The organism is Cytobacillus sp. IB215316, from assembly GCF_033963865.1.
Lineage (GTDB): Bacteria > Bacillota > Bacilli > Bacillales > SM2101 > Nanhaiella > Nanhaiella sioensis.
In genome coordinates this window covers 1-57,671 of record NZ_JAXBMC010000011.1, presented here as the reverse complement: position 1 = coordinate 57,671, position 57,671 = coordinate 1, and the positions used below count along the sequence as shown (strand labels likewise).

Sequence of the window (57,671 nt, the reverse complement as noted above, 5' to 3'; positions counted from 1 at the left end):
CCTAAAAATCATTGTGTAAACAGTGATTAACTGAACAAAATAGTTCGTTATTTCTCTTAAATATTATAGGTTTATAGTCCTCCCTAAAATTTTGTAACCGAATACAAAATTATATATCTAAAGATGTGCTTATAGCAAAGGTAAAATAATGATGAGAAATAAAAATGAGGGTTGAAGGAAAAGGAAATTTTCCTACGATTGGTAGGTATGTGCAAAATAGAGGTCTACGATATTTTGCACTAGGACAAGTAATTTCAATAACATTAATTGAGGTGTTAATTATGGAAAAATACAAATTTGATAATGAAGGCTATTTTGTCATTCAAGATTACGATAACGCAAAAACTTTTTCAAGCTTCTTACCTGGGGTAGCAGGTCTTTACGGTGTTCCGATGTGGGCATTTTATGTAAATCGTGGACAAGCTATGGTGTCTTTTGGTGTTCAAGATAAAAACCATGCGATTACAGAATTTTTTCCGGCAAACCAAGCATACCAACGTGTATCAATGAATGGTTTTCGTACATTTATTAAGGTTAAAGGTGAAGCTGGTGAATCTATCATTGAGCCGTTCTCTTCCTACGGGGGTTCGAATGGTAAAGGTAGGAGCATGAAAATAAAAGAAAACGAATTAAAGATTGAAGAGATTGACGAAGTAAGTGGAATTAAAACGGTAGTCACATATTTCACGCTTCCAAATGAAAACTTTGGTGCATTAATTCGTAAAGTTGAGATAGAGAATATTTCTGACAAAGCAGTGCAAATGGAGGTTCTTGATGGCCTTCCAGCAATTATTCCATTTGGAATAGATGATGCAGCTTATAAAGCAGTTGGGAATACACTAAAAAGCTGGATGGATGTATTTAATCTCGAGAATAACATCCCATATTATCGTGTACGATCATCAACTAATGACACTGCAGAAGTTGAGGAAATTACAAAGGGGCATTTTTATTTAAGCTTTGTAAATGATGGTGAGCTGTTATCCCCTATTGTAGATGGAGATCTAATCTTCGGTCACAATAGTTCTATGTCATATCCTAATATGTTTGAGCAGTATACTGTTTCGCAATTAGTTGATAAGACTCCAATTACAAGCAACAAAGTGCCGTGTGGATTTTCTGCATTTGAGGCGTCGTTGCAACCGGGTGAAAACGTTGTCTTAAATACAATCATTGGTCATGTGAACGACATAGAAATTGTTAATAACAAAAAAGATGAGATTGTTACTTCCAAATTTATAACTTTAAAATATGAAGAAGCAAAAACGATCGTGAATGATATAACTGAAGATGTTACGACTAAAACTGCTCATCCGTTATTTGATGCATACAGTAAGCAAAGCTATTTAGATAATATTTTGCGCGGAGGGTATCCGATTACACTTGGAACTGATCAAAATCCATTTGTTTACTACGTGTACTCTCGTAAGCATGGAGATTTAGAACGAGACTATAACTTTTTCTCCCTTGCGCCAGAATTTTTCTCACAAGGAAATGGGAATTTTCGTGATGTAAATCAAAATAGAAGAAATGATGTGTTCTTCCATCCAGAGGTTGGAGATTACAATATTAAGCTATTTATGAGCCTTGTCCAAGCTGACGGTTACAACCCACTAGTAGTAAAAGGTGCAAGCTTTGAGCTAGTTGATAAGACTGATATGGAGTGGCTTAGCGAGTTGTTTTCTTCTCTAGAAGATAGTCAATTTATGAAGCAAAAGCTAAATAAGACGTTCACACCAGGAGATGTATTACAAACAATTGTAGATAAACAACTGTCTCTATCAACTTCTCTAGAGGACTTTTTAACGGTTATACTCTCTAAAAGTAAACAAAACATTGAAGCTGAATTTGGTGAAGGTTATTGGATGGATCACTGGACGTACAACCTTGATTTAATAGAAAATTATTTAAAAATATTCCCAGAAAATAAAGCTTCATTACTATTTAAAGACCAATCATATAAATATTTTTATAGCCCTGTGTTCGTCAAGCCAAGGTCTGAAAAGTACGTACTTGCGAACGATAAAGTTCGACAGTATGGAGCGATACTTGAAGAAGAGCAAGCCACAAGTGGAAATTGGTTAACAACGAAAAGTGGAGAAGAATATACAACAAACTTGTTTGTGAAATTATTTAATTTGAGCCTTGTGAAATTTGCTACATTAGATCCATACGGTATGGGAGTTGAGATGGAGGCTAACAAGCCAGGTTGGAATGATTCAATGAACGGCTTGCCAGGGCTTTTTGGATCTGGTATGAGTGAGACATTTGAATTGAAACGACTGCTTCAATTTGTGAAGGTTGCTGCTGCAACATCTGAAGAAAGCTCGATTTCACTTCCAGTTGAAGTGCATAAACTGTTTGAAAGCGTGAATAAGGCAATAAATGAGTCTATAACAAATTCTGTAGATGATTATCATTATTGGAATGCTGTTACATCTGCACGCGAACAGTATCGAGAAGCTATTCGCTCAGGCTTCAGTGGGGAAGAAGCAGCTGTTTCTTTAGCTACTATAGAGGAAATGGTCACGATTTATTTAACTAAAATACACAAGGGGATCACTAAAGCAAAAGAGCTTGGAAATGGTCTAGTACCAACATATTTCTACTTTGAGGCAGAACAATATGTTGAGAGAACGGCAGCTGATGGCTCATTAATTCTGAATGACAAAGGTCAAGAGCTAGTAGAAGTAACGTCATTTACGGTTCACACATTACCACATTTCTTAGAAGGTCCTGCAAGAGCATTAAAGAGTATGACAAAACAAGAAGCATCAGATACTTATACAAAAGTGAAGGCTTCTGACATGTTTGACCGTGACTTGAAAATGTACAAAACATCAAGCTCACTTGAAGATGAAACATTCGAAATTGGTCGTTCTAGAGCATTTACCCCTGGTTGGCTAGAACGTGAATCTATCTTTATGCATATGGAGTTCAAGTATATATTGAGTGCATTAAAAGCAGGTCTATATGATGAGTTTTTCGATGATTTAAGAACTGCCTTGCCACCATTTATGAATCCTGAGGTGTATGGAAGAAGTGTACTAGAGCATTCATCATTTATTGCTAGTAGTTGTAATCCAGATCCAACTATACACGGACAAGGATTTGTAGCGAGATTAAGTGGAACAACAGCTGAATATTTAACGATGTGGCAAATGATGATGACAGGTAAAACATTATTTACTGTCGAGGAAGGGCAACTAATGTTAACGCTGCAGCCTATACTTCCAGAATGGTTATTTGATGATAACAATCAAGTTGAATTTACTTTCTTAGGGAAGACAAAAGTTACTTATCATAACCCGAATCGCAAGGATACATTTGGTGAGAACGGTGCAAAAATAGCAAAATATGTGTTACACAGTGATAACTCTTCTGTCGAGGTACAAGGTGAGAAGGTGGAAGAGCAATATGCAATGCAAATCCGTGAAGGAAATGTTAACAAAATAGACGTACATTTAAACTAAATCTTGAGGTGTAAAAACTATGCAAATGAAAGTCATACAAACTGCAAAGAACAGTAACGAGCGTTTTGAAGATAAAGGAACAGTAGAGCTTTTAGCTGGTCAACCGAAGTCTAATAATGTCCTAACGATCGATAAGAGTACACAATATCAAAAAATCATTGGATTTGGAGGAGCCTTTACAGAGGCCGCTGCTTATACATTGTCCCAAATTCCAGAAGAAGAACGTAGGAGCATCATTGAAAGCTATTTTCACCCTGAGAAGGGTTTAGGGTACTCACTTGGAAGAACACATATCCATAGTTGTGATTTTGCACTTGAGAACTATACGTATGTAGAAGAAAATGATAAAGAACTGACAACATTTTCAATTGATCGTGAACATAAATATGTTCTTCCATTAATAAAGGATGCCATTGGTTTGAGAGGTGAAGAGTTGACAATACTATCTTCACCTTGGAGTCCACCAGCGTGGATGAAAACAAATAATGACATGAACCATGGGGGCAAGTTAAAAGAAGAATACTACAAAACATGGGCTCTTTATTACACAAAATACATTAAAGCAATGGAAGAAGAAGGTATTAACATTTGGGGTATTACTGTCCAAAATGAACCAGAAGCTACTCAGGTTTGGGACTCATGTCGTTATACTGCTGAGGAAGAAAGAGATTTTGTTAAAAATTATCTAGGACCTACAATGGAAGAAGAAGGCCTAGGGCACAAAAAGATTATTATTTGGGATCATAATCGGGATATTGCATATGAACGTGCAAAAACAATTCTCTCAGATTCTGATGCTGCAAATTATATTTGGGGAACAGGCATCCATTGGTATGTCTCTGAGGAATTTGAAAACTTATCAAAAATTCATGCTGATTTTCCTGATAAGCATCTTATTTTTACAGAAGGATGTATCGAAGGTGGCGTACAGCTTGGTGCATGGCATACAGGGGAACGTTATGCTCGAAACATGATTGGTGATTTTAATAATTGGCTTGAGGGCTGGCTTGACTGGAATATCGTGCTAAATGAACAAGGTGGGCCAAATCATGTAGGTAACTATTGTGATGCACCTATTATCGTTAATACAAAAACAGGTGAAGTCCATTATAATAGCTCATATTATTATATTGGTCATTTCAGTAAATACGTTAAGCCAAATGCAACAAGAATTGGACATGAATTAAATAATGATTCACTACAAACAGTTGCATTTCAAAATGAAGACGGTTCAATTGCAGTAGTTATGATGAACGCTACTGACAAAGATGAAAGAATTAGTATTTTATTAGATGGTAAACATTCAGAGCTAGTATTACCAGAGCATTCAATTACTACAGTACTTATATAAACAACTGGGGCTATCATATAGAGTTAATAATAAAACGGGAGAAAGTAACTATACGTGAAATAATAGTACTTTCACCCGTTTTTCTTGTTATATTCGACAAACCTTCGAACAAGAGCCTAATAGAATGAAAGGTGATTAATATGAACTATAGAGAGCTAGGGAAGACAGGAATACAAGTATCAGAGGTAGGCTTCGGTGCATGGCAATTAGGCAACAAACAAGATTGGGGGAAAATGAGTGAAGAGTATGCGGTTCAACTAATTCATGAAGCAATTAGTCAAGGTTGTAATTTTTTTGATACAGCTCCTAACTATGGGTTAGGGAAAAGCGAAGAGTTACTCGGCAAAGCGTTGGAGGGCAAGCGAGATCAAGTAATTATTAATACTAAATTTGGTCATCATCCTAATAATGTTCAAGATTTTGATGTGAGTTTATTAAGACAATCTCTTGAAGCTAGCTTAAAGCGTTTAAATACTGATTATGTCGATTCGATCTTATTGCATAATCCTCCATTTGAATTTCTAAATGGAAATAGTCCGCATTATGAATTGCTAGAACGTTTAAAAGAAGAAGGAAAAATCCGTGCATATGGTGCATCGGTTGATTCCAGCCGTGAATTATTTGAATTACTAGAAACAACAAACAGCCAAGTGATTGAAGTCATGTATAACATCTTCCATCAGGAGCCCGCAAAAGCATTCCAACTAGCAAAAGACAAAGGTGTTGGTCTTATTATTAAAGTCCCACTAGATTCTGGTTGGCTTTCTGGCAAATATAATGCACATAGTACATTTGAAGGTGTACGCAGCCGTTGGTCGAAAGAACAAATTGAAACAAGAGCAAACTTATTGACGCAGTTATCATTTTTAACAGCTGATGGAGCAACTATGGCACAGGCTGCCTTACGTTTTATTCTAGCTAGGTCTGAAGTATCAACCGTAATCCCTGGGTGTAAAAATATTGAGCAATTGACAGAAAACGTATCAGCAACTGAGATGGTATTGTCGGATGAGGATGTAAAACAAATCCGACACCTTTGGGAGAAAGAACTTAAAGATGAGCCGTTACCTTGGTAATTTTATTGTTAGGTTTTTTAGCTAAAGCTGTTTTCGAATAGATTTTTTGTTATCGTACTAAGAAATAAATACGAATACACAAAGCATTCGTGGTAACTTTTCTCTTTTAAAACGTTACATTAGTCTAATTAGCAACAAATTTTATGAAAGAGCCTTACTTAATGACCCTAACCTTTATAGGCAGGGTCATTTTAATTTGTTAGGGCAGAGTCGCCACCAGTTGCCTGATGTATTGTTTTTTAACTAGAATAGGGAAACCTTGATTAGATAATACTTAGAAAATGTTTTAAGTGAAGGCGTTTCTCGTAAATTTTGTTATTGAGAAAGAAAAGATGCAAAGAATGGTAGTTATATTCGAGTTTATCTCGTATTACGAAAAGCAACAATTATAGCGAGGTAAAAAACAATTATACTAATTTCTTATATATTTTCATTTTATTGATGCAGATATAATTGTAAGACAGGAGGAGACACTATGATTACTGAATTAGATAAGGTTGATTTTATTAAATGTAAATCGTTAGTTAGTGAACAAGGACAGGTAGAGGCTTCAGCAATTATTGAAGGAAATAATCCAGGCATATTTGTAGATAATACCATATCTCCTTCATCTGGGGTTATTTAGTTAGGGAACAATGATGGATTTATCTTTTTTGGAAACCCCCATAATGAAGAATTTAATTTGAATTTAAATAAATTTATAGATACTAAGATTTTACCAGATGCAGTTGGATTAGGATTGGATTACTTTGAAGCAATGGCCACTCATTCTGGCTGGAATAAGACACTAGAAAATGTATTTAAACAAAGAGAATTGATGAGCTGGAATTAAAAAGTATATAAGCTGAGAAAGGACCACTTCAAACCAAAGCATGAACCATCTGTCGATCAAGATTATGTGACAATGAAAGTGACAAAATCAGAAGCCCCTATAAAAAACATTGAGTTTTTACGAGCTAAAATCTTGGAGTTTTGGGAAACACTAACTGATTTTTTAATAAGGGAATTGGTTATTGTATTGTTCATCAAAATAAAATTGTAAGTTTATGTATATCAGGATTTGTAGGTCATAACGTTCATGGCATAGCTATTGAAACACTAACTGCGTATCAAGGAAAAAAGCTTGGGCAAAAAGTAGCACATCAATTTGTTTATCATTGTCTTAAAAATAGTATCGTGCCTTATTGGGATTGCATGGAAATGAATAAACCTTCAATTGCTGTAGCAGAAAGTGTGGGCTTTACATTAAAGTGTGATTATATCGGTTACGAATTTTTATTAGTTAAAAAATTGAAATGAAAGAAGGAAAGAGTAGGTATGATAGAATGTGTAATTACAAAAATTTCACCAACCTAGAGACGGCAAGACTGTGTTCAAGACAAGTAGACGAAAAAGATGTAGCGATTGTATATAAGCTATTTAGTTAGGCTCTTTTCGTAAGAAAGTTATTATTTATACAAAACTACAACAACAAAAAGGTTTTCTGAAATTGTCACCGTTTTATAGAAGAAAAGATGCCCCAATCGTTATTAATATTCGTGTTTAGTTCTTTTTACGAAAAGGAACAACTAATGCGTAAGTAGCCTCTAGTAACGAAGAAGTATGTAAATATCTATATGATGAAGAATTGTATACGAGTATGGATGATGCAAAAGAGTTTATAAGAGATTATAGTCATGCTGAGGCAAAAGGTCGAAATAGATGGTGTATCGTTAGAAAAGAAGATAATCAACAATTAGGTACATGTGGATTCCATTGCTGGGACCGTTATAATCATATTGCGGAAATTGGCTATGATTTATGGCTTGATTATTGGGGGCAAGGATATATGAAGGAAGCCTTGACTACTACGATTGATAGTGCCTTTGACAATATGAATCTAATTAGAATTAATGCATTTGTAGCGATAGAGAATGATCAATCTAAATATTTACTAAAATCTTTAGGATTCCAAAATGAAGGAATCTATCGTGAAAAACACTTATATCGTGGGAAGAACTATGATCATTACTCATATTCACTATTAAAAAGAGAGTGGGTGTGAACACTACACTGCTCATTAACTTGCAACCTATGTCACTTCGCCATATCATCTAAAGAAATGAACCCTCCAGTGAAATGGCGAAGAATAGGGTGTATACACTCTGATTGTTCGTATTCTATACGAGTGAAACTTTATTGATAACATATTCCTCTACAACCTGTGCTACACCATCATTCATATTTGTATCGGTAACAAGGTCTGCTTTTGCTTTGATGTCATCAGGAGCATTACCCATGGCTACGCCAAGACCAGCAAATTCAATCATCGTAAGGTCATTATAGCTATCACCAAATGAGATCACTTCTTCTTGCTTTATTCCGAGCTGCTTAATGAGGAAATCTAAACTGGCTCCTTTTGTAACACCTAAAGATGTAAATTCTAAGAAAAAAGGTTTTGATCGCAGGACACATAATTCCCCAGCTAGCTCAGCTTGTAGCTTGTTCTCTACTTCTATTAACCTTTCAGGCTCTGCTAACATTAATGTTTTCACGACAGAATCACTGACTGCCTCTTTGAAACTGCTTACTTGTTGCACTGGTAATCCTGTTAACTGACTTTCGATGGTGGAAAATTTATTTGGTGTTTCTGTCACAATTGAATCTCCCACATACGTTAAGATTGCAACTTCTTCCCGCGCACTTAAATCGTACAAACGGTGAGCCGTTTCTGGTGAAAGTACATTGCTATATAATTCTTCTTTTGTATGGCAATCAATGATTTTTGCTCCATTATATGACAGAATATAACTTCTGAATTTTTCTAGCTGAAGCTCTGATGCAATTGGAAGCATTCCAAATGTTGGACGTCCAGAAGCAAGAACGACTTTCACGCCAATTTCTTGTGCCATCATTAATGCATTTTTTGTGCGGGGGGATATAGTTTGATCATCTCTGAGCAAGGTATCGTCTAAATCAAGTACAATCATTTTATATTGAATAGTCATCTTGGTAGTTCCTTTCTTGTTTGCTTGAACTCTATTATACTACTACAAATAAACACTGATTAGAAATGAAAAAAATAGTACATTTTTATAGTAATGAAAATGTATTAAAAGCAATATAATGTATTAGCGTATACACTTAAGTTTCCTAGGATCTTATACTTGTGAAGTTGTACATAATGAAAAATATATTACAAATTGAGTGATGTTATGAAGAAACTGTGAAATGATGTTACATTATATTGTAGATATAATGATAATGGTATATATTAGAAATGAGGAAGATAGAATAATAAACTTTCTCTTTTTCAAGAGTATGGGTTTAATCGTATATTGAGTGGTTTAGTAAGATTATATGTGAAAACATTCACAAACTAAAGGAGTTGAATAATGATGTCTTGGATAAAGGGTCCTAAAATGGCGGTTTTATGGACATTACTTAGAATTTGGTTAGGGGTACAATGGATACAAGCAGGTTGGGAGAAAGTTACAGGTGAATTTGATGCGTCTGGTTATCTGCAAGGTGCTATCGGTAAAGCTTCAGGAGATCATCCAGCTGTACAAGGGTGGTATGCAACATTTTTAGAAAATGTGGCGGTTCCTAATGTAGGGTTATTTAACTTTTTAGTAGCTTGGGGGGAACTATTAGTTGGTATAGGCCTAATCTTAGGTGCTGCAACTATTCCAGCATTAATTGCAGGAGCATTTATGAACCTAAATTTTTTATTAGCTGGAACAACTAGTACAAATCCGATTCTATATACTGTAGCATTTATATTATTAGGCGTAGGGACAGCAAGCTATTATTGGGGTGTCGATCGGTTTGTAATTAATTACGTTAGAAACCGACAAGGAAAAGAGAACATTAATTTTAAGCAATTACCTAAATAGTCGTGTAAAAGGTCTGAACCTTTAATTTATACACATCGTGTAAAGTGAAGTTCAGACCTTTAGTTTGATATTATTAAAGTAAACTAACCCAAGCTGGGAGTTATAGCATTTAGCACTTAACCTTTTTGTCTAGCTTTACTTTGTCTTATGCCTGCTGCATCTGCACGGGCTTGAGCTTCTAAATCCTCTTGATCAGCCAGCTCCCGTGAAAATTCCTCGTTAATCCCATCAAACTTCAAATTTCTAGGGACTTGTGGAAGACCTGCCTTGTTTTTATCTCTCGAATTTTGTCCACGACTTCTACCCATAATACGATCACTCCTGTTAATTATTTTAAGAACTAAACTTTTTAATTTAACTGTAAAGCTGTTTCGATGTGTTGACCTTGTTGCTGTTAACAATTAAATCCGTATACATGCAGTATTCATAACGACTTTTCTTTATTAACAATAACAGTCTTTAAAAACTCTAAAAAACACTACAAAAGATTCTTTAACAAACATTAATAGGGTGAACAGATTTAGGTAAAATATGCATGATAAAGCTACAGTTTTTTGTCAAGGCTGTTTTTCAGAGTCATTGTTAATGATGGGCTTGTTTACTTGTGAATCCACCAGCTTGATCAGCCATTTTAAAATCTCTAGCATAAGAAACTTCTTGTGCATTACTTAATGTGCTTTTTGTCTTATCGCGTCTTTTTTTTCTGTCTACCATCATTCAACCCCCTTTTTCAGGTAAGTATTTTTAGTGTCACCATACATATGATTATCAATGCATAAATCATTGAATCCTTTTTCATATGAGTATCTCTTTGTTAGGTTAAATCATGCAAGGTGATGGTAAGTAGTTATTTCACTAGCAATGCTGACAACGCATCCTCTAAATGCTGATAACGAAATGTAAACCCTTCTGCTGTAAGGACATCTGGCAAAACTTTTTGTCCTTCTACAATAAGCATACTCATTTCTCCGAGAAGTAGCTTAAGGGCGATAGCTGGCGCAGGGAGCCAATGAGGTTTTCTCAAAGCTTCTCCAATTTTAATGCCAAACTCTTTCATCGTTTCAGGGTTAGGTGCAGTAATATTAACTGGCCCGTGCACGTTTTTATTACTAATAACGTAAGCGATAGCCTGACATACATCATCGATATGAACCCAAGATAGCCATTGCTTTCCTGAACCCACAGTCCCTCCGATAAACAGCCTGTATGGAGTCGTCATCTTAGGTAATGCACCTTCACTTTTTCCGAGGATAATTCCGAACCGAGCAAATACTGTTCGGACATTATATGACTGTAAATCATTAGCCGAGTTTTCCCATGCTGAAACTGTCTTTGCTAGGAAATCAGTTCCGATGTTTTCATCCTGTTCTGTAAAAGTAAGATCTTCAGATGTACCGTAGATACCGATTCCACTTGCATTTACTAAGATATCAGGTTTTATTTCTAAATTTGCAATGATTCTAATTATTTCATTCGTGGCTTCGAGTCGACTATTAACAATTCTTTTTTTACGTTTTTCAGTCCACCGACCACTATTAAGAGACTCACCCGCTAAGTTTATAAAAGCAGTCATTCCGTTCAACTGACTCTCAGGGTTACTATCATCATTAAGCCATGTCACGTAGTGTATAAGTGGATTATTATGAATTAAATTTTTCTTTCTAGTTAAAATGAAGCATTCATGTCCTTGATCAACAAAATATTGCGTAATTGCTTTACCAACAAACCCTGTACCACCAGCAATTGCTATTTTCACTCCGCTCACTCCTAACCATTAAGTACCATTTTCTTCATTATAAATCGTATACTCCTTTTAACACTAATTTTTTGCTAAAATTAAAGGAGGGGTGATAAGTTTGGCTTTTATAACAAAAATAGTTACGCAAAAGAAGAACTCGGAGCGATATAATGTTTATCTCGATCGAGGCAAAGGTGAAGAATATGCATTTAGCGTCGATCAAGATGTTCTTATAAAATATAATCTTACAAAAGGCAAAGAAATTGATGAGCTAGATGTTGGAGAAATTCAGTTTGCAGATGAAGTGAAAAAAGCTCATAATGTTGCATTAAGATATTTGTCATATCGAATAAGGTCGATTAAAGAAATTGATGATTATTTGAAAAAAAATGAAGTCCCAGAGCAGATCATTCAAGAGGTCGTACATAAGTTACAAGAAGCTAATTATGTAGATGATGAGCAATTTGCGTTGGCTTACGTACAAACACAAATTAAAACGTCTATAAAAGGTCCTGATAAAATAAAAAGAGAATTGAAAGAAAAAGGAATTTCGGCAAAGTATGCAGAAAAAGCAATGAATACGTATACTACTGAGTTGCAAATTCAACACGCAATGAAACATGCCGAGAAAATATCTAAACAAAGCGCTAAGCTTTCAATACTAAACATAAAACAAAAAATTGAACAAACTTTAGTTCGAAAAGGTTTTTCTTGGAATATTATACAAATTGCAATTGAAGAGATTTCACAAATTTCTGGCCAAGAAGAAAATAATGAATTGGAGGCGTTACAGCATCAAGCTAACAAGATAAACAACCGTCTGAAGAAATATACCGGATGGGAATATGAGCAAAAGTTGAAGCAAGCACTGTACCGCAAAGGATTTTCTATTGAGTTAATTGAGGAATTTATTCAAAAGAATAAGCCCTTTGAGTAATAGGTATAAGACTAGAAGACAAAAAGCGTCATTAAGTGACTTTTATTACGTGTCGGGGATGAACAATCTGCTCTGCATTTCTGGTTGTCCAGCTTCCAGCACCTATCTACTCCAGGTCACTTCACCATTTCATCTGAAGGCAAAATACGCCTCCTAGCCTCTTAAGTCGTTTCAGCTATTCAACAGAAGACAAAAAGCGTCTTCAGTCGAATAGCTTCCAACGCTTTTCGAGTCTCAACAATCAGCTCTGTATTTCAGGTTGTCCAGCTCCAGCACCTATCCCCTCGAGGTCACTTCACCATTTCAAGGCAAAAAACGCAATCATAGACTTTGACTCCAATGCTAATCGCATATTTGACTCGTAAATACAGTAAATTGACCCGTATAACTGAATAATTGACCCATAAATACAGTGAATTGACCCATATAACTGAGTAATTGACCCGTAAATACAGTGAATTGACCCATATAACTGAGTAATTGACCCGTATACAGTGAATTGCCTCGAATAACTGAATAATTGGCCCGAAAATACGATGAATTGACCCATATAACTGAATAATTGACCCGTAAATACGATGATTTGACCCGTATAACTGAGTAATTGACCCGTAAATACAGTGATTTGACCCAAATTGATTTGGCCCGTAAATACAGTGTATTGACCCATATAACTGAATAATTGACCCGTAAATACGATGATTTGACCCTTATAACTGAATAATTGACCCGTAAATACAGTGAATTGACCCATATAACTGAATAATTGACCCGTAAATACGATGATTTGACCCGTATAACTGAGTAATTGACCCGTAAATACGGTGAATTGACCCATATAACTGAGTAATTGACCTGTAAATACAGTGAATTGCCCCGTATAACTGAATAATTGACCCGAATTATGGACGATGAAATTCCACTGCTACCAAAAGCCGGGGCTAGTGTTAGGTAAGAATTGAGTTCGCCTTGCTTTCCTCATCACTCTATAATAATTTCTGGACGACCGTCGTCTAGTTCAATGATTTTTTGTGCAACTTCTGAAGGTGACCGAAGGCGATTTTTATCCTTAATATGGTCGGATTCTTCCCAAAATGGTGTGTCCATACCACCCATATATACAGCTGTCAATGATACAGAAGTATGTTCTAATTCTTTAATTAAACTCTCAGTAAAACCTCTAACAGCGAACTTACTAGCTACATAAGCAGATTCGTTCACTTTTCCTCGCAAACCGGCGGTGGATATAATGTTCATAACTTTGGCTTTTGGTAATGATAATAGATAAGGTAGGCATGCCTTTGTTAAGTTGATAGTTCCAGTTACATTTGTTTCAATCATATCATTAATATTTGAATATGTTAGGTCTGTTAAGCTACCGAAGTAACCTATGCCAGCGTTGTTAATTAGCGTTGACACATTATATTCCTTTAATAGGTTAGGAATTTGTAATTCGATTTCATTACCATTGCGTATATCCATTTTGTATACAAAGGCACGTCCGCCAGCTTCATTGATCATAGATTGAACTTTGTAAAGCTTATCTAGTGATCGGCCAGTTAAGACAATATTCTTTCCACTTTGACTGTATTGGACGGCAAGTTCTTGCCCTAAGCCGGAACCAGCTCCAGTAATTAAGATTGTTTCTGTCATGTTGAATTCTCCTTATGCGTTTATAAATCGTTATGGTTCAAAATTTTATTGATATTTTACCACAACTATGCTTAAACTAATAAATATTGTGAAAATATCCTTTGAATGAAAATTATTTTATGAATTCTTTAAGAATACTTTTTATCAAGAAAACGCTTTACATAAACTATAATCAAATACGTTCACAAATAAGCCATAAAAGATTGTGAAATGCAGCACATAGTTCGAGTATAATGATCTGTGTGTTTAGATTAGATGATCTAATTTTGTAGTTATTACTTCAGGCAGTTACTGCCGTCTTATTTAAAATGAATAAGCACTGTCCCATTTGCTTTACACTTTTATGACAAACGTTACGATTTGTTACTTTTGCCTACAGAGAATGTAGGCTTGTTTAAGTATTGTTTAGAAGTATGTACTTTTCTAAATGGCTCTTTTCGTAAACTTAACCTTTACAAATAGAACCGTAAAGAAGTAGTTATATATGGACGACATGATTTAAAGAACAGTGTACTTTTTTTCTTTTCGTAGTACTAAAACCGACAATCGATGAGGAAACAGCTTTCTTAATAAATGAAAAAGGTGATATCGATATGAATTTTTTAGAAATTATTACGGCTTCATCCCCTATATTAGCAGTTTTTATTTTCTTAGTCATTTTAAGGTTACCAGCAACAAAGGCTATGCCGATTAGTTTAGTTCTAACAGGCATTATGGCGTTACTCTTTTGGAAGATGCCTTTTGTTCAAGTTGCAGCTGCGACAATTGAAGGTTGGATTATAACCATTTCAATTTTGTGGATTGTATTCGGTGCAATTTTATTGCTTAATACGTTAACAAATAGTGGTGCAATGGATTCAATTCGTAATGGATTTTTAGGAATTACACAAGACAGACGTGTACAAGTCATTATTATAGCATGGTTATTTGGTTCGTTTATTGAAGGAGCTGCTGGCTTTGGAACGCCTGCTGCCATTGGGGCACCTTTACTAGTTGCATTAGGTTTTCCTCCTTTAGCCGCAGTTGTTTTAGCACTCATTGCAGATAGTAGTGCTGTATCGTTTGGTGCAGTTGGTACACCAGTGATTGTTGGAGTCAATCAAGGTCTTCAGCAAGGTTCCTCAGTTGCACCTCAAGTGGTCGAATCACTTGGTACTGATTCATTAGGAGTATATTTACAAAATGTTGCTAAACAAGCTATTTCAATGGACATTCTTATTGGGACATTTATTCCTTTAATACTCGTTGTCATTTTAACGCGCTTTTTCGGTGAAAACCGTTCTTGGAAGGAAGGCTTACAAGTGTGGAAATTTGCTTTGTTTGCAGGGTTAAGCTTTACTGTGCCCGCCTTTATCGTCGCCACCTTCCTTGGGCCAGAGTTCCCATCAATTATCGGTGGACTTGTTGGTCTAGCTATCGTTATACCTGCCGCTAAAAAAGGTTTCCTTTTACCAACAAAGCATTGGGACTTTGGTGATAATGAACAGCAACATGAAATTAATGAACATATAAAGACAGAAGATGAAGGTAAACAATCACTTTCTATACTAATGGCATGGATTCCTTATTTGTTAGTAGCGTTGTTACTCGTTCTTACACGTATTGATGTGCTGCCATTTAAAGATATGCTCCGTTCAGTAAAGGTTGGTATGGGTAATATTCTTGGCACAAACATAAGTAATTCATTCGAGCCGTTATATTTACCAGGAACTGTTTTTCTCGTAGTCGTATTAATAACGGTGTTTCTTCACCGTATGTCAGCAACAGCAGTTAAACAATCCTTTGTTACTTCAGCAAAAACGCTAGTAGGAAGTGCGATCGCACTAGGTACAGCTTTGCCTATGGTTCGGATTTTCATAAACTCGGGAGAAAATAGTGCGGATTTATTAAGTATGCCAATGGAGTTAGCTCTAATGGTTTCAAATGCTGTTGGTAATGCTTGGCCTCTTGTTGCACCAATTATTGGGGCACTAGGTTCATTTATATCAGGTAGTGCTACGTTTAGTAATATGATGTTCTCGTTATTCCAATTTAGTGTTGCTGATCAAATTGGTGTAAGTAATCAATTAGTATTGTCACAACAAGTATTAGGGGCAAATGCGGGTAACATGGTTTGTGTACTGAATGTAGTTGCTGCTGCATCTGTTGTAGGGCTCTTAGGTAAAGAGGGCCAAATTATCCGTTTTACGATTATTCCGATGTTATTTTATGCCATAACAGCAGGTATCATAGGTTTAATTATTTCATTTATTGTTTAAATCATGCTTTGTATCTTAATAAAAATGCATTATACTATTAATAGATTATTATCACATTGATTGTTGTAATTTTATACAAAGGAGTAACACTATTGGCTCCTTTTTTCCTTTTATAAGATGACAATCGCATAGCTATTTCTATCTAATAACAATAGCAATAAAATTTGTATCAAAGTCATTAATAAATATGAATATGGATAGATAGGTAATCAGGTGGGGGAGCTACTTCACCTGATTATTATTTCCCATTCATTAATACGATAACGGAGTGTAGCTATACATGGTTGAGAAACGTTTTAGTGAAATGTCTGAGTTTGAACTTAAGAGTGAGATTGGATCCCTTTTGGAAAAAGCACGTAAAGCGGAACAACTTGGCATGGTTAATGAATTTGCTGTACTAGAGCGAAAAGCTGTTATAGCAAAGGCTTACTTATTAAATCCTGAAGATTTTCTACCTGGTGAAGTATATGAATTAGAAGGCGATGTAGGGGTTCATTTTGTAGTGAAATATTTAAATGGTATATTCGTTTGGGGGAATCGAACTGGTCAAGAAGATATTGAGGAAGGTATTCCGATTTCAATGCTAGGGAAAAAAGTGAAGGATACAAAGTAAGAGAGGGTATACCCCTCTCTTGTTTTGTCTTCACATAAAATTATTAACTGCGCTTTCTCGTTTGATTTTCTAATATGATTAAGTTTTGTGCTTGCTGTGTTTCACCATTCACTTGAGCGTAAGCATGTTTAGGGTTAGCACCTGGCTGTTGATACGGGTTAGAATAACGGTTATCAAAAAAACGTTTTTTAGTATGCTTAGCCACTATCACACCTCCAAGGTTAAGGTAAAGTAATGCTTATTCAATAAGAGTTTTGCCTTTGACCTGAAGCCCTCATTCTTTCCTGAGGGTGAGTATTAATCGTTCCATTTGCTCGTTTAGATGCATACTCAGCTTTCGCACGTGGTTCTCCTTCGAACTTTTGGTTGTTTTGATTTGGAAATCCTGTCGTTTTATTTCTTACCAAATCTCTCCGCCTCCTAAGTGTAGATGTGTTCAGGAACACATTATTAGTATGAGGAGATACATGGGGTATATGTATGTGTAGAAATGGGAATTTGCGGATAAACAAATAATAGACGGTTATCTTTTTTCTACTAATTCCTACAACAGCTTGGGGAAGGGTCAGATGTGGCAACTTTTTTGAAAGTGTGTAGTCTGACCCTTATAGAAGTCTAGCTTAGTATGTCATCATGTTTAATTTTTTTCTAAGCTTTTGATCACTAAATACCCATCCTGTATATGAGCTTATTATATTTAAGTCTAAATCAAGCTGAACAACTGCGACGAATGGGTAATGTCCTTTGCTACGATATCGTAAATCAATAAATTTCACTTCATAATAATCATCAAATTCATTGATTACCCAACGATAAATGGGCGAGAATGATAAAAATGCTGATAAGTTTTCATCTTTTTTAGCAGCATCAATGATCGGTGAATCAGGAACAGGTTGCTTTTCATATTTATCATGTAAAATAATATCATCATCCATAGCTCTTGCTACATAAAAGTTATTTTTTGTAGCTATAGCCAAATGCCATTGATTAAATTTAAAGGTAGGAGATATGGTTATACTTTCGACATCTTTATGATGTTTTAAAATTGATTTAGTAATTTGTCGCTGTTTAACTAGTCGTATCACATAGTAGATAGCAATTATCATATACATTGTCAAAAAAGTATAACCTGGATATGCACCTAGCTTCCATACAAAAATACCAAGAATATGCATAATGAAAATAAAAGGGTCGAAGGTATTTATTACGCCTAGAGCAACCCATTTTTTTGTAAAAGGTCGCAGAGCTTGTGTCCCATAAGCATTAAAAATGTCGACAAAAACATGGAGGATTACAGCTAGAAATGTCCAAATCCATATATGTAGCACATTCCCACTAGGAAATATAAAATATAAAACGAAAGTGATTAACAAAGGCCATAGTAATACCGCAGGAATAGAATGTGTAATACCTCGGTGATTTCGAATGTATTTTGCATTGTTAAATTTCAATATTGTATCTAGATCTGGTGCAAGTGAGCCAACAATAGCTCCTATCATGATGCCTTGTGCAGTTATTGAATCAGCTCCTGCTATCGGATCAAGAGTTGCTAAACCACCGATAGCAATTCCCATAACTATATGTGTTCCAGTATCCAATCTTGATCCTCCTTAATGGAATATTATATGGCATTTGAGCGTTTTTGGAGAACAGAAGAACATATCAATACAAACATATTGGGTTTTGCTCTATTCTTATTTAATGTAACCAAATACCAAGATTTCTAAAGGGGTTTTTTTTAATGGAAGAAAGCTTAAAGATGTTTATTGAGTATCCTATAAATGATCTCCATATTTATCAATATGAACAAGTTATGGAAGATGTGTTATTCTTTCTAACAGAATTTGAAGCAGCAAAGATTGAATGGTATAGAACTTCTAGCGGTTATATTGAATCATTTTATCTTCCTACAAGATCTCATTATTTTGCACTTCGAAAAGTTCGTAAGCAAAAAAATCATTCTATTTTTGGTCAATTTGAGAACTTTGTCGATGGTGGATTAAAAAACATACACAGTTGGGCTATTGTTAGCTAGGTATCAATTTCATCTTAAGTGTAACATCTAGGAGGTATATCGTGAAATATTATGACAATATTTTAGAAAACTTTAACATTGAACAATTTCAAGATGATCTACTCTATTGGTTTGCAAAGGAACAGCGTCAGTTACCTTGGAGAGAGGATCAAAATCCTTATAAAGTATGGGTATCGGAAATCATGTTACAACAAACGAGAGTTGACACTGTAATCCCATATTTTAAACGATTTATTGATAAGTTTCCTACGATTGAAGTGCTAGCAGAAGCGAATGAAGATGAAGTGTTAAAAGCTTGGGAAGGACTAGGCTATTATTCAAGAGTACGTAACCTACATACTGCAGTAAAAGAAGTGAATGAGAAATATAATGGCGTCGTTCCAAATAAACCTGAAGAAATATCAAAGCTAAAGGGGATAGGACCATATACGAAAGGTGCTATATTAAGTATCGCCTATGGTATACCAGAGCCTGCAGTAGATGGAAATGTAATGCGGGTATTATCAAGGATTTTGTCTATTTGGGAGGATATAGCTAAAACTAGCACGAGAAAAATATTTGAAGAAATAATTAGAGATTTGATCTCAAATGAGAATCCATCACACTTCAATCAAGCTTTAATGGAGCTAGGAGCATTGATTTGTGTACCAGGAAAGCCAGCTTGTTTATTATGTCCAGTTCGGGAACATTGTCGAGCAACAGCTGAAGGTGTACAAAGTGACCTTCCAGTTAAAAGCAAAAAGAAACCTCCTAAACGCAAATCGATGGTAGCGGTTGTGTTAACAACGAAGGATGGCAAAATTTTGATTCATAAACGACCGAAAACGGGTCTTTTGGCTAACTTATGGGAATTTCCAAATTGTGAGCTGTTTACAGACTTAGGGACAGCAAAAGAACAAATAAAAGCCTTTGTTGAGAGTGAGTATAAGGTGAATTGTAAAATAGGTAGTCAAATAACAACTATTGAACATGTTTTCACACATCTTATATGGAACATTACTGTATATCAAGGAGAGATCATTGAGAATGTGGATAAGACACTAGATTGTGAAATTGTAACAAATGAAGAAATGGAGAAATACGCTTTTCCTGTTTCACATCAACGTATATATGAACAATTTAAAATGTTAAGGTAAGCTTCTACTATTCGAGTTAAGAATGTTATACTCCTCCTCTTGACTCGATCTCTTCAATAATCTCTCTATGGATTGTTTGACCTTCCACATTTAAATATGGTGTTATTTGCTGTAGCGAATGATGAAAAAAAGACAATTCTTCGTTCTTCCAATTGGTTTTTGCCATCATTGATAACTCTGTTAAATCACGACCTGTATACATGTTATTCACCCCTTTTTTCCGCGTTATTTCTCCCTTTGTTATTTTTACTTTTCTTATAATTAATTATACTGAATTCTAGAAGTTGTTCATCTGAATCAATGATGTGATAAAATATTCATCAGAATGTGAATGAAGGAAAAGGAGCTTGATTTAATTGACCGAAAAAGTAGCACTCGTTACAGGAAGCAGTAGAGGGATTGGCAAGTCGATTGCACTTGAGCTAGCGCAAAAAGGATATCATATTGTAATTAATTATAATCGAAGCAAAAGTGCTGCTCTCGAAGTAGCAAAGGAGATAGAATCTCTAGGCAGAAAAGCATTGCTTATAAAGGCTAATGTAGGGAGTATTGAAAAAATAAATGACATGTTCAGTGAGATTGAGGACACATTTGGCAGGCTTGATATATTCGTAAATAATGCTGCATCAGGTGTGCAACGTCCTGTCATGGAGCTAAAAGAGTCTCATTGGGATTGGACAATGGATATTAATAGTAAAGCATTATTATTTTGTGCTCAACAAGCTGCCAACCTGATGGAGAAAAATGGCGGTGGAAAAATTGTTAGCATTAGCTCATTAGGGTCAATAAGATATTTGGAGAATTATACAGCAGTTGGAGTATCGAAAGCTGCTTTAGAGGCTTTAACACGATACTTAGCTGTTGAATTATCTTCTAAAAACATTATAGTCAATGCAGTTTCAGGTGGGGCTGTTGACACTGATGCACTAAAGCATTTTCCTAACAGAAACGACATGTTAGAGGATGCCCGTAAACATACACCAGCTGGTCGAATGGTAGAAGTAGAAGATATTGTGAAAACAGTATTATTTTTAGTGTCTGATGATGCACAGATGATACGTGGCCAAACGATTATAGTTGATGGAGGAAGATCATTGCTCGTTTAGAATATGAAAAATATCATTTTTTTTGGATAGTCCTTTCACCTTCTGGTTACATTATATGTCGTGGAGGTGATTAATAGTGGCAAAAAACCAAAATCAACAGCCTAACAAAACAGCTTCTGGAACGAATATTCAACAGGTAAAGCAACAAAACGCGCAAGCTGGACAGTACGGAACAGAATTTGCGGGTGAAACGAATGCTCAAGAAGTGAAACAACAAAATCAACAAGCAGAAGCGCAAAAAAATCAAAATAACCAAAATAACCAAAATAACCAACAATACTAAGAATCACCAACAGGCACTTCTTATTCACGCATAAGAAGTGCCTTTTTAATCGAATAGCTTTTAATATCAAAAAAGAATAAATCATATTTCTATAAACTCATGCGTCCCTTATGGGTAAATTTGCTATTCACTCAAAAAGGAATGTGAAATTCAGCATACGACACCCTGCTTCTATCCATAGAATTTGGACTTATTATGAGAGGAATTGACAGTATGAGAGGTTTTATTAAGTTCAATTGTTTTAAATTCTCAATTGAACCGTTATAATAAGAGAAACAGGAAATAATTCTTTGGTAACATTTTGAAGAAAATTTAGGTTCAATAGTTTCCAAAGCGTCCAATGAAAGTAGGGGAGAAAGATGGGTTTTCCCATGGAAGGAGACAAAATACAAATACATAGCTACAAACATGATGGACATATTCATCGAATTTGGGAAGAAACCACAGTTTTAAAAGGGACGAAAAACTTGGTTATAGGTGGAAATGATCGGACGATGGTTATTGAATCTGATGGTCGAACATGGATAACGAGAGAACCAGCAATTTGCTACTTCCACGCCAAACATTGGTTTAATGTGATAGGTATGCTAAGGGAAGATGGGGTATATTTCTATTGCAATATTAGCTCTCCTTTTGTATGGGATAAGGAAGCTATAAAATACATTGATTATGATCTGGATATTAAAGTATTCCCAGATATGACGTATGTACTTTTAGATGAGGATGAATATGAGCAACACCGCAATCAAATGAACTACCCTGAAGTAATTGATCGCATTTTGAAAATGAATGTTGAACAATTAGTTCATTGGATTCGACAAAGAAAAGGTCCTTTTTCGCCTGATTTTATAGACATGTGGTATGAGCGTTTTTTAACATTTCGGGGATAATTCTTACATAAAGGTTCTCATTTGTATCATACCTCTTTACGTAAACTTTGTGGCTATGATAACTAAATGAGAACACCAAAAAATGAGTTTTTCAGTTGGTATCGTTTTAGACAAGAAATGCACGAACATTTGAATTATTTGTATTTATTCCTTGATAAGATAGAACAGCTTTATTAAATGTACGATAGTGAGGTCAAGTTGAGTAAATCTTCACTTGATCATTTTTATGTAGCTTAGACAAGTTCACCATTTTGAGGTGTTTATTTGAATAATATTACGAGATATTTACGGTTTGTCAAACCGTATAAATGGCATGTAATAGGTACAGTCTTAATTGGCATTATTAAATTTTCTATACCTTTAATTATTCCGTTGTTATTAAAATATATTATAGATGATGTTATAGGTAATCCAAATTTAACAACAGACGCTAAAACTGAAAAGCTAACGATGATTATGGGGGTAATGTTTGTTATTTTTGTACTTGTTCGTCCCCCGGTTGAATACTTTCGTCAATATTTCGCACAATGGACAGCTAGTAAAGTATTATTTGATATTCGTAGCAATCTTTATCAACATATGCAAAAACTAGGGCTATCATATTATGCGAACACTCGAGCTGGCGAAGTAATTTCACGAGTGATTAATGATGTGGAGCAAACAAAATCCTTTGTTATTACCGGCTTAATGAATTTATGGCTCGATATGGGAACCATTGTTATAGCCATTATTATAATGTTTACAATGGATGTGAAGCTAACGCTTGTTTCTATCATTTTACTGCCACTATTTGCGGTATCTGTCAAATTCTTTTTTGGGCGTCTTCGTTCATTAACACGACAACGTTCACAAGCATTGGCTCAAGTTCAAGGACATTTACATGAACGTGTTCAAGGAATGCCAGTCATCAAAAGTTTTGCTATTGAGGATTATGAACAAAAGCAATTTGATCATCATAATAATCATTTTTTAACAAAGGCATTACAACATACAAGTTGGAATGCAAAGGCATTTTCTATAGTGAATACAATTACAGATATATCACCACTTATTGTAATTAGCTATGCAGGTTATGGAGTCATTCAAGGAAGTCTTTCAGTCGGAACGATGATTGCGTTTGTTGGGTATATAGATCGTTTATATAATCCGTTAAGGAGATTAGTTAATTCGTCAACGACTCTTACTCAAGCATTTGCCTCTATGGACCGTGTATTTGAGTTTATGGATGAGGAATACGATATTACCGACCGCCGAGATGCAATAGAGTGTAAAGATGTGAAAGGGGAAGTAGCTTTTTCTTCTGTCTCTTTTAAATATAGTGAAAGTGAAGCTCCTGTCATTAATCAATTTTCTTTACATGTCAATAGAGGTGAGACGGTTGCTTTTGTAGGGATGAGTGGTGGTGGGAAATCGACTCTTGTAAGTCTACTTCCACGCTTTTATGATATAACATCAGGCTCAATTAAATTAGATGGTGTAGATATTCGTGATTACAAGGTTCGTTCATTAAGAAATCATATTGGGATGGTATTGCAGGATAGTATTTTATTTAGTGAATCTGTGAAAATGAATATATTATTAGGGAAGCCAGATGCTACTGATGAAGAGGTGATTGCAGCAGCAAAAGCAGCAAATGCCCACGAGTTTATTTTAAATTTATCTGAAGGTTATGATACAAAAGTAGGTGAACGCGGAGTTAAGCTATCAGGGGGACAAAAGCAAAGAGTTGCAATCGCACGTGTCTTCCTGAAAAATCCGCCACTACTAGTGTTAGACGAAGCAACTTCTGCATTAGATTTGGAGAGTGAGCACCTTATACAAGAGGCGTTAGAACAACTTGCGAAGGAAAGAACGACGTTTATCGTTGCTCACCGTTTGTCGACTATTACTCATGCAGATAAAATAGTTGTTATTGAACATGGTCAAATTGTTGAGGTAGGTACTCATCATGAATTAATGAACAAAAAAGGTAGCTACTATCAATTGTTTACAGTACAACAGCTTGATCAAGAAGAAATGGCATAGGACACACGTTGTTCTATGTTTTTTTGTTGTCTACTTCAGTGCCTGTTAATTATAGTTTATTCATTCTCATTTAGGAAAAAAGTAACAAAGTACCGATGATTGTTGGGTGATGAAAGAGTTACAAGGCATACTCTTATGTAATAAAGAATGTGAAACGGACAAAAAAGTATAATAATGCTTCTCAACTTTATCTCGTTAAAGGGGAAGATGAAAGTGAAACATTCGGAAAATTTAGTATTGTAATAATATAAAATGAATGGCATAATGATACATATATTTATTTTAACTAGTATAATAATTTTGAATTAATAATATGTTTTGAGAGGGGTATTTTTTTGCGAAAACGTCCAATTCTCGAAGTGAAAGGGTTAAGAACGTCCTTTTTTACTGATAGTGGAGAAATTCCTGCAGTTGACGACATAGATTTTCACCTTCAAGAGGGAGAAATGTTAGGAATAGTCGGTGAATCCGGCTGTGGAAAAAGTGTTACCTCTCTATCGATAATGGGGTTGATTCCAAAACCTCCGGGGAAAATAGTTGCAGGTGAAATTTTATATAATGATGAAGACTTAACAAAGTCTTCGGAAAAAAGAATGCGTGATATTAGAGGAAATGATATAGCGATGATTTTTCAAGAGCCAATGACCTCGCTTAATCCACTTTTCACGATAGGGCAGCAATTAGTAGAAGCATTACGAATACATACTGACTTAGATAGAAAAAAAGCACGGCAGCGTGCTATTGAAATATTAAATTTAGTAGGTCTCCCAAGGGCTGAAGAATTAATAAATGAATATCCTCATCAGTTATCTGGTGGTATGAGGCAGAGGGTAATGATAGCAATGGCGATGCTATGTGATCCAAAAATTCTTATAGCTGATGAGCCTACAACTGCACTTGATGTTACGATTCAAGCACAAATTTTACGACTGATGAAAGAGTTAAATAAAAAAATGAATACTGCGGTCATGTTAATCACCCACGATTTGGGTGTGGTTGCGGAAGTTTGTGAGCGGGTTGTTGTTATGTATGCAGGTAAGATTGTAGAAGAAGGCGACGTTAAAACAATTTTCAAAAATCCTAAACATCCATATACTGTTGGATTAATCAAATCTGTTCCTGATATTCGTCATAAAGCAGAACGTCTTTATTCAATACCGGGCAATGTTCCTAAACCAGGCTCTATTAATCAAGGCTGTCGTTTTGCTGAACGATGCTCTCATGCAATGGAACGTTGCTTCACAGAAACACCTCCACTCTATCAATCAGATGAAATTGGGCACCGAGTACGTTGCTTTTTACATGATGAAAAGGAGGTAGACAGCTATGACAGAACAGTTACTACAAGTTAAAGAATTAACGAAGCACTTTCCGATTAATGGAGGAGTGTTAAATAAAAAGATAGGTGAAGTGAAAGCTGTTGACGGTGTATCTTTTTACGTTAAAAAGGGAGAGACCTTAGGTTTAGTTGGTGAAAGTGGTTGTGGGAAATCGACAACTGGTAGAACGATACTTCGACTATTAGAACCGACTGAAGGCCAAGTGTTATTTGAGAATAAAGACATCACAAGCCTTTCAAAAAATGATTTAAGAAAAATAAGGCGCGACATGCAAATGGTATTTCAAGATCCATTTGCATCGCTAAATCCACGTCATACTGTGGAAAAAATACTAGAAGAACCACTGATTGTTCACGGTATCGGAACGAAAGAGGAACGGAAAAAAAGAGTACAAGAAATGCTTGAAGTAGTTGGACTAAGCAGCTATCATGCGAAGCGTTATCCACATCAATTTAGTGGAGGTCAACGTCAAAGAATTGGTATTGCGAGAGCACTAATGACAAAACCAAAGCTTATCATTGCTGATGAGCCAGTATCTGCACTTGATGTATCTATTCAATCGCAAGTACTTAATCTTCTTGAAGATTTACAAAAGGAGTTTGACTTAACATATTTATTTATTGCCCATGATCTAGGTGTTGTCAGGCATATTAGCGATCGTGTTGGTGTAATGTATCTAGGTAGATTAGTAGAGTTAGCAGATAGTGAAGAACTTTACAATAATACGCTACACCCTTACACGAAAGCTTTACTATCTGCTGTGCCAATACCTGACCCTGATTTTCAAATGGAAACAGAGGTGTTGTCAGGCGATATACCGAGTCCATCAAATCCTCCTAAAGGATGTGCTTTTCACACGAGGTGTAGTGAATGCATGGATATTTGTAAGTCAAAAAGACCTGAATTAAAGGAAGTTGAAACGGGTCATTATGTTGCTTGCCATTTATTTGAATAGTGAGCAGTATTGATGATAAATAACAATTATTACAAGGGGGAAAAGTGGGGAATGAAGAGAAAAAATCTATTTATGACATTCATATTTATACTTATGCTGTCACTTGTCGTTGCTGCCTGTGGTAATTCAGAAGATACGAGCTCAGGTGAAGACGTAGAAGAGACAGAGCAAGAGCAAACAGAAGAAGAAGCTACAGAGCCTGAAGAGGATGCAAAACCAAAAGAGCTTGTCTTCGGACGTGGTGGTGACTCAGTAGACTTAGATCCTGCAATCGTTACAGATGGCGAATCTATGAAGGTTGCAAAAAATATTTATGATACGTTAGTAGAATATGGTGATCAAGATACAACTATAAACCCTTCATTAGCTGAAGATTGGAATATATCTGATGATGGTTTAGTTTATACGTTTATGCTACAACAAGGTGTTAAATTCCATGATGGTACTGATTTTAATGCTGATGCTGTTGTATATAACTTTGAGCGCTGGGCAAATGGAAGCAAAGATTCATTCTACTACTACGGCTCAATGTTCGGTGGCTTCGCAGGTGAAGAAGGTCACGTCATTAGTGAAGTAGTAGCTGAAGACGAATATACAGTGAAATTTACATTAACTGTACCACAGTCACCATTCTTGAAGAACTTAGCAATGACACCATTTAGTATTGCAAGTCCTTCAGCAATTGAAGAGTTTGGTGACAACTTCACAGAAAACCCTGTAGGTACAGGTCCATTTGTCTTTAAAGAATGGAAGCGTGATGAGCGTATCGTTCTTGAAAAAAATACAGATTATTGGTTAGCGAACTACCCATTATTAGATAAAGTTACATTCCTGGCAATTCCTGATAATGCTGCAAGATTTAATGCATTACAAAGCGGTGAAATCGATTTAATGGACGGAATAAATCCTTCAGATGTGGACTTAGCTGCAAATAATGGAGATTTACAAGTGTTTGAACGTCCTTCAATGAACGTTGGCTACTTAGGTTTGACGAGTACGAGAGGGCCATTACAAGAGAAACTCGTTCGACAAGCATTAAATCATGCTGTTGATAAAGAAGCATTGATTGGAGCATTTTATGCTGGCCAAGCAGAACCAGCGAAAAACCCAATGCCTCCTAGTATTTCAGGTTATAATGATGACATTGAAGATTATCCATACGATTTAGACAGAGCTAAAGAATTACTTGCAGAAGCAGGATACCCTGATGGCTTTGAAATGGAATTATGGGCAATGCCAGTACCAAGACCATATATGCCAGAAGGACAAAAGGTTGCTGAAGTATTACAAGCAGAATTTGCAAAAATTGGTGTGAAAGCTGAGATTGTTACTTTTGATTGGGGTACTTATTTAGATAAAGCTCGTTTAGGGGAAGCAGATACATTCTTATTAGGATGGACTGGTGATAACGGAGATGCTGATAACTTCTTAAATGTATTATTAAGTGGAGGTAGCATCGGAAGTAATAACTATTCATACTATGATAATGCTGAAGTAAATGAGCTGTTAAAAGAGGCACAAACGACAGCTGATGAAGATACTCGAAATGACTTATATAAACAAGCACAAGAAATTATTAAAGATGACGCACCTTGGATTCCACTCGTTCATTCTAAACCTATGTTAGCAGGTAAAGAAAATATTACTGGGTTTTTACCACATCCAACTGGATCTGATAAACTAACGAAGGTTGATTTTAAATAATGACTATTGGAAGGAGAGTGTAAAAGCTCTCCTTTCTTATCTATTTGTATTGATTAGTTTGTAAGAAAGAGGTGAACATATTGCTATCATATACCATTCGCCGTATATTGATGCTCATACCCGTTTTGTTAGGTATGTCGCTAATTGTCTTTGTAATGCTACGTGCGATTCCAGGCGACCCTGCTCAAATTATATTAGGTCAGCTTGCGACGAAGGAAGCGATTGAAGCACTAACGATAAAACTTGGTTTAGATCAACCATGGTATATTCAATATTTTTCTTATTTAGGTAATTTGTTAACTGGCGACTTAGGGGAATCAATTACGACGAGTCAACCAATTAATGAGGAAATATGGCCTTATCTTGCAGCAACTATTGAACTTTCATTTGCTGCGATGCTTATTGCTATTATTCTTGGTGTTAATGCTGGAATTATTAGTGCTTGGTTTCAAAATTCTTGGTTTGACTATATTGCGATGTTATTAGCCTTAATAGGCGTTTCGATGCCAATATTTTGGCTTGGGTTAATGGAGCAATGGGTGTTTGCAGTGCAATTAGAATGGTTACCGACAACTGGGAGAGAATCAGTTCGTGACCCAGTTGAACCTATAACGCACTTATTTATAGTAGATACATTACTACAAGGTAGAACTGATCAATTTGTAGATGTTATTAAGCATCTTGTTATGCCAAGCTTGGCACTAGCGACGATACCGATGGCAATTATTGCTCGGATCACACGATCAAGTATGTTGGAAGTTATGCGCTCTGATTATGTTCGTACAGCGCGAGCAAAGGGAGTACGAATGTTTTGGGTCGTTTATAAACATTCCTTGAAAAATGCTGTTATCCCAGTTTTAACAATTATTGGTTTGCAAACAGGACTGTTATTAGGTGGAGCCATTTTAACAGAGACGATTTTTAGCTGGCCTGGTATCGGAAGATACATAGTTGATGCAATTTTTGCTCGGGACTATCCTGTTGTTCAATCTGGAATGTTAATTGTTGCTACTATCTTTGTGCTGATTAATTTAATTATTGATCTTTTATATTCAGCTATAGATCCACGCATTAAGTATGACACAAAGTAACAGGAGGGGAAAATGGCGGAACTTGCGAGGGAGAAATCCCCTTTAAAACAAACAGATACGAAAGAAGATATATCATCTCCATGGAGAGATGCATGGAAAAACTTTAAGAAAAATAAACTTGCGGTAGTCGGTATGTTTATCATTTTATTCTTTGTTATTGTGGCATTAATCGCACCTTACATCGCACCGTATGATTATGCTGAACAAAACATTGTTAACCGTTTGCAGCCACCATCTAGTGAGCATTGGTTAGGTACTGATGACTTTGGCAGAGATATATTTTCCCGAATTATTTTTGGAGCTAGAATCTCTTTAACTGTAGGTTTCTTTGCTGTATTAGGTTCTGTTGTAGTTGGTACATTACTAGGTGTTATCGCTGGATACTATGGTCGTTGGGTAGATGTTATTATTTCAAGAATATTTGACATTATGCTTGCTTTTCCAAGTATGCTACTAGCGATTGGAATCGTTGCTGTATTAGGTCCATCACTTAGGAATGCATTAATTGCAATTGCGGTCATCAATATACCTATATTTGGCCGATTAATTCGCTCAAAAGTACTTAGTGTAAAACAGGAAGAGTATATCGTAGCTTCAAAGGCTATTGGCATGAGTGACTCGAGAATACTATTACATCATATTTTGCCAAATAGTATGGCTCCAATTATCGTTCAAGGAACACTTGCTGTTGCCACAGCAATTATTGAAGCAGCAGCACTAGGGTTTTTAGGGCTAGGTGCACAACCTCCTGAACCAGAATGGGGGAAAATGCTTGCAGATTCAAAAAATTATTTAATACAAGCCCCATGGACGATGATATTCCCTGGACTTGCCATTATGCTTACTGTATTAGGGTTCAATTTAATGGGCGATGGTCTTCGGGACGCTTTAGATCCAAAAATGAAAACGTAAAAACAGCTAACCTCATTTGTTAGCTGTTTTTTATTAATAAGGGATGATTACTAAAGGTAAGGTCGTAAAGAAAGTAGCCAAGGAGGTAATAAGGCAATTTTCCGGTCAACTAGTATATGCTTCCGATACACCCCAGTTGTTTTGCACAGTTCTTACATATCCTCTTTATTAGCAATTTGAAATTCATTCTCATCCTTATGATATTGTTGGAAACTATCAATGAGATGATCAAGGTGCAGTAGTTGTTCATAATAGTCAATAATTACACCAATTAAAGGTAACACTTGATAATGATTTAAATGATCATTAATATTTTGTGCATTAAAATTCTTAATAAATGATTGTAACAGAAAATATCTTCCGTTGTGTGCTTCCTTTTTTGCATCCTCAGTTGGTTGACTCTTTATTTTTCCGATAAATTTTAATAGAATCTGTTCATGAAAACCTAATAAGCAATCGAGTTCAGATATAATCATAGATTGAAATTCTTTTGGCATATGGCGTAACTCATTTTCTAGTCGGTGTAATAGCTTTAATGTGTCAAGCGACCGATTTGTTACGATAATCATTTGCCTAAATAGTACAAGTTTCCTTGTTTTTACATATTTATGTTTTCTCAAGTAGATTCTTTCTTCTTTATATAATAAATACATTTGATCAAGCTTTATCATATTATCTTTTAGTTTATTTATATCGTTTTTTAAGAACCCATGTTCAGAGGCATTTCTTGTACTCATTCGGATCCATTTTATAATTTCTTCAGTATTTTCAACTATATTATAGTAAAGCTTTGTTTCATATTTAGGTGGTAAAAAAATTAAATTTACGAAAAAAGCTGATAGTATCCCTAGCATAATTGTCGAAAATCGTATGAATGAAAATTGAATAAAGTTGTCAGTTGGACTTGCCATAATAGCGATAACTGTAACCAATGATATAGAAATTGTTTTTTCTAGGTTAAGCTTTAAATTAATAGCAATTACGATAATGGCAGTTAATCCAATAATAAAAGGGTCGTTACCAAAAATCAGTACGAAGATCACAGCAAAAATTGCCCCTATAATATTTGCTTGAGCTTGTTCAATGATAGATAAATATGACCGATATATTGAAGGCTGTATTGCAAAAACAGCTGAAATCCCAGCAAACACAGGGGAAGGCAGGTTCAACATATGAGCCAAAAATAATGCAAGAGCTATTGCAATTCCCGTTTTTAACATTCGGGCACCGAGTTTCATTTTTTAAAATGTCCTTTCATTTAGGCTAAGTAAAAAAATAACGTACAACAGATTTCTAATAATCTATACTTGTTTTTACTAAGCCTAGCAAAATGTAAATAATAATGTACTATACAATGATTATGATTTATTGGCAAGAGATAGAATGTGTCAATCGATTTTAATTATTTGTAAAGGTGAACATTAGTATAGTGAGAAAAGGTGGTTAAACATTGTATGAGTTTGGTTTCTCTGTTATACAAAAATGTACCCTATAAGGAGACTTTTTTAAAGTGTCTACTCTATAGGGTACATTTTAAAGAATGCGGGGCTTAAATTAGGTTTTGAAAACTTGTTTTTACTTAATGAATTCCAGAACTAAATGATTTTATTATTCAGTTGATACTGAAGGGTCAGCTTGTTCTTTTGATGGAATCAATTGTAAAAAGTTATTCTCAAGATCTTCAAGTAATACATTTAATTCCTGTATTTCATCAGACTGATCAGTTTCACTAAGTGCTTCAATATATTTGTTAAGTAGCTCTTTGACATCGTCAATGCCTTTACTACTTAATGGTTCTATAGAAACTTTGGCGCCTTTTGCAATTCTTTTCATAATAGCTTCTTTCGTAAGGCCCATTTCAGGCTGATGTCTTAAATAAACTACTCCACCGGTCATACCTGCACAAATCCAAGGGCCTGGATCACCTAAGACGAGTCCGCGACCGTTAGTCATATATTCAAAAGCAAATCCTTTAATATTTGCATGAACACCAATATTGCCATGTTCTTTATCTGAAATAGGCGTTGTTACTTTTCCGCCAATGATCATATCTGCACCAGATAAACGAATTCCTGCACGAGCATCCGCATTACCTTGGGCAATGAGTAAGCCTTTTTGTGCTCCATAACCGAAGCCCTTTCCAACAGCACCATTATAGTATTTTCCATCTTTTCCTTTAGATTTAAGGATTGAGATATTGCCACCAAAGGAAGTTTTTCCAATGCCGTCCTGTGCACCACCATCAACTTGTATATTAATACCACTACTGTTGTAAGCACCTAAGCCATTCCCAGGGATGGATCCGTTTGTATATTTTAATGTTACATCTGGAAGTTGTTCATATGAGCCATCGAGACGTCCACGTACACGGTGACATGACACTCGACTTCCAAGAATACGTTGTTCTGCCGTTACGGTCGTAAATTCACGAGAGCGATGTAAGTCTTCTACTTTGTCATCTAAATACTCTGCACCTACAGCTGTAGCTAATTGCTTTTCTGCTTTTTCAACTGGTGTATCTCGATAAGAAAATTGCTCAACATCAAGTGTTGATAATAAGCGTGATAGGTCCATTGCATCAATCCCGTGAACCTGTTCAAGTAAATCAGATCTACCTACAATATCTTGCAAATTAGTCATGCCTAATGAAGCGGTTAAAGCTTTTAGTTCCTTGCCAAAAGCGGTAAATAAATTTTCAAGTCCTTGTACTGCAGCATCAAATTGTCTAGGAACGAACCTTCGGAGTCCGTGCTCTTTCGCCTGAGCTTCTGATTCGATTTGCGTCGCAATTCCAACGTGACAAGAATCTAGATGACATCCTTTACATGTCGTACATCCAATCGCAATCATAGATAGGGTCCCAAAACCAATTCTGTTTGCGCCGAGTAGCATTATTTTCAAACAGTCTTTTGCGCTTTTTATACCACCGTCAGCCCAAAGTTCAACCTTGTTCCGTAAACCAGCTTCTAACAAGGCGTTATGTGCAGCCTTTACACCAATCTCTACAGGAAGACCTACGTGTTGTAAAGCATGTATTCTTGCAGCACCTGTACCTCCATCAAAACCGCTAAGTGTTATAATATCTGCTCCAGCCTTTGCTATGCCAACTGCAATCGTTCCGATATTAGGGACGACAGGTACTTTCACTATAACTTTTGCTTGGTCATTAGCGGTTTTCAGTTCTGATATCATTTGAGCTAAATCTTCAATTGAATATATATCATGGTTATTAGACGGCGATATTAGATCAGAACCAATCGTTGCGTTTCGTGCTTCTGCAATTTTGGCAGTTACTTTCGATCCAGGAAGATGTCCACCTTCACCAGGCTTAGCACCTTGACCTATTTTAATTTCTAGTAAATTTGATGAGTTTAACAGCTCAGCGTTTACTCCAAATCGTCCCGATGCTACTTGTTGTCCACGAGTATGAGGGTATTTTCCTAGCATATCTTTAATTTCTCCACCCTCACCATTAAGGCTAACCATATTTAAACGATTGGCTGCTTCGGCATATGCTCTAAATGCAATTTCATTTTGTGATCCGAATGACATTGATGCAATGACAAATGGTAGATCATGATTTGCTACACTAATGTCAACTTTTTCAGTATTTACTGGTTTTTCCGTCTGCTTCAATTCTGTTAAATGACGTATTGTCGTTGGGTTAGCTCCTTCTTGCTCCGACAGCTTTTCACGATATAAATCATATGAACCTGTTTTTGCAACATCACTAATGGCTTTCCATAAACGAGGGAACAAATGAAAAGTTTTTCCAGGACGCGCGCTTTCGTTTTCAAAATCTTGTGCTCTTGTAATCGCATCATTTTTAAGAGATGCAAAATTATGTTTCAATTCGTTTGATCCGAAAAAGTTTACAACGTTTAATGTACTTGCCACTTCATCATGCAATCCAATTGCTGAGAAGAGTCTGCCATATCCACGGAGCTCGTGTATGCCGATCGTAGATATTACCTTTTCTAAACCTTTATTTAATGAATTAAATAGGTTTTGAGTTTTCATAGTTGTGTCATCAGCAACAGTAGCAAATAATAAATACGGACTAATAACATTAGCTCCAAGTCCATAAGCTACTATAATATCATGTAATGATCGGATCGCCCCAGAGCGTAATAGTACAGAACAATGTCGTCGTAATTGTTTCTTAACTAAAGCTTGATCAATTGCAGAAGTAATGAGCAAAGGATCAATCCATAATTTCCCGTCACTATGTGCTTGTGCATCGTCGATAATAATGATAGCTTTTCCGTTATTTACAGCTTCACATGCCTCTTCTACAAGACGATTTAACGCGGTTGGAATCGTTTCATGTTCCTCATAAATTGCTGGTATAAAATGGGTAAGTTTATGATTGCTGAATGTTTGCACTAATTGATCGTAAGATGGTTGACTTAGGTCATTAGCACATGCATTTCCAATGCCACCTTCTAAAAGAATTGGAGATATAAGTTCAACAGCATAACTATCCTCGCTGTTATCTAATAGAGATGGCCTTTTGCCGACAATGGTTCTAGTTGAAAAATGTTCAGTTTCTCTATCACGATCTATTGCTGGGTTTGTTACAACAGCGACACTTTCCTTAATAAAATCTGCAATATTTTTTCTAGAGCTATTAATTGCTGCAAGAGGTGCATCGTGGCCTAGAGAACGAATCGGTTCCGCCCCTTTTTCCGCCATCTGTTCAAGCAGTTGAATATGCTCTCTATCCCAACCAAATGCAGCATATTGACGGTTATGAACTTTAGTTTCGTTAGAGATCATTACTTGTTTTTCGTACGATGGATAAGTTAAACGTTCTCTATAATTTGTAATGTCGCATCTACTATTAAATCTTTTGTATACCTCTTCTTGGTACTTATCATATTCATATAGTTTTATATAATTGTCTTCTCCCCATTTTAAGCCGACTTTTTCACCCGGAGAAAGTGGTTTCGGTTCAGCAACAAATTCACTTGCAGGAATGATGCCCTGTTCAGAAGCAAAAAGATAACTAGTTTCAGTTTCTACTTGCCATAATGGGCGTAATCCTAGTGAATCGACACTAAAAACAGCTTCGTCATTATATCTAGAAATAATTCCCGCAGGCCCCTGAGCGAAATGTCCCCAAGCTTCTCGAATGTAAGTATACAAATCTTGAAGATGGTTAGGGAATGTTTTTATTTCATTAATAATTGGTGGAAATAACACATCTACTGCCTCAAACAAACTATAGCCATCTCTAGCTATGAATGTTTCTATTGTACGATTTAAATCTTGTGAATCGCTCCCACCATCCGTTAAAGGAACCCCAATCATTGTTGCTTCATCACGAAGTTTAGCAATTGTATTAATTTCTCCGTTATGCCCTAATACACTAAAAGGTTGTACTCTAAAAAAGTTGGACAGTGTATTCGTTGAATAACGGTTATGACCTAATGTCATAGTAGACGCCACTAATGGATTGGCTAAATCATCGTAGTATTTTGGTAAAATATCTCCAGCACCCATGACTTTATAAACAGCATGGTAATTACTTAGTGATGCAACATGAACATTGTCATCTTGCTCAATGTTAACTGTTAAGTCAAAAAGAGTATTAGCTAAGTTATTATTTGCGTCTTCTGGTAATAAAGCTATTTGCCAAAAGATCGGATCTTGTTGTGAGGCGATAGGGCCTAAGGCTTTAGATGAAGTAACTTGATCTGATTCAAATACAATTGTCAATTCATGTTCTTGGAAGAGATGTTTAATGCTATCTTTTATTTTTTGCGTGTTATCAGATTTAGTAATGAAAAGATGACCAACGATGAAATCATCTCGACTAGCGACTTGTGGATCTTGATTTATTTTTGTTAACTTTTCTTCCCAAAGAGCTTTTGGAATATCTATATGAATTCCAACACCATCACCTTCACCGTTAATAAATCCAGCACGGTGGTTCATAGTAACGAGAGCATTGATACATGTGTCGATATTGGCTTTTGTAGGGATTTTTTCCTTTTCAATAGCTGATACAATTCCACAAGCATCATGCTCAGCGTGTTGATAATCTTCGAATAAGCTTGGGCTCCAGTTGTTTTTCATACAAGCGGCTTTGAAGTAGGATATGGTATGTTAAAGTTAATTTTGATCACAGTTGTACCCACTTTCTAGCCGTTCACCTCCTATTTAGAATGATCTATAAAACATATTGGATAAGGTTACGAGGAATCAAATTTGGGTGAATCGTCTTAAGCAATGAGTTAGTGTTGGGTAATGAGGACAGACACTACTTACTACACCTGTTAAGAAGCTCTCACCTGTGGAAGTGAGGTCTTTACCTCTAGAACGAACAATTCAATTAAAAGTATATAAGAATACTAATATTTGAAGGGAAAATTACAGAATTTAAAACCTATTCTAACATGTTCTGTAGGAAAAATCAATTATTTATTCATAATTGTTTATATAATATACATAATACTGAATAGTCAATCAATTTTACATAAAACAACAACATTGATGTGTAAGCGTTTTCATGTGTGTGTTTCAAACAAACACTATCATTTACTATAAAATAGTGTTTGTTTGAAATGTATAATTATGCATTTTTCAATTGTTTAAATGCAGTCTCCACAGCCCTTATTGTCGTACGAATGTCTTCTTCTGTATGAGCTATTGTTATGAACCATGCTTCATACTTGGAAGGAGCAAGGTTTATGCCTTGAGCAAGCATAAGCTTGAAAAATTTAGCAAAAGTATCACCGTTTGTCTTTTCAGCTTGTTCATAGTTTTCAATGGTTTCGTTCGTAAAATAAACAGTTAGGGCACCTTTAAGTCGGTTTATAGATATAGGTATTTCATAGGCTTTTGCGTGAGTCAAAATACCCTCTTCTAGCATCGCTCCCAAGTTATCTAGCTTTTCATATACATTGTTTTGTTGTAATACTTCTAGGCAGGCAATGCCAGATAAAATTGATGCGGGGTTCCCTGCCATTGTTCCCGCTTGATACGCTGGACCGAGTGGTGCAACTTGCTCCATAATTTCAGCTCTGCCACCGTATGCTCCAATAGGCAAGCCTCCCCCGATAATTTTACCTAATGCAGTTAAATCTGGTTTTATGTTTAGTAAGTCTTGAGCACCTCCGTACATGAATCGAAATGCTGTAATCACTTCATCATAAATGACAAGACTTCCAGCTGCATGTGTTAACTCATTCACTTGTTGTAAAAAGCCAGGTTTAGGTTCTACTATTCCAAAATTCCCTACTATTGGCTCTACTAGTACTGCTGCTATTTGATCTCCCCATTTTTGAAGTGCTTCTTTAAATGGTTCTATGTCATTAAATGGTACAGTAATGACTTCTTGAGCTATACTTTTTGGAACACCTGCAGAATCTGGTGTCCCTAGTGTAGACGGTCCAGAACCTGCAGCGACGAGAACTAGATCAGAATGACCATGATAGCAGCCTGCGAATTTTATAATTTTATCACGTTTTGTATAAGCACGTGCTACTCTAATGGTGGTCATCACTGCCTCGGTCCCAGAATTAACGAATCGAACTTTCTCTAATGATGGCATAGCTTCTTTTAGCATCTTTGCAAAAGTAATTTCATGTCGTGTCGGCGTTCCATACAATACGCCATTTTCTGCAGCTGTTTTTATTGCTTCAGTAATATGTGGATGGGCATGCCCTGTAATAATGGGACCGTATGCAGCTAAGTAGTCAATATATTTATTACCATCAACATCCCAAAAGTAAGCTCCATTCGCCTTCTCCATAGTTACAGGTGATCCTCCCCCCACGGCTTTGTAAGAACGAGAAGGACTATTCACACCCCCAAGAATGTGTTGTAAAGCTTCATTATGTAATTGTTTAGATTTATTAAAATTCATAACTAACCTCCATAATAGTTAAAATATACTCGCGTTATGCTTTTCAATTGGTTAAGCTTCAGTTCAGTGCGTGATTCTTCGGTTCATCATGATCATTCATTCCAGGAAAAATACACCTTCATTTTTTATAGATCGCTTGCTTATCGAAGGTGAACAAAGCGCTTCCGCTTTTCTGGTTGTCTAGCTCCAGATCCAATCCCCTCCTAATGGAAAGCCTCCCGTGCTTGTCGGGGATGAACAAGGCGCTTTCGCTTTTATATTTGTCCAGCTCCGCCTCCTAGCCTCTCGAGTCGTTTCACCTTTTCATCAGAAGACAAAAAGCGTCTTCAGTTGAAAACTTCCAACGCTAGTCGAGTGGAGTCATGGATGACGACTTTCTGCCGTTGCCCACAGGACGTGGGCTGATGTTAGGTAGAAATGAGTCGGCTCCACTTTTATATTTGTCCAGCTCCAGCGCCAATCCCCTCGAGGTCACTTCACCATTTCATTTGAAGGCAAAAAGCGCCTTCGAATGAAATGCTTCCAGTGCTTGTCGGGGATGAACGATGCGCTTCCGCTTTTATTTATTATACTATCAAAATATATTTTTGGTATGCTGTATGCTTTGTATTTGTTTCATTCACAATATTTATATAAACTAGTTTTTATCGTGTGTAGTTGGAGGGAAAAAAATGAAGAATGTAATAGAAGTAGATAGACTGAACAAAGAATTTAAGTCTTTTTCAAGTCGAGCTGGGTTAAAGGGAGCGTTTCGAGATTTATTTACTCGAAATTATAAGTTAATTCATGCTGTTGATGATATATCGTTAACGATTAAAGAAGGAGAAATGGTAGGTTACATTGGAGAGAATGGTGCTGGTAAATCAACAACGATTAAAATGCTTACAGGTATTTTAACTCCATCGTCTGGAAGTGTTCGCGTGAATGGGATGAACCCTCATAAAGATCGTGAAAAATTCGTAAGAACAATCGGGGTAGTGTTTGGTCAGCGGTCACAATTATGGTGGGATATTGCGGTACAAGAATCATTTAGGTTATTAAAAAAAATATATCAAGTGTCTGATGAAGACTATAACAATCATATGGGACACGTTATTGAAACGTTAGATATTGGACCTTTGTTGGATAAGCCTGTGCGAAAGTTGTCTTTAGGTCAACGTATGCGCTGTGAACTAGCTGCAGCTCTTATCCATAACCCGCCGTTATTATTTTTAGATGAGCCTACAATTGGTTTGGATGTGTTAGTAAAGCTTAAAATTAGGAAATTCTTAAAGGAAATAAATGAAAAATATAAAACAACAATATTATTAACGACACATGATTTATCGGATATTGAAGCATTATGTGAGCGTGTTATCATGCTTGATGAAGGGAAAATCATATATGATGGTTCATTACAAGCACTTCGATCAAATTGGGGTGATGGTAAACAAATACAGTTTCAATTTACGAAGGAAATAAATGAAGCTGAATTATTGTCACATACTGGTGATCTAGATGTTAAGTGGCAAAATCACGAAAGAATGAATGTTTGGATTGCGAATGTCAGAGATGAAGAAATAATCATTTCAGAGCTCATTCGAAGAATTGTGGCAGTATACCAAATTAAAGATATTAATATTAATGAGGTTGCTACTGAAGAAATTATAAGAAATATATACGAAGAAGGCGTTGTTAATGGATAAATATATAGAAATGATTAGAATACGCTTCTTAATGATGCTGGCTTATAGAACAAACTATTACAGTGGGATTTTAATTTACAGTATAAATATAGGTGCATACTACTTCTTATGGACAGCAATCTATGGTGATAAGGGCGAGTTACAAGGATTGTCTGTTATACAAATGACTACGTATGTAGCGGTAGCTTGGATGGCTAGAGCTTTTTATTTTAATAATATTGATCGAGAGATTGCGATGGAGATCCGTGAAGGAAAGGTAGCGATAGAACTCATACGTCCATACAACTATTTAGGTATGAAGACGATGCAGGGATTAGGAGAAGGTTTATTTCGTTTGTTGTTTTTTTCTTTACCGGGTATGTTTATTGTAGGATTAATTTTTCCCTTTAATTTTTCTACTAGTGTATCAACATGGCTTTATTTTATTATTGCAATTGTTTTAAGCTTCATTATTAATACTCAAATTAACCTAATTACCGGAATTATGACGTTCTTTTTATTTAATAACGATGGCTTAATCCGTGCAAAAAGAGTAGTGATTGACCTTTTTTCAGGATTACTGCTACCTATTAGCTTTTATCCATTATGGGCACAAGAAGTTATGATGTTCTTTCCGTTTCAGGCAATTAGCTATATTCCGAGTATGATATTTACTGAAGGATTCAAAGGAAATGACATCATTGAAGCACTTATGTTCCAACTTATATGGGCAATCGTATTAGTCATACCTATTAAGCTTTTATGGAATAGTGCTAAAAAGCAGCTCATCATTCAAGGAGGATAAAAACGTGTTTTACATATCGACTTTTTTTCAATACGTTAGTCAATATTTAAAAACGAGATTACAATATAGAGCAAACTTAGTCGTTGAAATTTTATCTGACTTTTTATTTCAAGGTGTAAATCTCGTGTTTATATTAGTGGTATTCGGTCATACCCAATTGCTAAATGGGTGGAGTAGGGAAGAGATCATTTTTATTTACGGCTTCTTCCTTGTACCGTTCGCTTTGTTTACATCTTTTTTTAATATTTGGGATTTTAATGAGAGGTATATTGTTAAAGGTGAAATGGATCGTATTTTAACTAGACCAATTCATAGTTTATTTCAAATTGTGCTTGAAAGGATGGAGCTTGAGTCATTATTTGGTGGCGTGACAGGAATTGCGATAATGAGTTATGCAGCTTATCAATTGGAGTTAGCTTTTCACTGGTATGATGTAGTAATTTTTATATTATTTGTAATTGGCGGTGCACTTGTCTATGCCGGGATTTTTATTATGATTGCTAGTATAGGCTTTTGGTCTGATGCTCGGACATCAATTATGCCTATGATGTATAACATCGGGAACTATGGAAGATACCCAGTTGATATTTATAATAAAGTAATTCGTTACATATTAACATGGATATTACCATTTGCATTTGTTGGAGTGTATCCAGCTGCGTATTTTCTTAAGAGAACAGAGTGGTATGGATATTCTTTTATTACTCCAATTATTGGTATTTTGTTTTTCGTTTTAGCTGTAGTTATATGGAACATAGGAGTGAAAAAGTATAGAGGGGCGGGCAACTAGCATAACGGATTTTATTTCTATGCCCTTATATTAATACGATGGTTGTTTCACATTGATTGATGTTTTTCGTACTAAGAAATAAACTTGGAAAAACAACGATGATACCGGGGCAACTTTTCATTGTATAAACCGAGGCTCTACTTATGTAAAACCTTAGTCTAAGTTTTATTAGGCTAAGGTTATTTTGTTCGATTAATTTAGGCTGTTTTCACGTTGATTGTTGTTTTTCGTAAGAAATAAATACGTATAACCCAAGCGTTCGTGGCATCTTTCCTCATTTAAAATGAGGTCAATTTATCTATTGTTGTCCTAAACTCGTCTCTATAGCAACAAAGTTTTTGAAAAAAGCCTTTATTTATGTACAAACGAGAATAGGCTTGTTTTTTTTTCGTATATATAGAGTAGGTTTAATCGATGGAATATTGGAGGGGTAGAAATGGTGAGTTTTATCGTCTTGCTTACTTTTTTTTGCATTATAATGAGTGTCAGAACGATATGGAGTTTAAAACGAAAAGCCCACCAATTAGTATCCTTTGAGAATTTGTTTGCGTTAGTTACTATTTATATAACGGTATTAGTCGGGTTTGGGTTAATCTATACGATACTTGAGGAAAATGGCTATTCAATATTAAAAGAAGACGGTCAACATATAATAGGAGATTTTCTTACTAAGCTACAAACAAGTATGTATTTCAGTGCAATAACATTATTATCTGTAGGTTATGGGGACATAACACCAGTTGGTGGCGGCAGATGGATTGCGATAGCAGAGGCATTATTAGGATACACAATACCAGCAGCCTTTGTAGTGAAGACAGTTATTCAGGTTGATAAGAAGGAGAGCTAATTAAAAATCATATTCCCATCTATTATCTAAGCTCACCACGAAGCGAAGCTTGAGGAGGGGGATTCTGGGATGATAAATTGACACGGAAGGATGTGTTATGTATAATGAATTCAAGATATTGGATATTGAGAGGTTTGATATAATGGAAGAAAATAAAGAAATTAATTCTGCACTTAAGCTATTTGTTGTAATGTCAAAAGCACAGCGTTCGATTGTAGATGTTGTTAGCAAAGATGTTAAAAGCTATGGCTTAAACACAACTGAATTTGGTGTGCTGGATTTATTATATAATAAAGAAAAATTTCCATTGCAAAAAATAGGTGAGCATATCTTAATTGCTAGTGGAAGTATAACATATGTTGTTGACAAATTAGAGCAAAAAGGGCTTATTGAACGAAAAGGTTGTCCGAAAGACCGTCGTGTAACTTATGCGGCAATAACCAAAGCTGGGGTCGAGTTAATGGACGATATATTTCCGAAACATAAAAAGGTCATTGATGAGATTTTCTCTGTGCTTACAGAAGATGAAAAACAGATGATGATTGGATTATGGAAAAAAGTAGGATTTCATGTTTCGCAGTCATAGTTAATATTTAGAAACAAAATTTTTTTGGTTGCATTTATCTTGAATTCGTGATATATTAATTCATGACAATTCAATTGGTTCATAATAGTCGAATGATACCTCGATTTAATAATATATAGAATTGAGATGTTTAAGGTAATTAATATTTTTTTGCAAATATATCTCTAATTAGAGAATTCTATCTTTAGATTATATTTGTGTAAATGTATGAAGCTACGAGGTTTTGGTATCAGTTGAAATAAATTTACACACTAAAGGGGTGAGAGAATATGATTAAAAAATTTCCCGCTAATTCAAGACATGAGATGAATCATGGATGGCTGAAAACGCATTTAAGTTTTTCCTTTGCGGAATATCATGACCCAGAAAATGAAACCTTTGGTCCATTACGTGTACTTAACGATGATGTTGTAGCTCCTTTACGAGGCTTTGGGAAACATCCACATCAGGAAATGGAAATCGTCTCAATCGTATTATCAGGGCAATTACAACATGAAGATAGTCAAGGTAATAAGGCAACGACGACTTTCGGTGAAATTCAACGGATGTCAGCAGGGACTGGAATATATCACTCGGAGGTCAATCCATCTAGTGAAGAAGATGTTAACTTTTTGCAGCTTTGGTTTTTCCCGAAAGAACAAGGTGTAACTCCTTCATATGAAAAGACAGCTTTTGATATCGGAGCGATGAAGAATCATTTACTACCTGTTGTCGCTAATCATCCTGACAATAGTAAAGTAGCAGATATTAATCAAGACCTAACGATCTATTTAGCTGATTTAGAGTCAGATCACGCTATAACGTTTACACAAGATAAAGATAGAAAAACGCTCATTTTCGTCATTGAGGGAGAGTTACTTCTTAATGGAAATACAACATTAAATAAAAGAGATTCAGCACGTATTGTAGACGTAACTTCTCTAAATATAGATGGGGTTGGTCAGTCACGGTTTATGCTAATTGATTTGCCAGCATAACGTAGCACACTTTAGGAAATCATAGGTTGTCACAATATTGGAGGTGATGCCTTATTGGAAGTGATTAACCAATTGGGTTATTGACTTCTACATGTTAATGAGGAGGATAAACAATGGGATTTATTAATAATATTATAAATAAATTTAAAACTAATAATGGGAGTGTAGAAAAAATGACAAAAGTATTATTTGTAAAAGGAAATCCAAAACAAGAGAAAGATTCATATTCATTACGCTTAGCAAATGCTTTTATTGATGCGTATAAAACTGAAAATCCAAATGACGAGATTATTGAGCTAGATCTATATAAGGAAAATATCCCTTTTATTGATGGTGATGTGTTATCTGCATGGGGGAAATTCGCAGCACAGCAAGAGCTTACTGCAACTGAACAAGAAAAAGTAGGTAGAATGAATGAGTTAACTGATCAATTTATAGCTGCTGATAAAGTGATCTTTGCTGCACCAATGTGGAATTTTGGTTTCCCACCGATGGTAAAAGCTTATATTGATACAATTTCAATTGCTGGAAAGACATTCAAATATACTGAAAATGGTCCAGTTGGGTTATTAGAAGATAAGCCAGTTGTTTTATTAGAAGCGCGCGGGGGAATTTATTCAGAAGGTCCAGCAGCAAGTGCGCAACATACTGTAAGCCATTTACAAACTGTTATGGGCTTCATAGGCATTCAGAATTTCCAAACAGTTGTAGTTGAAGGTGTTAACTTTGATCCTTCAAATGCCGAGAACATATTCCAAAATGCGGCTAACAAAGCAAAAGAAGTAGCAAAAACATTTTAAATAATGACAATAAAACCACGTCACATTAGAGACGTGGTTTTTTATTGTTGTTTTACCAAGGTGTTGTAATCGTACCAATAAGTTAAAATGTACCCAAATTTCAAATCCCTCACTAAAACGATGTCAATTACATGGGCTCTTTTCGTAAATTTTGTTGCTATTGAAACTAATATAGAACAGCAATAATAATTTTTATGCAATTGACTTCAATTAAATGAGAAAAGATGAAGCGTATACTTAGTTTATACGTATTCTGTTCTTAGTAGTACGAAAAGCAACAATCAATGCGAAAACAGCCATTACATAAAAGCATAATAGCTGTTATTACTCAGTATTTATAGTAAATTACATATTGAGCAGATATGTATTTGAGTTTGAAAACAATTCATTTGTTTTTATTGTCCTATTAGCGTTAAACTTTACATAGAAGTGTTCAAAAAAGGCGAGCTATGTCAGTCGCTATTATATGGAGGCATACTATGAGCTTAGAACTTAATCAAAAAGCACCTGATTTTCAACTATTATCAAATACTGGTGAAGAAGTTAAGCTGTCCAATTATTTAGGCAAGAATGTTGTAGTATATTTTTATCCAAAGGACATGACACCTGGATGTACAACCGAAGCGTGTGATTTCAGGGATAGACATGAACAGTTTACTGAATTAGATACAGTAATTCTTGGGATTAGCCCGGATCCAATCGAAAGGCATAAGAAATTTATTGAAAAGCATGGATTACCTTTCTTATTACTCGTTGATGAAGACCATAAAGTTGCTGAAGAATACGATGTTTGGAAGTTGAAGAAAAACTTTGGTAAAGAGTATATGGGAATTGAAAGATCAACTTTCGTCATTGATAAAAAAGGGAATGTGGTAAAAGAATGGCGAAAAGTTAGAGTGAAAGACCATGTAGAATCAGCTCTACAATTTATAAAGGATAACTTACAATAACAAAGGTAAATCAATCATTTTTTTCATAAGGCTCTCTTCGTGATCTTTGTTGCTATTCATACCAAACGACAGGGAGCGGTCATATACGGTTGTCATCGTTTTTTGGCAGAATGATGCCGTGGGTTGTGTTTTAGTTCGTAAAACAACAATTAATGCAAAAAAGACTCACTTTAAGAGTGTAGAGAAGATACATAATTTCTCTACACTTTTTTTATGCCATTTTAGACTTGTCCATATATTGACAATTACATTGTTACGGTGTACTATGTAACTAGAACACTAAAACAATTATTGAATTAAATTATTAGGAGGTAGCGAAATGGAAGGAACAAGTTCCTTTAGTGGGTTATTGAAAAAAGATTTTTTACTAATGAGAAGTCATTTAGTCGCTGTTTTAATTTTAAATACAGCAGCCTTTGTTTTAGGTTGGTACCTTTATTCAAAATTATCATGGTCTAACTTTGATATTGGACTTAATGGGTTAGAGGTGATAGATGATCATTTAATTAAATTTATTCCGTTGTTAACTATTAGTGTATTGCATGTCTTTTTTTTAAGTGTATATATGTTTTCTAGCTTGAATAAAGAAGCAAAAAAAATGCATTTATGGCTGCATAATCCTCAACCATCGTTTCAGTTAATAGCTAGTAAATTCTTAAATGGCTTTTGTGCATTAATCATTTCACAAGCAACAATCATCATTTTCATATTAATTAACTTCATTCCACTTTACGGAGAATTACAATCACCAATTTTGGCTGAAATATTTAATCTTGCCTCGCTAGAGATGTTCTATATTATTAGTATCTCAACAGTACTTTCAATCACCGTTCTCTTTTTTTGGGTAATATACCGTTTCATTAAAACTAGAATAGGTAAAGGATCCAAATTAATACTTTTCCTTATCATTATCGTATCACTTTATTTCTTTAACTCTTTGATGAATTTATCAATCATGGAGGTAATGTTAGAGTGGGGTGCTTATGAGATATATTATCCTAGTATTTTTGTTAGTGGAGCAATCTATGCAGGTTCACTCTTGTTTTTCTTAATATTCACCGCATGTTTGTTTTTCATATCATCATGGCTTATTGACAAGAAGTTGGAGGTATAAAGTAATGGAAGACTTTCAAGCAAATAGACCGATTTATATGCAATTAGTAGACCGGATTAGTCATAAGATTGTTAGGGGAGAGTTAAAACCGGGTGATAAATTAAAATCAGTTCGTGAAATGGCAGTTGAATCAGGGGTAAATCCGAATACGGTTCAACGAACTTATAGCGAAATGGAAAGGGTGGGTATTGTGGAAACGAGAAGAGGGCAAGGGACTTTTGTATCAGAAAGTGAAGAAAGGCTGGAAATGTTAAGAGAACAGCTTAAATCAAATCACATTATGAAATTCATTCAAGAAATGACTGCAATGGGATTTAAGCAAGATGAAATTATAAGAGACATCCAATCCTTTATGGTAAAGGAGAATATGAAATGATTGAATTACAAAATGTTACGAAAAAATATATCGGTAAAACAGCTTTGCATAATGTAAGTTTATCATTTCCTGAAGGTAAGATTATAGGAATTATCGGCGAGAACGGCAGTGGGAAATCCACCCTTTTGAAGTTGATGGCTGGATTAATACAACCTTCGCAAGGCTTTGTGAAAGTAGGTAATATGCAAGCTGACAGACGAATTTGTCATGTTGTAACCTATTTATCTGAGTTAGACGATTATTATCCATTTTACACCGTCAAGCAGACAATAGAATTTTTTGCAACTCAGTTTGAAGATTTTCAGTTATCCAAAGCTTTTGAGATTATGAAATTTATGAAGCTAGATCCAAATCAAAAGGTTAAGCATTTATCTAAAGGGAACCGAGGTCGATTAAAAATAGTATTATCTTTAGCTAGGGATGTACCTTATATATTAATGGATGAACCTTTTTCAGGGCTAGATCCTATGGTAAGAGAGTCCGTTGTCAAAGGACTCATATCGTTTATCAATTTGGAAAAACAAACTGTCATCATAACAACTCATGAGGTTGATGAAGTTGAACCCTTACTGGATACGGTTGTTGTACTTAGAGATGGCAATGTAGTTAATATTACTGATGTTGAGCATTTACATGAGGAAAAACATATTGGTATAGTAGATTATTTGAAAAGTTTACATGAACCTAAAAGTAGTTGAGGATTTTGAAAAAGAAAATAAATGTACCTCCCTTCACCTAGATATATGACGAAAGGATGGGGAGGTTATTTTTTTTCATTCGTAAGATTTGTGCAGAATTATCTTCTGATTTTTAAGTATATTCAAAACTGAATGTAACAGCTTGATTGTTAGTCTTAATTAGCTATAAGCCTTAAGTCTTAGAGAAGTATAATACTCTGGCACGTTATGTAAAAACCTTGTATTAGCTAAGATTGAATTACGTAAAGTTGTGAATGTTAAATCCAAGGTGAACTTGTTTAAGTTAATGTGAATATCGGAATTGGGTAGAGAGGCTTTTCTACACGGTCAATCCCCCTTGTATATGTGCTGTATAGAAGCCCAATTACAACATGGAGCTTAAAAAGATGAATCTTAGTGAATTCAATATACTTGGAAGAGAAGGGAGAAATAAATATGAAAAAAGTTTTATTTTTACCATTGTTAAGAATGCCATCAGGGCATCATCAAGTTTCAGAGGCTTTCATTCATTCATTTAATTGTCATGACCAGTATGTAAAAACGAAGAAGATAGATTTGCTTAGTCATTCAAATCCTCCTTTAGAAAAGTTTATTACTTCGTTTTACCTAAAATGGATTAAACTAGCTCCGCAATCTTATGAATGGGTTTATAAAAATTTTGGATATTCATCATCTAAAAATTATTCCTTACAGTGGTATGAGTTATTCTTTTTGAGGAATATGGAAAAACTCCTGCAGGAAGAGAAACCTGATTTAATAGTAGCTACACATGGCTTTCCATCATTTTTAGTTAGCCGTTTAAAAGTAAAAAATAAAATCGACATACCTTTAGTCAATGTTTATACTGACTTTTTTATTAATAATGTATGGGGAAGAGAAGGTGTTGATTTTCACTTTGTTTCAAGCGAACAAATGAAAACATACTTAATAGATGAAAACGGAATATCACCAGATAAAATTATATTGACTGGTATACCAATTAGTGAAGTATTCAATGGAATGAACAGGCAGTTTAAGCAAAAAGAGAGATATCATATTCTCATATCAGGTGGTAGTAGTGGTTTAGGAAAAATAACAGACTTCTTGAGTAAAGTTGATATAGGAGAAACAACTCAATTTTCTGTATTATGTGGTAAAAATGAAAAACTCTATCAAGATCTCAAAAATAGCAAGAACCCCTATATTACTCCATATCCATATATCTCTTCTAGAGAAAAAATGAATGACTTATACGAAGATGTTGATGCAATTGTTACGAAACCTGGCGGAGTAACTGTCAGTGAAGCTTTGCAAAAAAGGTTACCTATCTTTATAGAATCTGCCTTACCAGGTCAAGAAGATTTTAATTTGGCATACCTACAAGAGAAAGCACTCGTGTACAAACTAAATGCTAATACCCCACTAAATCAACAACTTATGGACAAATTAAATAATAAAGAAAACTGGGAAGAACATCAACGTAGAATAGAAGAACATGTTCAAAGTTTTCATAACCCGTATGAACAACTATTGCAAATTATGAAAACGACCAACCGCATAGAGGTTGGTTGCGTTGGCTAAAAGAAAGGCATTTTAAGTTGAGTTTTGTTGAAATTGTCCAAAATTTAGGAGTTGTTGGTTTATTCATCTCAATGTTTTTAGAAGGATCTTCATTACCTTTCCCTGGGGTAATAGTTGTATTATCGTATGGATTTTTATTAAACCCTAGCTATGTTAATTTGGTTGTGATTTCAATTGGCATGGCAATGATATATACATTGGCAAGCTTCATTCCTTATTTAATTGGTTTAAAGATGAGTTCTATATTTCCTAAAAAACTTCAAAAGGGGATTAACAAAGCCAGGTGTTGGTTTCAAAAGTACGGGACTTGGAGTATTTCTTTATCTAGACCATTTGGTATGGGGAATTATATTTCATATATAGCAGGAATGAGCGAAGTGAAGGCTAGCGTTTATACCATTCATACATTTTTAGGTATTTTACCATGGTCATTTTCGGTGTTATTAATAGGTAAGTTTGGGAACGAAATAGCAATAAGAGATTTTTTCAAAGAATACCAGATTTATATTTATTCATTCTTGATCGTAGTGCTGCTTATTTATGGTTTATATATATGGTGGAAGGCAACAAACAATACTAATGTAGTAAAGGGGCAAGTTCAAAAAAAGGAAATGATAGACAATGAAAAACAGCAGAACTTGGCTCCGGCGTTGGATATGTTGGTTCGTGGGGTCCGTGAAGAGAGGAAAAAAGAGGTAATGAAATAATTCACTCCTATCGATCTCTAATATGTAAAATTATAGAAACAGGAGGAAGTAAATAATGATGGAAACTGGTTTATCGCTGAGTGGGGGCTCTTTAAGGGGAGCAGCACATATTGGAGTTCTAAATGAACTACAATTTCAAAACATAGATATTACACATATTGCTGGTACGAGTGCAGGTGCATTAATTGCAGGTTTATATGCATGCGGTATGAGACCAGAACAAATGGAACATGAGCTAGAAGATTTATCAATTAGGAAAATGTTAGATATACAAGTAGGTAGAAAAGGATGGGTAAAAGGAAAACGGATTTATGAAAAATTAGTTCAGCTTACAAATGGTAAGCACTTTTCAGATCTTGACATACCGTTAGCAATTATAAGTTTAGACCTTATTTCTGGACAGTTGGTTATTATCAAGTCAGGTGAAGTTGCTAAGGCGATTCATGCTAGTATCGCTATTCCTGGTATATTTGCACCTGTAAAACATGGAAATCAACTTCTCGTTGATGGTTATATTTTAAATAATAATCCAGTAGATGTGGTGAAAGATATGGGAGCTCAACATATTACAGCGGTGAGCATTAAAGGGTCAAAAGACAGTAACCCAAAACATATTTTTCATCAGCTTTCACGGTATATAGGAGTTGCAAGTAAATATCATACAAGCCAGCTCGTAGAGAAATATGCGGATTTAATCATTAATATTGACCTTCAAGGGGTCGCTCGCTCTGAGAGAAAGTCTATGGACAGATATATTGAATTAGGAAGGCAACAAGCATGTGGAGCTTTTTCTAGTTTAAATATGAATGCTAGTGAAAGTGTTGCTAACATTTATAAGCAAAAGGTTGTTTAATACTGGGTTTAAATGGCTTTTTTATATAGAATGAGAACGCAAATCACTATGAATTGATATTAGGGTCTTATCGTTACTAGGACTCGAGTCTTAATAGAAAATAGAGCGCAGGCGCGTTATGAAAAAGTGTAAAAATAGATATGATGGACTTAAGAAAGGAGGAACATAATAATGAAAAATGTTGGTTTGTTTATAATCGGTGGAATAGCTGCAATGGTGTTAATTTCATCACTTGGACCAATGGTTGGATTAGCAATTAATCTTCTCATCCTCTATTTAGTTTTCAAACAGTTTATGAAAACCAAATCTACATTCGCTAAATTCGGATGGGCGTTAATCGGTATTGTGATTCTTATGATCGTTGGGTCACACATTCCAGCTGTTATTGGTTTTGCAGCCGCTTATGTTTTATATATTGTGTATAAAAAATGGAATGCTAGTCAAGATACGATTGAAGAAGAAACAGATGATCCCTTTGTAAATTTCGAAAAACAATGGTCAGAAATGAAAAGGTATAATTAAAAGGAGATGACGAGAAATGGCTAACATAATTTCACGTATAAGAAATAGTATTGAAGCAGATTTACATGATGCTCTTGATAGAAAAGAACATAAAAATCCTGTGGCAGTTTTAAATCAGTATTTGCGACAATGTGAGCAAGAAACAGAAAAAGCCCGCAAATTATTAGAACGTCAATATACATTAAAAGATGAATTTACTCGCGAATATAAGCATGCAAAACAATTTGCAGAAAAAAGAAAACGACAAGCTGAAATCGCTTCTCAAGCAGATGAAAAAGAATTATATGATTTTGCAGTACAAGAGCAAGCTCAATATGAAGAGCGAGCATACCGCTTAAATAATTTACTTACAGAAGCTACTCAACAAGTAGATGTCCTTGAACGAAAATATGAGGAAATGAAGCATAAGGTAAAAGATATGCACATTAGACGAATGGAGCTTATGGGTCGAGAGAATATTACTCGTGCACATCACCGTATGAACAAAGTAATAAATTCGAATGACGCAAAGAACAGCCCTTTCACTAAATTTGAAGAAATAGATAATTATCTAGATCGATTAGAACATGAAGTAAATAGTTCATATTTTAGAAACACAATTGACGCACGGATTGCTCAATTAGAGAAGGAAGCAAAAAAAGAAGTAAATTAGAAGAAACGCATTCAAATTTCTAGACTAGACATGGTATGCTAGAAGGCGTAGGTAACTGCGCCTTTTCGGTTCTAAAAATTGACTTATAGTGTGAGTCCTATCAAGTAGCCATACAATTTTAAAAGAAGAGGTCTTATACAGAGAGGAGTAAGCCCATGTTTAATAAAATAACTACAGAACAGTTAAGCTGGATTGTAGTAATAATAATCGCTATGCTACTGCTAGAGGTTTCGTTTTTTAACAGTGGGGTTATTTTTTCTCTAATCGTTTCAATAAGTTTAATTTATATTGGCCGCAAACGTATGCCAAAGGCTAGTGGGAAAATTCTGTTTTGGTTTGGGTTACTTTTTACATTATTAAGTGTAACAGGTATGATGACGTTTAAACTCTTGCTGTTGGTCATCATTATTTTCTTAATTAATAGTTTCGTACAAACGAAAAAAGAACCAACAATTATAAAGCCAACAATAAAAGAACCTGAAATAATAGCTTCTGAGGAAACATTAATTACACGTTCGCCTCTCATGAAAAATATTTTAATCGGGCAACAACAAACACCGTCTCATGTATATGAATGGAACGATGTTAATATTCAAGCTGGTATTGGTAACACCGTAATAGATTTAAGTTATACTGTTCTTCCTAAGGGAGAAACAATTATCTTCATTAGAAATTTTATAGGTAATATTGAAGTTCTTATTCCATATGATTTAGAAGTTAGTATTCGCCATTCAGTTTTCATTGGTTCATCAACGGTTTTTGAAGTACATGATGCCAATATGTTTAATCAAGTATTTAGCTTACAAACCCCTCAATATGATAATGTTGATCAAAAAATAAAAATTGTTACCTCAATGATAGTCGGGAATATTGAGGTGAAGCGAGTATGAATGCTATCCAAAGGCAGCTGATTATTGGTTTAAGTATGTCGATGGTTGTTTTACTAGTGACATTGATTGGTACATTTCTAGTATTTCCATTACCAGAATGGAACGTTTTGTGGAAAAAAGAAATAATGGAGATACCGTTTGTACTATTTATTGTTGCCATAAGTATTATTGTTGGGCTTCTTTTTGGCGCGATCTCTGGATTATCTTGGAGAAAACAACTTATATCAATAAGTGGTATGCTTCACCAAATGGAAACTGGTCACAAAATAAAAGTAGATGAAAAAGCTCCACTCAGTGAAATTCAAGCTATTCATGATCGAATGGACAAAATACAAAGAAAGATGTCGGAACAGACGAAATTATCAAGGAAGCTAGCTAATGATATTGTGGAGGATCAAGAGCAACGAATTCAAGAAATGATTTCTCAAGAGAGGAATCGCTTAGCTCGTGAATTACATGATTCAGTTAGTCAGCAGCTATTTGCAGCATCTATGTTAATGTCTGCGATCAACGAAGCAAATCCCCATTCAAATGAGCGTGAAACGAAACAGCTAAAAATGGTTGAACAAATGATTCATCAATCCCAGCTAGAAATGCGTGCTCTGTTGCTTCATTTGAGGCCAGCTGCTCTAAAAGGGAAGTCTCTTCAAGAAGGGATTGAGATGCTATTAGTGGAATTATCACAAAAAGTATCAATGTCGATCCAATGGAAGATTGAAGAGACACCTATGGAAAAAGGAGTGGAAGATCATCTGTTCAGAATATTACAAGAATCGTTATCAAATACTTTGCGTCATGCGAAGGCTACTAAACTTGAAGTGTTATTGATTCAAAGAGACGAACTAATTATTTTACGTGTAGTAGATGATGGAATTGGCTTTGACGTGGAAGAAACGAAAGCAGGTTCTTATGGTTTACAGAATATGTATGAACGGGCGATCGAAATAGGTGGTACGATGAATATAGTAAGTGTGAAAAATAATGGTACCCGTCTTGAAGTGAAAATACCGATATTAAGAAATGAGGGAGAAGCTGGTGATTAAAGTATTATTTGTTGATGATCATGAAATGGTTCGTATCGGTGTGTCATCATATTTATCTGCCCAATCAGACATAGAGGTGGTGGGTGAAGCCGATAATGGGAAAGATGGTGTTGAACTAGCACTTTCATTACGTCCAGATATCATCCTTATGGATTTAGTAATGAAGGAGATGGATGGGATAGAAGCAACTCAGGTGATCATCGATCAATGGCCAGAAGCGAAAATTATTATTGTTACGAGTTTTTTAGATGATGAAAAAGTATATCCTGCTTTAGAAGCAGGTGCAACGAGCTATTTATTAAAAACTTCAAAAGCTAATGAAATTGCTAATGCAGTGCGAGAAACGTATCGTGGGCAGTCAGTTCTTGAACCCGAAGTAACAGGGAAGATGATGCGGAAAATGCGACAAAAAAATGTTCAGCTTCTACATGAAGAACTAACAAGTAGAGAAATGGAAATTTTACTATTAATGACAGAGGGGAAAACAAATCAAGAAATTGCTGATCAGTTATATATTGCATTAAAAACGGTGAAAGCACATGTCAGTAATATTTTAAGTAAATTAGAAGTACAAGATCGAACACAAGCGGTGATTTATGCATTTAAGCACTCGTTAGTTAAGTAATCATATACAAATTACCCCTGTTAAATCTCACCTCAAAGCCTATCTTTTTTAGTATAGGGGCAAACATCCAAACGAATTCATCTTAGTTGAGTATGATAGTATTGTAGGGCATACCTCCTCAGTATTCAATACAATTCATTTTGCGGGATTTAGTTCCGCATTTTTTTGTGTATGGATCTTTTTGTAAACTTTATTGCTTTTTCACTTACATTCGAGAAATTGATTTTTATTATATGCTTTAGAGAAGAAAAATTCCTCCAAACGTTTGTTATATTCTCGTATAGTTCTTATTATGAAAAGCAACAATTAATGCGAAGGTAGCTTTGTGTCTCAAGAAGTTAGGAACTTGTTATTTATTTGAAGTGAAGAAGCTCATTTTGTTAATTTCTTGCTAAAATTAACAATGTAGGATGATGCTATATCCCCTTGTCATAGCTTTAACGCTAGTTGCATAATTGTTTCGCTTTAGTAGGTAAAACAATACTAGTCCGAACAATCTTGAAAAGTGGATACTAATCAAATAATTTGTATTATTTTTTTCGAATAATGCGTAAAATTAGATTTCATCTCATATAGTAAAGGTGTATATATTGACAAAACTCAGTATAACAATGTAGACTAATTATAAATATTATAAAGTAAGAATCTTTTTAGGAGAGAGGTGCATGACGGTGTCCCATCATGACCAATTGAAAGAAGCTCTTGAGGCGTTAAAGCAAACAGGGGTTAGAATTACCCCACAACGTCATGCGGTTCTTGAGTATCTTATTCATAATGTGTCACACCCCACTGCTGACGATATTTATAAAGCGCTTGAAGGTAAATTTCCTAATATGAGTGTAGCAACAGTATATAATAACTTGAGAGTGTTCCGTGAAGTAGGTTTAGTTAAAGAGCTAACTTATGGAGATGCATCCAGCCGCTTTGATTATGTTACAACAGATCATTACCATGTGATATGCGAAGAATGTGGTAAAATTGTTGATTTCCATTATCCTGGATTGGATGAGGTAGAAGCCTTAGCGGAACATGTGACAGGATTTAAAGTAAGCCATCACCGTATGGAAGTTTACGGAGTATGTGAAGATTGTCAACAAAATAAAAAGCATTAAAAAGCTGATGGTCGAAAAGACTATCAGCTTTTTATTATCTTATAAGATGTTATTTGGTTATTGTTTTTTTGTCTTTTTTATTATATTTTTCATTAAATTCTTTTCCTTCAAGTGATGGATCAAGAGTTAGTGGTTCATTGCAATACATACATATATCTACTTTACCTAACATTTTTGTTGGCTTTTGGCATGATGGACACACTACTTGAACAGTTTTTGTAGATAACATACCAATCCAAAAGTAAACAACCGTACTAGCTACAATACATAGAAGACCTAAAATCATAAAGACAGTCATTACAACAACAGATGATCGAAAGAATATTCCACCATACATTACAAGAACCCCAATGAAAATCAAACTAAGCGCAAATGTGCGTATCTTGTTTATTTTACTTGAATATTTTTTAGCCATGCCGTCAACCTCCTAATTTAATAATATAGCATAACTAAAATAGAAATGTACACGCTTAACAATTGCATTGTATAGACATAAGAGAGTATATTTATTGATATCAATAGTTTCGATATTAATAACTTTAAAAATTAAAGGTTATTTCATATTAATATCGAATAAATTATTATCAAAAAAGGGGGGAATTTAAAATGGAAGATATACTTCGTCCCATTTATCAGGAAAGAGCGAGTCATAAAAATACACTAGGTGTAATTATCGTTGAAAAAAAGGGAGAAGCTGTTAGTTCTATCACAGATACATTTGATGTTGTGTTATTAGTCATTATAAAAGATTCAGAACAATCGGTTCAAATTAAACATTATGAATTCAATCATAACAAAGCTGCTTTACATATTGTAGATGAAAACCAATTAAATGAATGGGTATTATTAGGCTCTAATAGAAAAGTTACTGAATGGTTAATGAATGGACGGGTTTTATTTGATAGAAATGAATACATTCACAACCTTAGAAATGAGTTAGAGATGTTTCCTAGGGACTACCGTAAACTAAAAATGGGAGTAGAATTTGCTAAACTAATTAGAAGATATTTAGAAGGTAAAAAATTTTATGAATCTAGGCAATATCTAGATGCGTATAATTATGTTGTTCATGCGCTGCATCACCTTGCACGTTTAGCGGTTATTGAAAATGGGTTTCATCCTGAGGTTCTTGTTTGGGGACAAGTAAAGCAAATTGAACCTGAGATTTATAAGCTGTATGAGAAATTAATTGAAGGTGAAGAAACATTAGAGAAAAATTTAGAGTTATTATTTTTAGCCAGTGATTTTCTTATCAGTTCAAAAATTGAGCTAGGCTCTGAACATTTACTTGAGATTTTATCAAGCAAAGATGAACCATGGACTTATGAGGATATAATGAATCATTCGCAACTTACTCATTATTCAATAGACCTTTCTATTATGATAGAATTTTTAATAGAGCGTGGGTATATTCATGTGCATAAGGTGGAAACAAAGGGTCAGCAAATTTATCACAGATGTTATTCTGTAGAAAGTAATTAAAAAAATATAAAAAAGCATATTGACGTATAATTATCCCCGTGATATATTTATATTCGTCGCTGCGGAACAATGTTTTAAAGCAGCACATTATAAAAACAAACTAAAAAAAGTTATTGACATAACAACTTGGAAATGTTATATTAAAAAAGTCGCTTATGAGCGATAACTTAAAAAATGTTCTTTGAAAACTAAACAAAACAAAAGCGTCAACGTTAATTTTTTTTTTGAACGAATGAGCAATCAAACTTTATTGGAGAGTTTGATCCTGGCTCAGGACGAACGCTGGCGGCGTGC

The 57,671-nt window shown here is 35.1% G+C and carries 53 protein-coding genes and 2 pseudogenes; 41 read left to right on the top strand and 14 right to left on the bottom strand.

Annotation, left to right across the window (positions count from 1 at the left end; genetic code table 11):
* Nucleotides 1-164 precede the first annotated feature (164 nt).
* The 5 genes and pseudogenes from SLH48_RS16280 to SLH48_RS16260 all read left to right on the top strand — a co-directional run.
* Entirely contained in the window at nt 165-3,473 is a 3,309-nt protein-coding gene (locus SLH48_RS16280; protein ID WP_320259004.1) for a cellobiose phosphorylase, read from the top strand.
* A 19-nt stretch (nt 3,474-3,492) separates the two neighbouring features.
* Nucleotides 3,493-4,824, top strand: coding sequence for a glycoside hydrolase family 30 protein (locus tag SLH48_RS16275; protein ID WP_320259003.1), 1,332 nt, complete (start codon nt 3,493-3,495; stop codon nt 4,822-4,824).
* A 140-nt stretch (nt 4,825-4,964) separates the two neighbouring features.
* Entirely contained in the window at nt 4,965-5,900 is a 936-nt protein-coding gene (locus SLH48_RS16270) for an aldo/keto reductase (protein ID WP_320259002.1), read from the top strand.
* A gap of 475 nt (nt 5,901-6,375) precedes the next feature.
* A pseudogene (locus SLH48_RS16265) lies at nt 6,376-7,199 on the top strand (GNAT family N-acetyltransferase).
* Nucleotides 7,200-7,500: 301 nt separating this feature from the next.
* Nucleotides 7,501-7,944, top strand: a pseudogene (locus tag SLH48_RS16260) (GNAT family N-acetyltransferase); the annotation flags it as partial.
* A gap of 115 nt (nt 7,945-8,059) precedes the next feature.
* Here SLH48_RS16260 and SLH48_RS16255 read toward each other — a convergent pair.
* On the bottom strand, nt 8,060-8,881 hold the full coding sequence (locus SLH48_RS16255) for a Cof-type HAD-IIB family hydrolase (protein ID WP_214480713.1): 822 nt from the start codon (nt 8,879-8,881) through the stop codon (nt 8,060-8,062).
* A 396-nt stretch (nt 8,882-9,277) separates the two neighbouring features.
* Here SLH48_RS16255 and SLH48_RS16250 point away from each other — a divergent pair, with 396 nt between their 5' ends.
* Nucleotides 9,278-9,775: a DoxX family protein gene (locus SLH48_RS16250; RefSeq protein WP_214480502.1), complete on the top strand. Its 498-nt coding sequence runs from the start codon at nt 9,278-9,280 to the stop codon at nt 9,773-9,775.
* Between the two features lie 116 nt (nt 9,776-9,891).
* On the opposite strand, the gene SLH48_RS16245 is transcribed toward SLH48_RS16250, so the two are convergent.
* The 3 genes from SLH48_RS16245 to SLH48_RS16235 form a co-directional block, all read right to left on the bottom strand.
* Complete coding sequence (locus SLH48_RS16245; protein WP_214480501.1) at nt 9,892-10,083, bottom strand: YfhD family protein; 192 nt, start codon at nt 10,081-10,083, stop codon at nt 9,892-9,894.
* 274 nt (nt 10,084-10,357) lie between these two features.
* Entirely contained in the window at nt 10,358-10,489 is a 132-nt protein-coding gene (locus tag SLH48_RS16240; RefSeq protein WP_214480500.1) for a YfhE family protein, read from the bottom strand.
* 133 nt (nt 10,490-10,622) lie between these two features.
* Entirely contained in the window at nt 10,623-11,531 is a 909-nt protein-coding gene (locus SLH48_RS16235; RefSeq protein WP_320259001.1) for a TIGR01777 family oxidoreductase, read from the bottom strand.
* A 91-nt stretch (nt 11,532-11,622) separates the two neighbouring features.
* Here SLH48_RS16235 and recX point away from each other — a divergent pair, with 91 nt between their 5' ends.
* Entirely contained in the window at nt 11,623-12,450 is an 828-nt protein-coding gene (gene recX / locus SLH48_RS16230) for a recombination regulator RecX (protein WP_413785435.1), read from the top strand.
* A 295-nt stretch (nt 12,451-12,745) separates the two neighbouring features.
* On the opposite strand, the gene SLH48_RS16225 is transcribed toward recX, so the two are convergent.
* Both SLH48_RS16225 and SLH48_RS16220 read right to left on the bottom strand, forming a co-directional pair.
* Entirely contained in the window at nt 12,746-13,288 is a 543-nt protein-coding gene (locus SLH48_RS16225) for a hypothetical protein (protein ID WP_320258999.1), read from the bottom strand.
* A 143-nt stretch (nt 13,289-13,431) separates the two neighbouring features.
* Nucleotides 13,432-14,103, bottom strand: coding sequence for an SDR family NAD(P)-dependent oxidoreductase (locus SLH48_RS16220; protein WP_214480496.1), 672 nt, complete (start codon nt 14,101-14,103; stop codon nt 13,432-13,434).
* A gap of 593 nt (nt 14,104-14,696) precedes the next feature.
* Here SLH48_RS16220 and SLH48_RS16215 point away from each other — a divergent pair.
* Both SLH48_RS16215 and SLH48_RS16210 read left to right on the top strand, forming a co-directional pair.
* Nucleotides 14,697-16,361, top strand: coding sequence for an L-lactate permease (locus SLH48_RS16215; protein WP_320258998.1), 1,665 nt, complete (start codon nt 14,697-14,699; stop codon nt 16,359-16,361).
* Between the two features lie 280 nt (nt 16,362-16,641).
* A complete protein-coding gene (locus SLH48_RS16210) occupies nt 16,642-16,974 on the top strand; it encodes a YfhH family protein (RefSeq protein ID WP_320258997.1) in 333 nt (110 codons plus the stop codon).
* 43 nt (nt 16,975-17,017) lie between these two features.
* Here SLH48_RS16210 and SLH48_RS16205 read toward each other — a convergent pair whose 3' ends face one another.
* From SLH48_RS16205 to SLH48_RS16195, 3 genes are all read right to left on the bottom strand, one after another.
* On the bottom strand, nt 17,018-17,179 hold the full coding sequence (locus SLH48_RS16205; RefSeq protein WP_320258996.1) for a YpzG family protein: 162 nt from the start codon (nt 17,177-17,179) through the stop codon (nt 17,018-17,020).
* 37 nt (nt 17,180-17,216) lie between these two features.
* Nucleotides 17,217-17,381, bottom strand: coding sequence for a small, acid-soluble spore protein K (locus SLH48_RS16200; protein ID WP_214480493.1), 165 nt, complete (start codon nt 17,379-17,381; stop codon nt 17,217-17,219).
* Between the two features lie 213 nt (nt 17,382-17,594).
* A complete protein-coding gene (locus SLH48_RS16195; protein WP_320258995.1) occupies nt 17,595-18,572 on the bottom strand; it encodes a metal-dependent hydrolase in 978 nt (325 codons plus the stop codon).
* A gap of 143 nt (nt 18,573-18,715) precedes the next feature.
* Here SLH48_RS16195 and SLH48_RS16190 point away from each other — a divergent pair, with 143 nt between their 5' ends.
* Both SLH48_RS16190 and mutY read left to right on the top strand, forming a co-directional pair.
* The gene (locus tag SLH48_RS16190; protein ID WP_214480491.1) at nt 18,716-19,009 is read left to right on the top strand and encodes a hypothetical protein; all 294 of its coding nucleotides are present in this window, start codon (nt 18,716-18,718) and stop codon (nt 19,007-19,009) included.
* A 41-nt stretch (nt 19,010-19,050) separates the two neighbouring features.
* On the top strand, nt 19,051-20,145 hold the full coding sequence (gene mutY, locus SLH48_RS16185) for an A/G-specific adenine glycosylase (protein ID WP_320258994.1): 1,095 nt from the start codon (nt 19,051-19,053) through the stop codon (nt 20,143-20,145).
* A 25-nt stretch (nt 20,146-20,170) separates the two neighbouring features.
* Here the strand turns inward: mutY and SLH48_RS16180 are convergent, their stop codons facing one another.
* Entirely contained in the window at nt 20,171-20,347 is a 177-nt protein-coding gene (locus SLH48_RS16180; protein WP_320258993.1) for a hypothetical protein, read from the bottom strand.
* A gap of 154 nt (nt 20,348-20,501) precedes the next feature.
* Here SLH48_RS16180 and fabL point away from each other — a divergent pair, with 154 nt between their 5' ends.
* From fabL to nikC, 9 genes are all read left to right on the top strand, one after another.
* Nucleotides 20,502-21,251, top strand: a complete 750-nt coding sequence (gene fabL, locus SLH48_RS16175; protein ID WP_320258992.1) for an enoyl-[acyl-carrier-protein] reductase FabL — start codon at nt 20,502-20,504, stop codon at nt 21,249-21,251.
* Nucleotides 21,252-21,327: 76 nt separating this feature from the next.
* Nucleotides 21,328-21,534 carry a gamma-type small acid-soluble spore protein gene (locus SLH48_RS16170; RefSeq protein WP_214480487.1) on the top strand — a complete coding sequence of 69 codons (207 nt, stop codon included), beginning with the start codon at nt 21,328-21,330 and terminating at the stop codon, nt 21,532-21,534.
* A gap of 359 nt (nt 21,535-21,893) precedes the next feature.
* The gene (locus tag SLH48_RS16165; protein WP_214480486.1) at nt 21,894-22,424 is read left to right on the top strand and encodes a DUF402 domain-containing protein; all 531 of its coding nucleotides are present in this window, start codon (nt 21,894-21,896) and stop codon (nt 22,422-22,424) included.
* 264 nt (nt 22,425-22,688) lie between these two features.
* Nucleotides 22,689-24,449, top strand: a complete 1,761-nt coding sequence (locus SLH48_RS16160) for an ABC transporter ATP-binding protein (RefSeq protein WP_320258991.1) — start codon at nt 22,689-22,691, stop codon at nt 24,447-24,449.
* A gap of 335 nt (nt 24,450-24,784) precedes the next feature.
* Entirely contained in the window at nt 24,785-25,801 is a 1,017-nt protein-coding gene (locus SLH48_RS16155) for an ABC transporter ATP-binding protein (protein ID WP_320258990.1), read from the top strand.
* Nucleotides 25,776-26,744, top strand: a complete 969-nt coding sequence (locus tag SLH48_RS16150; protein ID WP_320258989.1) for a dipeptide ABC transporter ATP-binding protein — start codon at nt 25,776-25,778, stop codon at nt 26,742-26,744. The genes SLH48_RS16155 and SLH48_RS16150 overlap by 26 nt, the downstream gene beginning before the upstream one ends.
* 51 nt (nt 26,745-26,795) lie before the next feature.
* The gene (locus SLH48_RS16145; protein ID WP_320258988.1) at nt 26,796-28,448 is read left to right on the top strand and encodes an ABC transporter substrate-binding protein; all 1,653 of its coding nucleotides are present in this window, start codon (nt 26,796-26,798) and stop codon (nt 28,446-28,448) included.
* 80 nt (nt 28,449-28,528) lie between these two features.
* Nucleotides 28,529-29,539 (top strand): ABC transporter permease, encoded by a 1,011-nt coding sequence (locus tag SLH48_RS16140; protein ID WP_320258987.1) that lies wholly within the window; start codon nt 28,529-28,531, stop codon nt 29,537-29,539.
* A 12-nt stretch (nt 29,540-29,551) separates the two neighbouring features.
* Nucleotides 29,552-30,451, top strand: coding sequence for a nickel transporter permease (gene nikC / locus SLH48_RS16135; protein WP_214480480.1), 900 nt, complete (start codon nt 29,552-29,554; stop codon nt 30,449-30,451).
* A gap of 152 nt (nt 30,452-30,603) precedes the next feature.
* Here the strand turns inward: nikC and SLH48_RS16130 are convergent, their stop codons facing one another.
* The 3 genes from SLH48_RS16130 to SLH48_RS16120 form a co-directional block, all read right to left on the bottom strand.
* Entirely contained in the window at nt 30,604-31,689 is a 1,086-nt protein-coding gene (locus tag SLH48_RS16130; RefSeq protein WP_320258986.1) for an aromatic acid exporter family protein, read from the bottom strand.
* Between the two features lie 370 nt (nt 31,690-32,059).
* Nucleotides 32,060-36,532: a glutamate synthase-related protein gene (locus SLH48_RS16125; RefSeq protein ID WP_320258985.1), complete on the bottom strand. Its 4,473-nt coding sequence runs from the start codon at nt 36,530-36,532 to the stop codon at nt 32,060-32,062.
* Nucleotides 36,533-37,028: 496 nt separating this feature from the next.
* Nucleotides 37,029-38,324 carry a glutamate-1-semialdehyde 2,1-aminomutase gene (locus SLH48_RS16120; RefSeq protein WP_320258984.1) on the bottom strand — a complete coding sequence of 432 codons (1,296 nt, stop codon included), beginning with the start codon at nt 38,322-38,324 and terminating at the stop codon, nt 37,029-37,031.
* 671 nt (nt 38,325-38,995) lie between these two features.
* Here SLH48_RS16120 and SLH48_RS16115 point away from each other — a divergent pair.
* The 20 genes from SLH48_RS16115 to perR all read left to right on the top strand — a co-directional run bounded on the left by SLH48_RS16115 (nt 38,996) and on the right by perR (nt 55,895).
* The gene (locus SLH48_RS16115; RefSeq protein ID WP_320258983.1) at nt 38,996-40,009 is read left to right on the top strand and encodes an ATP-binding cassette domain-containing protein; all 1,014 of its coding nucleotides are present in this window, start codon (nt 38,996-38,998) and stop codon (nt 40,007-40,009) included.
* Nucleotides 40,002-40,793, top strand: coding sequence for an ABC transporter permease (locus SLH48_RS16110; RefSeq protein ID WP_214480475.1), 792 nt, complete (start codon nt 40,002-40,004; stop codon nt 40,791-40,793). Before SLH48_RS16115 ends, SLH48_RS16110 begins: the two co-directional genes overlap by 8 nt.
* Before the next feature lie 4 nt (nt 40,794-40,797).
* Entirely contained in the window at nt 40,798-41,583 is a 786-nt protein-coding gene (locus SLH48_RS16105; protein ID WP_320258982.1) for an ABC transporter permease, read from the top strand.
* 436 nt (nt 41,584-42,019) lie between these two features.
* Entirely contained in the window at nt 42,020-42,430 is a 411-nt protein-coding gene (locus SLH48_RS16100; protein WP_214480473.1) for a potassium channel family protein, read from the top strand.
* 97 nt (nt 42,431-42,527) lie between these two features.
* Nucleotides 42,528-43,016: a MarR family winged helix-turn-helix transcriptional regulator gene (locus SLH48_RS16095; RefSeq protein ID WP_413785434.1), complete on the top strand. Its 489-nt coding sequence runs from the start codon at nt 42,528-42,530 to the stop codon at nt 43,014-43,016.
* A 269-nt stretch (nt 43,017-43,285) separates the two neighbouring features.
* Complete coding sequence (locus tag SLH48_RS16090) at nt 43,286-43,993, top strand: pirin family protein (protein WP_214480472.1); 708 nt, start codon at nt 43,286-43,288, stop codon at nt 43,991-43,993.
* A gap of 173 nt (nt 43,994-44,166) precedes the next feature.
* The gene (locus SLH48_RS16085; protein ID WP_214480710.1) at nt 44,167-44,793 is read left to right on the top strand and encodes an FMN-dependent NADH-azoreductase; all 627 of its coding nucleotides are present in this window, start codon (nt 44,167-44,169) and stop codon (nt 44,791-44,793) included.
* Between the two features lie 479 nt (nt 44,794-45,272).
* The gene (bcp, locus tag SLH48_RS16080) at nt 45,273-45,743 is read left to right on the top strand and encodes a thioredoxin-dependent thiol peroxidase (protein WP_320258981.1); all 471 of its coding nucleotides are present in this window, start codon (nt 45,273-45,275) and stop codon (nt 45,741-45,743) included.
* Between the two features lie 319 nt (nt 45,744-46,062).
* Nucleotides 46,063-46,857, top strand: a complete 795-nt coding sequence (locus SLH48_RS16075) for a hypothetical protein (protein ID WP_320258980.1) — start codon at nt 46,063-46,065, stop codon at nt 46,855-46,857.
* Nucleotides 46,858-46,861: 4 nt separating this feature from the next.
* A complete protein-coding gene (locus tag SLH48_RS16070; RefSeq protein ID WP_214480469.1) occupies nt 46,862-47,233 on the top strand; it encodes a GntR family transcriptional regulator in 372 nt (123 codons plus the stop codon).
* Entirely contained in the window at nt 47,230-47,931 is a 702-nt protein-coding gene (locus tag SLH48_RS16065; RefSeq protein ID WP_320258978.1) for an ABC transporter ATP-binding protein, read from the top strand. Before SLH48_RS16070 ends, SLH48_RS16065 begins: the two co-directional genes overlap by 4 nt.
* Before the next feature lie 435 nt (nt 47,932-48,366).
* Nucleotides 48,367-49,491: an MGDG synthase family glycosyltransferase gene (locus SLH48_RS16060; RefSeq protein ID WP_320258976.1), complete on the top strand. Its 1,125-nt coding sequence runs from the start codon at nt 48,367-48,369 to the stop codon at nt 49,489-49,491.
* Nucleotides 49,492-49,508: 17 nt separating this feature from the next.
* Nucleotides 49,509-50,198 carry a DedA family protein gene (locus tag SLH48_RS16055; RefSeq protein ID WP_320258975.1) on the top strand — a complete coding sequence of 230 codons (690 nt, stop codon included), beginning with the start codon at nt 49,509-49,511 and terminating at the stop codon, nt 50,196-50,198.
* 55 nt (nt 50,199-50,253) lie between these two features.
* Nucleotides 50,254-51,051, top strand: coding sequence for a patatin-like phospholipase family protein (locus SLH48_RS16050; RefSeq protein WP_320258974.1), 798 nt, complete (start codon nt 50,254-50,256; stop codon nt 51,049-51,051).
* A 171-nt stretch (nt 51,052-51,222) separates the two neighbouring features.
* Entirely contained in the window at nt 51,223-51,573 is a 351-nt protein-coding gene (locus SLH48_RS16045) for a flagellar basal body rod protein (RefSeq protein ID WP_214480464.1), read from the top strand.
* Nucleotides 51,574-51,589: 16 nt separating this feature from the next.
* Nucleotides 51,590-52,225: a PspA/IM30 family protein gene (locus SLH48_RS16040; RefSeq protein ID WP_320258972.1), complete on the top strand. Its 636-nt coding sequence runs from the start codon at nt 51,590-51,592 to the stop codon at nt 52,223-52,225.
* A gap of 155 nt (nt 52,226-52,380) precedes the next feature.
* Nucleotides 52,381-53,115 carry a cell wall-active antibiotics response protein LiaF gene (gene liaF / locus SLH48_RS16035; protein ID WP_214480462.1) on the top strand — a complete coding sequence of 245 codons (735 nt, stop codon included), beginning with the start codon at nt 52,381-52,383 and terminating at the stop codon, nt 53,113-53,115.
* Nucleotides 53,112-54,158 (top strand): sensor histidine kinase, encoded by a 1,047-nt coding sequence (locus SLH48_RS16030; RefSeq protein WP_320258971.1) that lies wholly within the window; start codon nt 53,112-53,114, stop codon nt 54,156-54,158. Before liaF ends, SLH48_RS16030 begins: the two co-directional genes overlap by 4 nt.
* Complete coding sequence (locus SLH48_RS16025) at nt 54,151-54,783, top strand: response regulator (protein WP_214480460.1); 633 nt, start codon at nt 54,151-54,153, stop codon at nt 54,781-54,783. The genes SLH48_RS16030 and SLH48_RS16025 overlap by 8 nt, the downstream gene beginning before the upstream one ends.
* A gap of 665 nt (nt 54,784-55,448) precedes the next feature.
* Nucleotides 55,449-55,895, top strand: coding sequence for a peroxide-responsive transcriptional repressor PerR (gene perR / locus SLH48_RS16020; RefSeq protein ID WP_250886470.1), 447 nt, complete (start codon nt 55,449-55,451; stop codon nt 55,893-55,895).
* A 49-nt stretch (nt 55,896-55,944) separates the two neighbouring features.
* On the opposite strand, the gene SLH48_RS16015 is transcribed toward perR, so the two are convergent.
* Nucleotides 55,945-56,310: a YgzB family protein gene (locus SLH48_RS16015; protein ID WP_214480459.1), complete on the bottom strand. Its 366-nt coding sequence runs from the start codon at nt 56,308-56,310 to the stop codon at nt 55,945-55,947.
* A gap of 191 nt (nt 56,311-56,501) precedes the next feature.
* On the opposite strand from SLH48_RS16015, the gene SLH48_RS16010 reads away from it, so the two are divergent.
* Entirely contained in the window at nt 56,502-57,377 is an 876-nt protein-coding gene (locus SLH48_RS16010) for a nucleotidyltransferase-like protein (protein ID WP_214480458.1), read from the top strand.
* Nucleotides 57,378-57,671: the final 294 nt, after the last annotated feature.

What these genes read in the sequence shown, in the direction of transcription:
- SLH48_RS16045 (WP_214480464.1), top strand. Translation starts at nt 51,223, where the DNA reads ATGAAAAATGTTGGTTTGTTTATAATCGGTGGAATAGCTGCAATGGTG.
- SLH48_RS16015 (WP_214480459.1), bottom strand. Translation starts at nt 56,310, where the DNA reads ATGGCTAAAAAATATTCAAGTAAAATAAACAAGATACGCACATTTGCG.
- nikC (WP_214480480.1), top strand. Translation starts at nt 29,552, where the DNA reads ATGGCGGAACTTGCGAGGGAGAAATCCCCTTTAAAACAAACAGATACG.
- SLH48_RS16250 (WP_214480502.1), top strand. Translation starts at nt 9,278, where the DNA reads ATGTCTTGGATAAAGGGTCCTAAAATGGCGGTTTTATGGACATTACTT.
- SLH48_RS16145 (WP_320258988.1), top strand. Translation starts at nt 26,796, where the DNA reads ATGAAGAGAAAAAATCTATTTATGACATTCATATTTATACTTATGCTG.
- SLH48_RS16270 (WP_320259002.1), top strand. Translation starts at nt 4,965, where the DNA reads ATGAACTATAGAGAGCTAGGGAAGACAGGAATACAAGTATCAGAGGTA.
- SLH48_RS16100 (WP_214480473.1), top strand. Translation starts at nt 42,020, where the DNA reads ATGGTGAGTTTTATCGTCTTGCTTACTTTTTTTTGCATTATAATGAGT.
- SLH48_RS16010 (WP_214480458.1), top strand. Translation starts at nt 56,502, where the DNA reads ATGGAAGATATACTTCGTCCCATTTATCAGGAAAGAGCGAGTCATAAA.
- SLH48_RS16165 (WP_214480486.1), top strand. Translation starts at nt 21,894, where the DNA reads ATGGGTTTTCCCATGGAAGGAGACAAAATACAAATACATAGCTACAAA.
- SLH48_RS16180 (WP_320258993.1), bottom strand. Translation starts at nt 20,347, where the DNA reads ATGTATACAGGTCGTGATTTAACAGAGTTATCAATGATGGCAAAAACC.
- SLH48_RS16125 (WP_320258985.1), bottom strand. Translation starts at nt 36,532, where the DNA reads ATGAAAAACAACTGGAGCCCAAGCTTATTCGAAGATTATCAACACGCT.
- SLH48_RS16240 (WP_214480500.1), bottom strand. Translation starts at nt 10,489, where the DNA reads ATGGTAGACAGAAAAAAAAGACGCGATAAGACAAAAAGCACATTAAGT.
- SLH48_RS16030 (WP_320258971.1), top strand. Translation starts at nt 53,112, where the DNA reads ATGAATGCTATCCAAAGGCAGCTGATTATTGGTTTAAGTATGTCGATG.
- SLH48_RS16075 (WP_320258980.1), top strand. Translation starts at nt 46,063, where the DNA reads ATGGAAGGAACAAGTTCCTTTAGTGGGTTATTGAAAAAAGATTTTTTA.
- SLH48_RS16085 (WP_214480710.1), top strand. Translation starts at nt 44,167, where the DNA reads ATGACAAAAGTATTATTTGTAAAAGGAAATCCAAAACAAGAGAAAGAT.
- SLH48_RS16060 (WP_320258976.1), top strand. Translation starts at nt 48,367, where the DNA reads ATGAAAAAAGTTTTATTTTTACCATTGTTAAGAATGCCATCAGGGCAT.
- SLH48_RS16280 (WP_320259004.1), top strand. Translation starts at nt 165, where the DNA reads ATGAGGGTTGAAGGAAAAGGAAATTTTCCTACGATTGGTAGGTATGTG.
- SLH48_RS16040 (WP_320258972.1), top strand. Translation starts at nt 51,590, where the DNA reads ATGGCTAACATAATTTCACGTATAAGAAATAGTATTGAAGCAGATTTA.
- SLH48_RS16150 (WP_320258989.1), top strand. Translation starts at nt 25,776, where the DNA reads ATGACAGAACAGTTACTACAAGTTAAAGAATTAACGAAGCACTTTCCG.
- SLH48_RS16090 (WP_214480472.1), top strand. Translation starts at nt 43,286, where the DNA reads ATGATTAAAAAATTTCCCGCTAATTCAAGACATGAGATGAATCATGGA.
- SLH48_RS16215 (WP_320258998.1), top strand. Translation starts at nt 14,697, where the DNA reads ATGAATTTTTTAGAAATTATTACGGCTTCATCCCCTATATTAGCAGTT.
- SLH48_RS16245 (WP_214480501.1), bottom strand. Translation starts at nt 10,083, where the DNA reads ATGGGTAGAAGTCGTGGACAAAATTCGAGAGATAAAAACAAGGCAGGT.
- SLH48_RS16275 (WP_320259003.1), top strand. Translation starts at nt 3,493, where the DNA reads ATGCAAATGAAAGTCATACAAACTGCAAAGAACAGTAACGAGCGTTTT.
- SLH48_RS16065 (WP_320258978.1), top strand. Translation starts at nt 47,230, where the DNA reads ATGATTGAATTACAAAATGTTACGAAAAAATATATCGGTAAAACAGCT.
- bcp (WP_320258981.1), top strand. Translation starts at nt 45,273, where the DNA reads ATGAGCTTAGAACTTAATCAAAAAGCACCTGATTTTCAACTATTATCA.
- SLH48_RS16220 (WP_214480496.1), bottom strand. Translation starts at nt 14,103, where the DNA reads ATGACAGAAACAATCTTAATTACTGGAGCTGGTTCCGGCTTAGGGCAA.
- SLH48_RS16225 (WP_320258999.1), bottom strand. Translation starts at nt 13,288, where the DNA reads ATGGGTCAATTCACCGTATTTACGGGTCAATTACTCAGTTATACGGGT.
- SLH48_RS16210 (WP_320258997.1), top strand. Translation starts at nt 16,642, where the DNA reads ATGGTTGAGAAACGTTTTAGTGAAATGTCTGAGTTTGAACTTAAGAGT.
- SLH48_RS16115 (WP_320258983.1), top strand. Translation starts at nt 38,996, where the DNA reads ATGAAGAATGTAATAGAAGTAGATAGACTGAACAAAGAATTTAAGTCT.
- SLH48_RS16110 (WP_214480475.1), top strand. Translation starts at nt 40,002, where the DNA reads ATGGATAAATATATAGAAATGATTAGAATACGCTTCTTAATGATGCTG.
- perR (WP_250886470.1), top strand. Translation starts at nt 55,449, where the DNA reads ATGACGGTGTCCCATCATGACCAATTGAAAGAAGCTCTTGAGGCGTTA.
- liaF (WP_214480462.1), top strand. Translation starts at nt 52,381, where the DNA reads ATGTTTAATAAAATAACTACAGAACAGTTAAGCTGGATTGTAGTAATA.
- SLH48_RS16070 (WP_214480469.1), top strand. Translation starts at nt 46,862, where the DNA reads ATGGAAGACTTTCAAGCAAATAGACCGATTTATATGCAATTAGTAGAC.
- SLH48_RS16095 (WP_413785434.1), top strand. Translation starts at nt 42,528, where the DNA reads ATGTATAATGAATTCAAGATATTGGATATTGAGAGGTTTGATATAATG.
- SLH48_RS16190 (WP_214480491.1), top strand. Translation starts at nt 18,716, where the DNA reads ATGGAAGAAAGCTTAAAGATGTTTATTGAGTATCCTATAAATGATCTC.
- SLH48_RS16120 (WP_320258984.1), bottom strand. Translation starts at nt 38,324, where the DNA reads ATGAATTTTAATAAATCTAAACAATTACATAATGAAGCTTTACAACAC.
- SLH48_RS16050 (WP_320258974.1), top strand. Translation starts at nt 50,254, where the DNA reads ATGATGGAAACTGGTTTATCGCTGAGTGGGGGCTCTTTAAGGGGAGCA.
- SLH48_RS16130 (WP_320258986.1), bottom strand. Translation starts at nt 31,689, where the DNA reads ATGAAACTCGGTGCCCGAATGTTAAAAACGGGAATTGCAATAGCTCTT.